This is a genomic window from Thalassotalea montiporae (genome assembly GCF_053485855.1).
On record NZ_JBQRUO010000002.1, the window covers coordinates 57,672 to 115,342 of the forward strand.

53 protein-coding genes and 1 tRNA gene (2 of these 54 cut by a window edge) are annotated in these 57,671 nt (G+C 43.4%); 15 read left to right on the plus strand and 39 right to left on the minus strand.

Annotated features, from left to right (window positions below; translation table 11 throughout):
• The 10 genes from ACSLUR_RS06925 to ACSLUR_RS06970 all read right to left on the minus strand — a co-directional run.
• On the minus strand, positions 1-439 hold the 5' portion of the coding sequence (locus tag ACSLUR_RS06925) for a UDP-N-acetylmuramoyl-L-alanyl-D-glutamate--2,6-diaminopimelate ligase (RefSeq protein WP_448553075.1). The gene continues 1,187 nt to the left of window position 1, outside the view; 439 of the gene's 1,626 nt are visible here — the first part of the coding sequence; it begins with the start codon at positions 437-439; its stop codon lies off the left edge, out of view.
• Positions 432-2,180: a penicillin-binding transpeptidase domain-containing protein gene (locus ACSLUR_RS06930; RefSeq protein ID WP_448553077.1), complete on the minus strand. Its 1,749-nt coding sequence runs from the start codon at positions 2,178-2,180 to the stop codon at positions 432-434. Before ACSLUR_RS06930 ends, ACSLUR_RS06925 begins: the two co-directional genes overlap by 8 nt.
• Positions 2,177-2,491, minus strand: a complete 315-nt coding sequence (gene ftsL / locus ACSLUR_RS06935; protein ID WP_448553079.1) for a cell division protein FtsL — start codon at positions 2,489-2,491, stop codon at positions 2,177-2,179. Before ftsL ends, ACSLUR_RS06930 begins: the two co-directional genes overlap by 4 nt.
• Before the next feature lie 32 nt (positions 2,492-2,523).
• Positions 2,524-3,468: a 16S rRNA (cytosine(1402)-N(4))-methyltransferase RsmH gene (gene rsmH / locus ACSLUR_RS06940; protein WP_448553081.1), complete on the minus strand. Its 945-nt coding sequence runs from the start codon at positions 3,466-3,468 to the stop codon at positions 2,524-2,526.
• 5 nt (positions 3,469-3,473) lie between these two features.
• The gene (gene mraZ / locus ACSLUR_RS06945; RefSeq protein ID WP_116001310.1) at positions 3,474-3,932 is read right to left on the minus strand and encodes a division/cell wall cluster transcriptional repressor MraZ; all 459 of its coding nucleotides are present in this window, start codon (positions 3,930-3,932) and stop codon (positions 3,474-3,476) included.
• A 364-nt stretch (positions 3,933-4,296) separates the two neighbouring features.
• Positions 4,297-5,385 carry an ABC transporter ATP-binding protein gene (locus ACSLUR_RS06950; protein ID WP_448553084.1) on the minus strand — a complete coding sequence of 363 codons (1,089 nt, stop codon included), beginning with the start codon at positions 5,383-5,385 and terminating at the stop codon, positions 4,297-4,299.
• An 87-nt stretch (positions 5,386-5,472) separates the two neighbouring features.
• Entirely contained in the window at positions 5,473-7,095 is a 1,623-nt protein-coding gene (locus tag ACSLUR_RS06955) for an ABC transporter permease (protein ID WP_448553086.1), read from the minus strand.
• Complete coding sequence (locus ACSLUR_RS06960; RefSeq protein WP_448553088.1) at positions 7,092-8,102, minus strand: Fe(3+) ABC transporter substrate-binding protein; 1,011 nt, start codon at positions 8,100-8,102, stop codon at positions 7,092-7,094. Before ACSLUR_RS06960 ends, ACSLUR_RS06955 begins: the two co-directional genes overlap by 4 nt.
• A 105-nt stretch (positions 8,103-8,207) precedes the next feature.
• A complete protein-coding gene (locus ACSLUR_RS06965; RefSeq protein WP_448553090.1) occupies positions 8,208-9,086 on the minus strand; it encodes a sulfite exporter TauE/SafE family protein in 879 nt (292 codons plus the stop codon).
• 75 nt (positions 9,087-9,161) lie between these two features.
• A complete protein-coding gene (locus ACSLUR_RS06970) occupies positions 9,162-9,647 on the minus strand; it encodes a YcxB family protein (RefSeq protein ID WP_448553092.1) in 486 nt (161 codons plus the stop codon).
• 135 nt (positions 9,648-9,782) lie between these two features.
• On the opposite strand from ACSLUR_RS06970, the gene ACSLUR_RS06975 reads away from it, so the two are divergent.
• Positions 9,783-10,619: an HDOD domain-containing protein gene (locus ACSLUR_RS06975; RefSeq protein WP_448553094.1), complete on the plus strand. Its 837-nt coding sequence runs from the start codon at positions 9,783-9,785 to the stop codon at positions 10,617-10,619.
• Here ACSLUR_RS06975 and ACSLUR_RS06980 read toward each other — a convergent pair.
• The 11 genes from ACSLUR_RS06980 to ACSLUR_RS07030 all read right to left on the minus strand — a co-directional run bounded on the left by ACSLUR_RS06980 (position 10,596) and on the right by ACSLUR_RS07030 (position 22,164).
• Entirely contained in the window at positions 10,596-11,783 is a 1,188-nt protein-coding gene (locus ACSLUR_RS06980) for a CaiB/BaiF CoA transferase family protein (protein ID WP_448553096.1), read from the minus strand. The two genes, ACSLUR_RS06975 and ACSLUR_RS06980, sit on opposite strands and share 24 nt — an antisense overlap.
• Positions 11,784-11,914: 131 nt before the next feature.
• The gene (locus ACSLUR_RS06985; RefSeq protein WP_448553098.1) at positions 11,915-12,403 is read right to left on the minus strand and encodes a ClpXP protease specificity-enhancing factor; all 489 of its coding nucleotides are present in this window, start codon (positions 12,401-12,403) and stop codon (positions 11,915-11,917) included.
• An 11-nt stretch (positions 12,404-12,414) separates the two neighbouring features.
• Complete coding sequence (sspA, locus tag ACSLUR_RS06990) at positions 12,415-13,056, minus strand: stringent starvation protein SspA (protein WP_116001321.1); 642 nt, start codon at positions 13,054-13,056, stop codon at positions 12,415-12,417.
• A gap of 206 nt (positions 13,057-13,262) precedes the next feature.
• Positions 13,263-13,964 carry a cytochrome c1 gene (locus tag ACSLUR_RS06995; RefSeq protein WP_448554340.1) on the minus strand — a complete coding sequence of 234 codons (702 nt, stop codon included), beginning with the start codon at positions 13,962-13,964 and terminating at the stop codon, positions 13,263-13,265.
• Positions 13,961-15,223: a cytochrome b gene (locus ACSLUR_RS07000; RefSeq protein ID WP_116001325.1), complete on the minus strand. Its 1,263-nt coding sequence runs from the start codon at positions 15,221-15,223 to the stop codon at positions 13,961-13,963. The genes ACSLUR_RS06995 and ACSLUR_RS07000 overlap by 4 nt, the downstream gene beginning before the upstream one ends.
• Positions 15,223-15,813, minus strand: a complete 591-nt coding sequence (petA, locus tag ACSLUR_RS07005; RefSeq protein WP_448553101.1) for a ubiquinol-cytochrome c reductase iron-sulfur subunit — start codon at positions 15,811-15,813, stop codon at positions 15,223-15,225. Before petA ends, ACSLUR_RS07000 begins: the two co-directional genes overlap by 1 nt.
• Before the next feature lie 635 nt (positions 15,814-16,448).
• On the minus strand, positions 16,449-16,841 hold the full coding sequence (rpsI, locus tag ACSLUR_RS07010) for a 30S ribosomal protein S9 (protein WP_116001329.1): 393 nt from the start codon (positions 16,839-16,841) through the stop codon (positions 16,449-16,451).
• A gap of 3 nt (positions 16,842-16,844) precedes the next feature.
• Positions 16,845-17,273, minus strand: coding sequence for a 50S ribosomal protein L13 (gene rplM, locus ACSLUR_RS07015; RefSeq protein ID WP_116001331.1), 429 nt, complete (start codon positions 17,271-17,273; stop codon positions 16,845-16,847).
• Between the two features lie 200 nt (positions 17,274-17,473).
• A complete protein-coding gene (locus ACSLUR_RS07020) occupies positions 17,474-18,469 on the minus strand; it encodes an aldose epimerase family protein (RefSeq protein WP_448553103.1) in 996 nt (331 codons plus the stop codon).
• 870 nt (positions 18,470-19,339) lie between these two features.
• The gene (locus ACSLUR_RS07025) at positions 19,340-21,088 is read right to left on the minus strand and encodes a hypothetical protein (RefSeq protein ID WP_448553105.1); all 1,749 of its coding nucleotides are present in this window, start codon (positions 21,086-21,088) and stop codon (positions 19,340-19,342) included.
• Between the two features lie 200 nt (positions 21,089-21,288).
• A complete protein-coding gene (locus tag ACSLUR_RS07030) occupies positions 21,289-22,164 on the minus strand; it encodes an ATP-grasp domain-containing protein (RefSeq protein WP_448553107.1) in 876 nt (291 codons plus the stop codon).
• Between the two features lie 138 nt (positions 22,165-22,302).
• On the opposite strand from ACSLUR_RS07030, the gene ACSLUR_RS07035 reads away from it, so the two are divergent.
• On the plus strand, positions 22,303-23,154 hold the full coding sequence (locus ACSLUR_RS07035; protein ID WP_448553109.1) for an HDOD domain-containing protein: 852 nt from the start codon (positions 22,303-22,305) through the stop codon (positions 23,152-23,154).
• Here the strand turns inward: ACSLUR_RS07035 and ACSLUR_RS07040 are convergent.
• The 6 genes from ACSLUR_RS07040 to ACSLUR_RS07065 form a co-directional block, all read right to left on the minus strand.
• Entirely contained in the window at positions 23,138-24,451 is a 1,314-nt protein-coding gene (locus tag ACSLUR_RS07040) for a hypothetical protein (protein WP_448553111.1), read from the minus strand. The two genes, ACSLUR_RS07035 and ACSLUR_RS07040, sit on opposite strands and share 17 nt — an antisense overlap.
• Before the next feature lie 196 nt (positions 24,452-24,647).
• Positions 24,648-25,790 (minus strand): PQQ-dependent sugar dehydrogenase, encoded by a 1,143-nt coding sequence (locus tag ACSLUR_RS07045; protein ID WP_448553113.1) that lies wholly within the window; start codon positions 25,788-25,790, stop codon positions 24,648-24,650.
• 37 nt (positions 25,791-25,827) lie between these two features.
• Positions 25,828-28,974, minus strand: coding sequence for an efflux RND transporter permease subunit (locus ACSLUR_RS07050; protein WP_448553115.1), 3,147 nt, complete (start codon positions 28,972-28,974; stop codon positions 25,828-25,830).
• Positions 28,971-30,287: an efflux RND transporter periplasmic adaptor subunit gene (locus ACSLUR_RS07055; protein ID WP_448553117.1), complete on the minus strand. Its 1,317-nt coding sequence runs from the start codon at positions 30,285-30,287 to the stop codon at positions 28,971-28,973. Before ACSLUR_RS07055 ends, ACSLUR_RS07050 begins: the two co-directional genes overlap by 4 nt.
• Before the next feature lie 72 nt (positions 30,288-30,359).
• A complete protein-coding gene (locus ACSLUR_RS07060; RefSeq protein ID WP_116001347.1) occupies positions 30,360-30,737 on the minus strand; it encodes a YacL family protein in 378 nt (125 codons plus the stop codon).
• A 273-nt stretch (positions 30,738-31,010) separates the two neighbouring features.
• Positions 31,011-31,916, minus strand: a complete 906-nt coding sequence (locus ACSLUR_RS07065) for a LysR family transcriptional regulator (RefSeq protein WP_448553119.1) — start codon at positions 31,914-31,916, stop codon at positions 31,011-31,013.
• 88 nt (positions 31,917-32,004) lie between these two features.
• Between ACSLUR_RS07065 and ACSLUR_RS07070 the strand changes: the two genes are divergently transcribed.
• Complete coding sequence (locus ACSLUR_RS07070) at positions 32,005-33,012, plus strand: aldo/keto reductase (protein WP_448553121.1); 1,008 nt, start codon at positions 32,005-32,007, stop codon at positions 33,010-33,012.
• Positions 33,013-33,181: 169 nt separating this feature from the next.
• Positions 33,182-33,538, plus strand: a complete 357-nt coding sequence (locus ACSLUR_RS07075; RefSeq protein WP_448553123.1) for a hypothetical protein — start codon at positions 33,182-33,184, stop codon at positions 33,536-33,538.
• Here the strand turns inward: ACSLUR_RS07075 and ACSLUR_RS07080 are convergent.
• The 3 genes from ACSLUR_RS07080 to ACSLUR_RS07090 all read right to left on the minus strand — a co-directional run bounded on the left by ACSLUR_RS07080 (position 33,535) and on the right by ACSLUR_RS07090 (position 37,627).
• Entirely contained in the window at positions 33,535-33,966 is a 432-nt protein-coding gene (locus ACSLUR_RS07080; protein WP_448553125.1) for a GFA family protein, read from the minus strand. The two genes, ACSLUR_RS07075 and ACSLUR_RS07080, sit on opposite strands and share 4 nt — an antisense overlap.
• Positions 33,967-34,055: 89 nt before the next feature.
• Positions 34,056-35,240, minus strand: coding sequence for an acyl-CoA dehydrogenase (locus tag ACSLUR_RS07085; RefSeq protein WP_116002468.1), 1,185 nt, complete (start codon positions 35,238-35,240; stop codon positions 34,056-34,058).
• Between the two features lie 182 nt (positions 35,241-35,422).
• Complete coding sequence (locus ACSLUR_RS07090) at positions 35,423-37,627, minus strand: DUF6351 family protein (RefSeq protein ID WP_448553127.1); 2,205 nt, start codon at positions 37,625-37,627, stop codon at positions 35,423-35,425.
• A gap of 127 nt (positions 37,628-37,754) precedes the next feature.
• Between ACSLUR_RS07090 and ACSLUR_RS07095 the strand changes: the two genes are divergently transcribed.
• Complete coding sequence (locus tag ACSLUR_RS07095) at positions 37,755-38,255, plus strand: GyrI-like domain-containing protein (RefSeq protein ID WP_448553129.1); 501 nt, start codon at positions 37,755-37,757, stop codon at positions 38,253-38,255.
• Positions 38,256-38,404: 149 nt separating this feature from the next.
• Here the strand turns inward: ACSLUR_RS07095 and ACSLUR_RS07100 are convergent, their stop codons facing one another.
• Positions 38,405-39,574 carry an iron-containing alcohol dehydrogenase gene (locus ACSLUR_RS07100; protein WP_448553131.1) on the minus strand — a complete coding sequence of 390 codons (1,170 nt, stop codon included), beginning with the start codon at positions 39,572-39,574 and terminating at the stop codon, positions 38,405-38,407.
• 176 nt (positions 39,575-39,750) lie between these two features.
• Here ACSLUR_RS07100 and ACSLUR_RS07105 point away from each other — a divergent pair, with 176 nt between their 5' ends.
• The 3 genes from ACSLUR_RS07105 to ACSLUR_RS07115 all read left to right on the plus strand — a co-directional run bounded on the left by ACSLUR_RS07105 (position 39,751) and on the right by ACSLUR_RS07115 (position 43,421).
• On the plus strand, positions 39,751-40,635 hold the full coding sequence (locus ACSLUR_RS07105; RefSeq protein ID WP_448553133.1) for an AraC family transcriptional regulator: 885 nt from the start codon (positions 39,751-39,753) through the stop codon (positions 40,633-40,635).
• 106 nt (positions 40,636-40,741) lie between these two features.
• Entirely contained in the window at positions 40,742-41,242 is a 501-nt protein-coding gene (locus ACSLUR_RS07110) for a hypothetical protein (RefSeq protein ID WP_448553135.1), read from the plus strand.
• A gap of 394 nt (positions 41,243-41,636) precedes the next feature.
• Positions 41,637-43,421 (plus strand): Na/Pi cotransporter family protein, encoded by a 1,785-nt coding sequence (locus tag ACSLUR_RS07115; RefSeq protein ID WP_448553137.1) that lies wholly within the window; start codon positions 41,637-41,639, stop codon positions 43,419-43,421.
• A 133-nt stretch (positions 43,422-43,554) separates the two neighbouring features.
• Here the strand turns inward: ACSLUR_RS07115 and secF are convergent, their stop codons facing one another.
• From secF to queA, 5 genes are all read right to left on the minus strand, one after another.
• Complete coding sequence (gene secF, locus ACSLUR_RS07120) at positions 43,555-44,502, minus strand: protein translocase subunit SecF (protein WP_448553139.1); 948 nt, start codon at positions 44,500-44,502, stop codon at positions 43,555-43,557.
• A gap of 9 nt (positions 44,503-44,511) precedes the next feature.
• Entirely contained in the window at positions 44,512-46,359 is a 1,848-nt protein-coding gene (gene secD / locus ACSLUR_RS07125) for a protein translocase subunit SecD (RefSeq protein ID WP_116001365.1), read from the minus strand.
• Between the two features lie 141 nt (positions 46,360-46,500).
• The gene (yajC, locus tag ACSLUR_RS07130; RefSeq protein ID WP_116001367.1) at positions 46,501-46,830 is read right to left on the minus strand and encodes a preprotein translocase subunit YajC; all 330 of its coding nucleotides are present in this window, start codon (positions 46,828-46,830) and stop codon (positions 46,501-46,503) included.
• 93 nt (positions 46,831-46,923) lie between these two features.
• Positions 46,924-48,057 carry a tRNA guanosine(34) transglycosylase Tgt gene (gene tgt, locus ACSLUR_RS07135; RefSeq protein ID WP_116001368.1) on the minus strand — a complete coding sequence of 378 codons (1,134 nt, stop codon included), beginning with the start codon at positions 48,055-48,057 and terminating at the stop codon, positions 46,924-46,926.
• A 94-nt stretch (positions 48,058-48,151) separates the two neighbouring features.
• Complete coding sequence (gene queA / locus ACSLUR_RS07140; protein WP_448553142.1) at positions 48,152-49,198, minus strand: tRNA preQ1(34) S-adenosylmethionine ribosyltransferase-isomerase QueA; 1,047 nt, start codon at positions 49,196-49,198, stop codon at positions 48,152-48,154.
• A 186-nt stretch (positions 49,199-49,384) separates the two neighbouring features.
• Here queA and aceK point away from each other — a divergent pair, with 186 nt between their 5' ends.
• From aceK to rimI, 5 genes are all read left to right on the plus strand, one after another.
• Positions 49,385-51,127 (plus strand): bifunctional isocitrate dehydrogenase kinase/phosphatase, encoded by a 1,743-nt coding sequence (gene aceK / locus ACSLUR_RS07145; RefSeq protein ID WP_448553144.1) that lies wholly within the window; start codon positions 49,385-49,387, stop codon positions 51,125-51,127.
• 279 nt (positions 51,128-51,406) lie between these two features.
• Positions 51,407-52,084, plus strand: a complete 678-nt coding sequence (locus tag ACSLUR_RS07150) for a tetratricopeptide repeat protein (protein WP_448553146.1) — start codon at positions 51,407-51,409, stop codon at positions 52,082-52,084.
• A 521-nt stretch (positions 52,085-52,605) separates the two neighbouring features.
• Positions 52,606-52,682 (plus strand) — tRNA-Trp (locus tag ACSLUR_RS07155).
• 101 nt (positions 52,683-52,783) lie between these two features.
• Positions 52,784-53,125, plus strand: a complete 342-nt coding sequence (locus tag ACSLUR_RS07160; RefSeq protein WP_448553148.1) for a hypothetical protein — start codon at positions 52,784-52,786, stop codon at positions 53,123-53,125.
• 1 nt (position 53,126) lies between these two features.
• Entirely contained in the window at positions 53,127-53,609 is a 483-nt protein-coding gene (rimI, locus tag ACSLUR_RS07165) for a ribosomal protein S18-alanine N-acetyltransferase (protein WP_448553150.1), read from the plus strand.
• 36 nt (positions 53,610-53,645) lie between these two features.
• Here the strand turns inward: rimI and ACSLUR_RS07170 are convergent, their stop codons facing one another.
• The 3 genes from ACSLUR_RS07170 to ACSLUR_RS07180 are packed head-to-tail and all read right to left on the minus strand — an operon-like array spanning position 53,646 to position 56,098.
• Positions 53,646-54,914, minus strand: a complete 1,269-nt coding sequence (locus ACSLUR_RS07170) for a M56 family metallopeptidase (protein WP_448553152.1) — start codon at positions 54,912-54,914, stop codon at positions 53,646-53,648.
• Positions 54,907-55,281 (minus strand): BlaI/MecI/CopY family transcriptional regulator, encoded by a 375-nt coding sequence (locus ACSLUR_RS07175; RefSeq protein ID WP_116001379.1) that lies wholly within the window; start codon positions 55,279-55,281, stop codon positions 54,907-54,909. Before ACSLUR_RS07175 ends, ACSLUR_RS07170 begins: the two co-directional genes overlap by 8 nt.
• A gap of 55 nt (positions 55,282-55,336) precedes the next feature.
• Positions 55,337-56,098, minus strand: coding sequence for a hypothetical protein (locus ACSLUR_RS07180; RefSeq protein WP_448553155.1), 762 nt, complete (start codon positions 56,096-56,098; stop codon positions 55,337-55,339).
• Positions 56,099-56,355: 257 nt separating this feature from the next.
• On the opposite strand from ACSLUR_RS07180, the gene ACSLUR_RS07185 reads away from it, so the two are divergent.
• Both ACSLUR_RS07185 and ACSLUR_RS07190 read left to right on the plus strand, forming a co-directional pair.
• The gene (locus ACSLUR_RS07185) at positions 56,356-56,913 is read left to right on the plus strand and encodes a YaeQ family protein (protein WP_448553157.1); all 558 of its coding nucleotides are present in this window, start codon (positions 56,356-56,358) and stop codon (positions 56,911-56,913) included.
• A 6-nt stretch (positions 56,914-56,919) separates the two neighbouring features.
• Positions 56,920-57,671, plus strand: the 5' portion of a protein-coding gene (locus ACSLUR_RS07190) for an acyl-CoA thioesterase (RefSeq protein WP_448553159.1). The gene runs 37 nt beyond the window's last position; 752 of the gene's 789 nt are visible here — the first part of the coding sequence; the start codon lies at positions 56,920-56,922; its stop codon lies off the right edge, out of view.

Sequence of the window (57,671 nt, forward strand, 5' to 3'; positions counted from 1 at the left end):
CGATCATTTGACTGGTACTGGTTTTCCCGTTAGTGCCAGTAATACCAATGAGGCTCAACTTATCTTGTGGGTATTGATAATAGCTCGCCGCCAATTCAAATAAACGTTGATTTAGCTGATAAAACTGTACAATTGTGACGTTTTCACGGTGTAGTTGATTGCCATGTTGCTGTGCCTGTTGGCATTCAGCTATCACTAAACTCGCTCCCGCCGCAATTGCTTGGTCGATATAATTGCGACCATCACTCGCAGTACCTATCACAGCACAGAACACATCACCTTGATTAACTTGACGGCTGTTATTGACAAGCTGAGCCGTCGCTAAAGGTGCAATGCTAATATCAAACTGAGCCAAGGTTTCTGCAATAGAGCATCCAGCAAACCCGGTTGGCATCAGTGGGGTTTGAGTAGCTGGGCTTTGATTTACAAGGTTAGACATTAGTATCTCCCTTGCGCTCAGCGCTTTTCACCACGCGTTGATTTTTCGATGATGAGTCAGGCGCTATATTTAACACCTGCAAGGTGCCTTTCATTACCCGTGAAAACACAGGCGCGGCAACATCACCACCGTGATATAAATCGCCACCTGGCTCATTAATTACAACAACCACTACTACTTCAGGGTTATCAATCGGTGCCATGCCGGCGAACAAGCCAACATAGTCATTACCATAACCGCCCGCAATCGCTTTAATACTGGTACCGGTTTTACCACCAACACGATAACCTTCTACTTTTGCTTTCTTAGCACCATTTTCCACCACGCCTTCAAGCATTGAGCGCAAATCTGCCGTTAATCGATTTGAGAAAATGCGCTCGCCTCTGGCTGGTGTATCTTGCTTTAATATCGTCAGCGGAATTTTAGTGCCGCCATTGGCGATCGTGGCGTATAAGCGCGTTAGTTGCAGTGGGCTAATTGCCAAGGCATAACCAAAAGATAAGGTCGCTAATTCAAACTGAGACCAACGGCTACGATCATGCATCATACCGCTGGTTTCACCGATTAGCCCAGTGCCAGTTTGCTCGCCAAAACCTACTTCAAAAAACTTATCTAGTAGAAATTCTTTCGGCATCGAAAGCACCAATTTAGCCGTGCCCATATTGGATGAGTGGATCAAAATTTCTTCCATGGTGAGATCACCACGATTAATTGGGTCGCTAACACGGCGGCCACCAAGACGCATCCAACCTGGATGAGTATCAACAATCGTACTTGCTTCTGCGACACCAAATTCCATTGCAGTTAGCAAGGACAGTGGCTTCATGGTTGAACCAGGCTCAAACATGTCAGTGATCGCACGATTACGCATTTTGTGCACTGGTGTGTTTGCACGGTTGTTCGGGTTAAACGATGGAGAGTTGACCATGGCGAGAATCTCACCGGTATGTACATCCGCAACAATCACAGAACCCGAGGTCGCCTTAAACGCAGAAACCGCGCCTTTGAGTTCGCGGTATGCCAGGGTTTGAATGCGTTGGTCAATGCTGAGCACCACATCTTTGGGTGGCTGCGCCTCTTCCACCGAGAGAATTTCAATTTTCCGCCCTTTGGCATCTTTGCGGAATTTCTTTTCGCCGCCAACACCGGTTAGCATAGTGTTGTAAACCCGCTCTATACCTTCGATACCTTTGTCATCGACATTGGTAAAGCCGACCACGTGAGCACTAATCTCACCCGATGGGTAAAAGCGTTTGGATTCTTTGCGTAGGTGAATACCGGGGATTTTTAACTCTTTAATATAGTTTGCCATCACTGGCGACACTTGGCGCTCAACATAAACAAAGCGTTTGTTTGGGTTGCGAACGATACGACTGGTGAGTTTGTTAACGTCTTGATCTAACACATCTGCCAATGCTTGCCAGTGTTCACTCATGGCTAACGCATTGTTATCCATCACAACTTTCGGATCTGCCCAAACAGTTTCAACCGGCACACTTACCGCCAGCTCACGGCCATTGCGATCGAGTACAGAGCCACGTTGAACTTCACTGGCCGCGGTTCTTAACGAGCGCATATCCCCTTGCTTTTTCAACATGTCAGGCTCAAACACTTGGATATAAGCCGCGCGAGCCATTAGCGCTAAATAGATAGCTACCACCACCGCCAGCACAACGTAAAAGCGCCAAGCAACTGTGCTCGGTTTTTGATTAGCTTTATTTCGTTTTACCTTAGCTGTCATGGTATGGTTAACACTACTTCCGAATTTGCGTCTGGTCGTTGCATATCCAGCATTTTTGCTGCTTTGCGCTCAATCACGCTATGCTCTGCCAAACTATTCTGTTCTATTAATAAATTGCGCCATTCAATGTCTAATTCATCGCGCTCGGTCAACAACACTTCCAATTCACTGGTGGTTTGTCGATTAACGTGAGTGAAGTAAATCACCGCAAAAGCAGACAAAACTACTGCAACCAGCAATACATAGGTAAACAGGTGTTGTTGAATATCGTGATAAATATCAACAACTAATGCAGATTTCTTAGTCGCCATTAGCTATTTGCTTACCTTAGTTCAATAGCTGCTTAGCTGTCTGCTAGGCGCTCTGCAACTCGCAACACTGAGCTACGAGCTCTAACATTACGTTCAATTTCTGCCTTACTTGGTTTGGTTTTACGACCTACCAAGCTAAGTTTTTTCCCTTTTTGTAATTCTGCCTCACTCACTGGCAATCCTCTTGGCACCTGCTTTCCTTGCGAGTGCTTGCGCATAAACTGTTTTACTAATCTGTCTTCCAATGAATGAAAGCTGATAACAACTAGTCGACCACCGGGCTTTAACACGTTAAGCGATGCTGCAAGTGCTTGTTCTATTTGGTCAAGCTCTGAATTGATGTACATGCGGATCGCTTGAAAACTGCGCGTTGCTGGATGCTTTTTAATTTCGCGCTGTGGTGCTACCGTTTGAATAAGCTTGGCCAACTGACCAGTGCGGGTTAGCGGGTTTTCTTCACGACTGTCGACAATGGCATTGGCAATTCGCCATGCATGCTTTTCTTCGCCAAAGGTTTTTAATACCCAACTTAAGTCTTCAACATCAACACGTGCTAACCACTCGGCTGCTGTTTCGCCACGCGTGGTATCCATACGCATATCAAGCGGGCCGTCATTCATAAAGCTAAAGCCACGCTCAGCTTCGTCTAACTGCGGTGAAGAAACACCTAAATCAAATAAGATGCCATCAACTTGTCCAATCACTTCTCGACGCTCAGCAATACCCTGCAATTCAGCAAAGCCAAAATGTTCTATCGAAAAACGATCGTCGTCGCCGTACTGCTTTGCCGCCTCAATAGCGGTCGGATCGCGATCAATAGCAATAAGCTCACCGTTATCGGCTAATTGGGAAAGAATTTGTCCCGAGTGACCGCCTCGACCAAAAGTACAGTCGATGTATCGGCCATTTGGATCAATGGCGAGGGCTTCGATTGCTTCATCAAGCAATACGGATATGTGTGAACTTTGCTCAGGCATTTTCGTTATAGTGTTAAATCAAGTAATCTTTCAGTTAATTCGATTTCGCCTGCTTGGATCTGGCTAATGCCTTGTTGCATTCGCTGTTGCCAAGCCGATTCACTCCAAATCTCAAATTTCTTTAGCTGGCCGACCAACATCACGTTCTTTTCTAGGGCAGCGTGTTGGCATAACGGGCCATTGATCAAAAGGCGACCACTTTTATCCATTTCACAATCGGCGGCATTGCCAAGTAATACTTGTTGAAATAGTCGCTCGCTTCGATCCATTGAGGACAAAGCGCAGAGTTTTAATTCAATTTCTTCCCATTCAGGAAGCGGGTAAAGTAATAAACAAGCTTGTTGAACATCAACGGTGCACACCATCTTGCCCTGACAGTCAGCAATAAGCTCCTCGCGATACCGAGTTGGTATCGTGATGCGTTTTTTGCTGTCGAGCGTAATTGCGCTGGTGCCTCTAAACACGTTTGCCTCTAACTATGCGTTGTCACATAAGTCTGATTATTTTCAGAGAATCTTATCCTTGAACTGAACCACGTTTTTGCAGCTTAATTCCCTAAGGATCCACGATTCCCCACTTTTTCCCACATTTATACAGTTTAGAGACTTGAGTAAACCTATGTCAAGCAAAGAATAGGTTATTTGATCTTGCTATAAGCCAGAAAAATTAAGCGATAGAGCGAAGTTGATGATTCTGTGGAGTTTTGTGGATCGCTATCCCAAATAATTAGGTGTTTAATGAAAATCTGAGGATAAATTGCACTACTGAGGATATAAACAGGAGATAATAACCTCAGTAGTGGAGCGTATATTGTTAACGTTAAAACTGCTAACAACTAAAAACTAAGTAGGGGTGAGGTTTTATACTCACGTTTAACTTTTCTTGCAGGGCAAACGCCTGCTCTGAATAGATCCCCAACTGGCGAATCGCCAAAGGGGTTGATTGGTCAATGCTTTGTAAGTGATAGTGAAAGCCATGCTCAGCAACGCTAATATGAACTACTTCCATATTCGCTTCTTCAGCACGAGTGAAAGCGATTTGATTCGGTTTAACTAGCAGCTGGTGAATATCGCCGCTTGCAGTACCTTCACTACCCTGTACTTGTGCATGTTCATATTCGTGCTCGCCCAATGCACTCGTCAGGCACTTTCCATTGACTTGACATGGCAACCAGCTACCTAATTGGAGAAAATCGGCAACGTGATAATTTGCAGGCGCTTGGCAGATTTCAGCTGGGCTGCCAAATTGTAATATTCCCCCCTGTGCCATCACCGCCATTTTATCGGCAAAGGTAAACACTTCATCCTTGTTATGGGTGACAAAGATCGCGGTGATCTTTAATTGTTTGAACAATTGGCGTAGCTCTAACATCAATGATTGGCGAAGGCGTGCATCAATATTAGAAAACGGCTCATCTAGCAGCAATAACTTAGGCTGTGGGGCGATCGCTCTGGCAATAGCAACCCGTTGCTGTTGTCCGCCCGATAGTTCGTGTGGGTAACGCTGATTAAAACCGGTTAGTGCTAACAGTTCGAGCATCTGGTTAACGCGCTCATGCTGCTCAGATTTGGGCAGTTTACTTATCCCAAAGGCAATATTTTGTTCGACTGTTAAGTGCGGAAATAAAGCATAGTCTTGAAAAATCATACCGACTTGGCGCTTTTCCGGCGCCAGCATGTTTTTCGGGTTAATAGCGGCTTTACCCGCGATGGTGATGTCGCCACCTTGCTGAGCAATAAAGCCTGCAATCGTATTGAGCAAGGTCGTTTTACCACAACCACTTGGGCCAACTAAACCAAGGATCTCGCCAGCATGCAATTCAAACGCAATATCTTGCAATATGGCTTGTCCAGCAAGGGTTACATCTAGCTGGCTCACAGTTAAAAGTTCAGCGTTTACGTGATTAAGTTGTGACATCAAATTCTAATTTCTTTCTAAAGTAACAATATTAGTCATGCTTTAAAGTAATCGAATGACTAACTAATAGGCTAACTATTAAACTGACTAATGCTTATTTTTGTTAAGCCAAATGATCGGTATCAAACCAAACAATACAATAAAAATTGCACCTATTGCCCCTTGCTCCAAACGTTCATCTGAGATGAGCTGATAAATAAAGGTACTTAAAGTCTCAAAATTAAAAGGTCTGAGCAAAAGCACCGCTGGCAACTCTTTCATCGCCTCAACAAAAACTAATAGCCAGGCGACAAATACTGAACTTTTTAAAATTGGTAGGTGCACTGTTCGGATCGTCGCCAATAAACCTACACCCAAACTTGCCGGTGCCTTATCAATTGAATGTGGAATTTTGCCAATACCCGCGCTTATTGTGCCGTTAGCAATAGCAGCAAAACGGACAACAAAGGCAAAGATAATCGCGAAGGTTGTACCTGATAAAATCAACCCCGGCTTCGACCAATCTAACCATGCGGCCGTATCATTGAGCCAATGGTCTATCGGGCCAAATGTCGCCATTAGCGCCATCGCAAGCACAGTACCTGGCACAGCATAGCCAAATCCCGAAATTTGTAGTGGCAAATGATTTACCGATTTTGGGTAAAAACGATGAAACAGTGCCAAAAGCAAAGACAAAGCAACGGCGGCGGTTGCCGCATAAGCTGAGATTTTCAACGTTTCCCAGCCAATTTCTGCTAGCTGGCCTAATTGATCTAGCTGAGCATAATCAATTGCCATGGCGATCAGCAAACCAAAAGGCAAAGCAAAACCTAATATGACTAACAACCAACAAAAGACAAGCCCCATCACTTGCTGCCCAAACGATAAAGCCAATTTATCGTTAGAAAAATTAGGGCGATTCGATTGATGCCTCTGCCCCGCTCGACTTTTTTGCTCCGCAACGACAGTAAATAGCACAAAGAGCAGCAACACACTCGCCAGTGCATTAGCCGCGGCCATATCACCATAGCCCAACCAAGTATCATAAATAGCGGTGGTTAATGTATTAACCGCAAAATACTGCACCGTGGCAAAATCAGCGATGGTTTCCATCATCACTAAAGTGACAGCGACCATGATTGCAGGCCGAGCCAAAGGTAAGGCTATTTTTAACATTGCCTGACGTGCTGATAACCCTAACGTACGTCCAGCTCTGAGCAAGCTAGTATCTTGCTGCTCAAGCGCAGTACGAGTCAGCATATAAACGTACGGATACAATACCAGCGCTAAGACAAATGCAGCACCTTCAAGCGTGCGTAAATCGAAAAACCAATAATCTGTTGGCGATTGCCAGCCAAAACTTGCTCTTAACAGGCGCTGCACAGGGCCCGCGTAGTCAAATAAGTCAGTATAAAGATAGGCAACCAAATAGGCAGGCATCGCAAGTGGCAATAATAGGGCCCAACGCAGCCATTTGGCGCTTATTAATTGTGTTTGACTAATGAGGAAGGCACTTGGCACGCCAAATAGCAATACCAATAGCGATACGTAAAACGTCAGTAATAAGGTATTGCTGATGTAGGTGGGTAATACGGTTTGCCAAAGATGAGAAAAAAGCTCACCAAAATTCCCTATGCTGGTAAACAGCATAACGAGCACTGGCGCTAATAGCGCCAGTGCAATTAGCCAACTAAGCGTTAGCCAAGAAGTGTTACGTTGACCAAATATCACAAATCAAATTTTGCTTGATCAAGTAATTTTAATGCAGCTTTACGATGGCTGGCGATCGTTTCTAGCGGTAAGTCATCAGCTTTAAAGTCGCCCCATGAAGCAACTAACGCAGATTTTTTCACACCCGCACGTACCGGATACTCCATATTAGTTTCCGCGTACATTTGCTGTGCCTTGTCCGATGCTAAGAATTCAAGTAAGGCTTTTGCAGCTTCTTTGTGCGGTGCGTATTTCGCAACGCCAACGCCTGAAATATTTACATGAGCACCGCGATTTGCCTGGTTAGGGAAGTTAATGTTTACGGCATCTGCCCATACTTTTTGCTTGTCGTCATTTAACATCTTGCCAAAGTAGTAGCTGTTGCCTAGCGATACATCACATAAACCTTGGTGAATGGCTTGCACTTGACCGCGATCATTACCTTGTGGCTTACGCGCTAAGTTTTTCTTTACACCTTCTAGCCATGCTAACGTTTTCGCTTCACCGTGTTCAGCAATCATTGAAGAAACCAGCGCGACATTGTATGGGTGCTTACCGCTGCGCGTACAAATTTTACCGCGGTATTTTTCATCGGCTAGGTCTTCGTAACTAATCGCCATATCACCTAAACGCTTAGCGGTATAAATGTTACGAACGCGAGTGGTTAAACCAAACCAAGAATTGTCTTGTGCTTGATATTGGCTTGGAATTGCCGCTTCTAATACGTCAGAGTTAACAGCTTGCAATAAACCTTTTTCTTGTAACTCAATTAAGCGACTAATATCGGTAGTAAGCAATACGTCTGCAGGGCTGTGCTCGCCTTCACGGGCTAAACGCTCTGCCATACCTTTTTTCGCGAATACGACATTCACTTTAATGCCCGACTGCTTGGTAAACTCATTAAACAAGGGCTCAACTAAGAATGGCTGACGGTATGAATATACGTTAACTTCGTCTGCCGATGCGCTAAATACAGGAGCGACAAGTGTTGCGGCGAACGCCGTTAAACCGATAATTTTTTTGATCATATTAAGCCTATGCAAGGTTATTAGTATGCTTAAGGATGTGATGGTGGCAAGAGTAATTAACTGCTTACTAGCTGTCAAGGGATTTGAGAACTATTCTCATTTATTCTACAAGGTCTCTGTTAGCCCTATCGCAATTAACCAAAATGCGAAAAATAATTTGAGCTTACGCGCCGACAAATAACTCACCAGAGATTTTGCTAAGATACCGCCGATCACAGCGCCGGGTCCAGCGAAAATAACCACTTGCCAATAGACATTGAAGATTATTAAGGTGTGCTGCCAAATTGCAGACCAAACAGTAAACGCTGAAACCACAACAGCGGCGGCAACGGCCATAGTGACATCAAAACGCCTAAGAATCAGATAAATCGCTAACACCTCACCTACCCCAACGGATAGCCAAGCCGTAATTGCGCCACCAAAGTAACCAATAGCGATAATGGCTAGGTAATCAAAATATTGCAGTTTGCTCGATTCGCGCTTTGGCTTGAGCAGATAAACGGTTGTCACAATAAATAAGCCAAGCACTAACGAGAACCAGCCAAAGCTTTGATGTAGGCTTGCTGGAGAGCTGACATTGGTGCCATAAATTGACCAAATACCCGCAATTGCCGCAATACTGGTTACCGCAATAATGCGTTTAAAGCCCTGCCACAACACCAAATCACGCTTTTCTTTATGGTAATGGTGATACCAAGTGAGCGCGCCTGCGGTCATACCAAAACACTGAATCGCAAAACTGGTGGCGATTGATTGAATCTCAGAAAATGACAAGTGGTTAAACATTGGGATAAATATTACCCCGCCACCTGCTCCTGTAGAGCTCGCAAAAATTGCCCCTAACACGCCCAGTAAGCTATAGCTGATGTATTCGCTTAGTTGGCTGACAGGAAATCCAGACAAGCCAACGAGTACCACCCAAAGTAATGTGAAAGGTAGTAAAAATTTCGCAGAGAAAAGTGGTGAACGCGTTTGAGTTGTCATTACTTCGCTACATCAATCAATGGTTATTGTCTGTTGGCTGCTACTCGTTCGTTGTTATTAGCTGGCAGCTTTGCTCTATTCTTCCGTAAATGTTTGCTCGTCTATAAAAGCGATGGCCTCAGCCGACAGCACACTTTTGGACAAGTATTGGCGCTGTTGCTCAAGGTGAATGATAAGGCCATGTTCGGTATGCTCTAACTGTTTAATACTCTGCCAGTGATAAATTTGTTCAATAAACGGCGAAGTTAACGCAATACCTTCGGCATTGACCTCTAGGTTAACCTGATTATTGCCACTTTTGCCTAATAGTTGGCGAGTAACCCACCACGCCCTGCCAAATCGAACACTCAGTGCTTCAATCACCGCTAAGGCAATTAAAAAGCTAGGCCAATAAGCACTGACATCAGGTACTGAAAACAATACCAAACCAATAACACAAAAAGCGATAGCCTTTTGATAAGCCTGCCATAACGACTTTTTAACTAGGGTTTGATCAAAGCACTCAGTGAGGTAAGTTTTATCCAGCGTAAACGTGGTTGTGTAATGAAAAGGTTCAGCCATAACATCTCAGTATTTATAAGGCATGCGAGTTAATATTGAGTGAATATTAACGAATATTCACTACCAAGCCTATTGTCTTGTGACAAAAATGCACTAAGGTGTAAATAACAGACGTCGCTATTAATGGAACTATTTATGTCTAAATCGCCCGCGCAATTTGCTCAAGCAGCACAAGAGCTCTGTGTGTTGCCTGATATTTACCTCAAGCTAACGGAAATGCTGGCTAATGATGAATGTAAACTCGATGATATCGCTAATGTTATTAGCCTTGAGCCAGCAATTGCGGCGAGCTTGCTAAAAATAGCTAACAGTGCGATGTTCAACTTCCCTAAGCAAATTGATTCTATCAACAAGGCGTTGATTTTATTAGGGCTTAGCCAAGTGAAAAAGCTGGTCGATGCTTACGGTGTTACCGCTGCGTTTTCGAGTATTAATCCAGAAATAACCGATATGGAGAGATTTTGGGAAATTAGTGTTGAATGTGCGCTTATTTGCCAATACCTTGCCCAGCGAAAAAAAATTCCCAACGCTGAGAACATATTCTTATCTGGGTTATTTCACAATTTGGGGCTGCTGGCGATTGTGCATAACGCGCCCGATGCAGTGCAGTTCTGTGAACGGTATACCTCAAATGAAACACCCTGGCATCGCCAGCAAGAAACCTTTGGTTTTACCTTTGCTGACTGTAGCGCGGCTTTATTAGAGCAGTGGCAACTGCCGTTAACTATTGTCACACCAATTAAAGAGTTTAACCACGCGTTTCAAGAGGAGCTCGATGCGCCAAGTAATTTACTTTATGTCGCCTCTCGCTTGGCAGTCTATAACTCTCATCCAGGTCTTTACTCAAAAAAAACTATCGTGGGCCAACACATACTCGACAGCCTTGGTTTAACAGAAGAGGACATTGACGCGGCAATCGAGCACTGCAATGAGCAAGCGCTAGAGCTATTAGCGGCATTTCCGATTTATTAAACTTTCAAGCTCATTATTGTGTTCACCTAACAGCGGCGGCGCCTGTTGGTATTCATTTGGTGTTGCCGAAAACTTGACTGGGTTTGCAACCATAGGCACCTTACCTGCACCAGCGTGCGGTAGTTCAAATTGCATCTGACGATGTTGCACTTGGGGGTTAGAAAAAACTCTATCCAGTGTGTTAATTGGGCTACAAGGCACTTGTACCTTATTAAAGTCAGCTAGCCACTCATCTAAACAGCGAGTTTGTAGCTGTTCGCCAATCAAAATAATCAACTCGTTTCTATTGCTCACGCGCTGAGCATTTTCGGCAAATCGCATGTCTGTCGCAAGTTCAGGGCAGCCGAGTACGTCGCAACACTTTTTAAACTGCTGGTCATTACCTACCGCGAGGAAAATATGACCATCTTTCACCGCAAATGCCTGATAAGGGACAATGTTAGGGTGCGCAGTCCCCAACGGTTTAGGCGCTTGCCCAGACACTAAGTAATTACTTCCTTGGTTGGCAAGCATTGCTACCATGGTATCGAGCAAAGCAATATCGAGCTGTTGCCCCTCACCCGTTTGCTCTCGGTGGTACAATGCCGCCAAAATAGCGCTTACGGCATACATCCCCGTCATTAAATCGGCGACCGCTACACCGACTCTTTGTGGGCCTGCACCCGGTAAGCCAGCTTGCTCGCCAGTAATACTCATTAAACCACCCATAGCTTGGATCATGGCATCGTAGCCCGCTTGCTGAGCATATGGGCCATCTTGACCAAAGCCAGTGATCGAGCAATAAATTATCTTAGGGTTAATGCTTTTTAGCGACGCGTAATCCAGTTGGTACTTTGCAAGGCCGCCTACTTTGTAATTTTCGACAATAACATCTGCTTGCGTCGCCAGCTCTTGCACTTGTCGCTGGCCAGTTTCAGTCGTGAAATCAATCGTAAAAGATTTCTTTCCGCGATTGGCAGTAAGGTAATAGGCTGAATCTTCTGGGTTTTGGGTATTTTCGCCTGAAATAAATGGAGGCCCCCAACTTCGTGTATCATCACCCGTGATAGGGCGCTCAATTTTCCAGACCTCGGCACCGTAGTCAGCGAGTACTTGCGTGGACCATGGGCCTGCAAGAATGCGGCTTAAATCTAGTACCTTGATACCCTTTAATGGCCCTGCCATGTTTTACTCCCTGCGTAATTAGATGCTGGCAAGATACAAAGCCTGTGCAAAATATGCAATGTTAATCAACAAGGGGGTTAGTTATAAAAAAAGCCGCAAAGCGGCTTTTCAGAAGTGAGGATGAGTCGACGTTACTTAACTACTTTTAAGCTAGGTCGGCCTTTTGCTGGCTTATCTTCACTTGTTTTGTCTGCAGTAGCTTCCTTGCTTTCACTTGTGCTAGCTATTGGTGTTGATTCAACACCAGCTAAAGCAGGTTTTGCCGGAGCCTCATCTTCTTCAGCAACCTCTGGGTGTTCAATTGGCAATGAGGTACCCGCACCATTTTCTTTGGCGTAAATAGCACCAATGGCGCCGTATGGCACTACCAAGTGTTCTAACTTGCCACCAAAACGAGCTGAAAACTCTATGGCCGCTTCACCCATCACAATGCTACCAACAGCAGAAGAAGAGATATTTAAAACGATTTGACCATCATTAACGAACGACATTGGCACCATAACACCATAAACACTCACATCAACCACAATGTAAGGTGTTAAGTCGTTATCAGATATCCAATCGTAAAAAGCCCCAACGATATAAGGCTTATTCGAGGTCATTTCTATCGGAGTAGACATAAACGTGCGAGTTACGCTGGGTTACCGAAACGCAACTCACGCTCTGCTTCAGTTAACGACGCTTGGAATGATTCACGCTCGAATAACTTCAACATATAGTTTTTCAATTCTTGTGAGCCTTGACCAGCAAGCTCAATGCCTAATACTGGTAAACGCCATAATAGCGGTGCTAAGTAACAATCTACTAAGCTGAACTCTTCGCTCATAAAGTAAGGTGCTTCGTTAAGGATAGGCGCTACGCTTAGTAAGCTCTCCTTAAGTTCTTGACGTGCTTTTTCAGCAGCGGTTGCATCACCTTTCATGATGGTTTCTGCAAGGCTATACCAGTCTTGCTCAATGCGGTGCATCATTAGACGGCTACGGCCACGAGATACTGGGTAAACAGGCATTAGCGGCGGATGCGGGAAACGCTCATCTAAATACTCAATAATGATCTTCGCTTCGTATAACGCTAATTCGCGATCAACTAAAGTTGGTACTGTACCGTAAGGATTCAAATCAATTAGGTCTTCTGGCAAGTTAGCTAGGTCAACTAAGTGAATGTCAACACCGACACCTTTCTCAGCCAATACAATGCGTGTTTGGTGACTATACATGTCATCAGCGTGTGAGTATAAGGTCATAACCGAGCGTTTGTTTGCAGCAACAGCCATAGTATCTCCAAAGATATGCGTGATAAGTGCATGACTTACATACACTAAATAAAATAGACGTTACGGAACTCGTAACAAAGTGTTCTATGATACTAAAATTTGATGAAAAATTAAAACTGGTTAGACCAGATAGAACGTATGCGTTTAGATCAAAAAAGGCAGCTTACGCTGCCTTTTTAAACTTGTGGTGCTAGTTCACTAAGAGATTAGTGAACGTCACGCCAGTATTCTTTCTTCAAGAAGTAAGAAAGCACAAATAAAATGAATAGGAAGCCAATAACCCACTTACCTAATTCTTTACGCTCTAATTTATTCGGCTCACCAACATACTCAAGGAAGTTAGTTAAGTCACGAGCAAACTCGTCGTATTCAGCTTCAGTCATGGTGCCGCCAACTGGTGCAGATAACACACCGTGCTCGTCCATCGTGCGAATACCTTGCAGGTTTTGCAATACGTGTGGCATGCCAACGTCTTTAAATACTTTGTTGTTCACGCCAAATGGACGAGACTCATCAACGTAGAAAGAACGTAAGTAAGTGTAGATCCAGTCTGGGCTACGGAAACGAGCTTCAAGTGTTAAATCTGGTGGCGCAGCACCAAACCATGCAGCAGCTTCTTTCGCTGGCATAGTATTAGTGATGTGATCACCAACTTTCTCACCAGTGAACATCCACTCAGCTTTACCTTCTTCGTCACTAATACCTAAATCAGCAAACGTGCGGTTATAACGTTGGTACTGAAGCTGGTGACAACCAAGACAGTAGTTGATGTATGACTTAAAACCACGCTTTAGCGATTCTTTATCTGATAAGTCGTTATTCGCCGCATCCAATGGAATGCTTGGACCCGCTGCGAATGCGAATACCGGCAATACAGCCAATAAAGTAATAAAAAGCTTTCTCATTATTTGGTCACCCTTTCTGGTACTGGCTTAGTGTTTTCATTCTTCGAGTACAACCAAATGGCTAAGAAGAAACCGAAGTAACCAATAGTTGCAATTGAACCTACTAAGTTAGCAGTGTCTGATGCTGGTAATGTACCTAGAATACCTAGGATAACGAAACAGATAGCAAACTGCGTTAAGTTCAGTAAGTGCCACTTGCTACGGTAACGAATTGACTTCACCGTACCACGGTCACACCAAGGTAACGCAAATAGTACACCGATTGCTGCGAACATTAATAAGGTACCCATTAACTTGTCAGGAACAACACGTAAAATCGTGTAGAACGGACCGAAGTACCATACTGGCGCAATGTGCTCAGGTGTTTTAAGGCCATTTGCAGGCGTGAAGTTAGGCGCTTCTAAGAAGTAACCGCCGCCTTCTGGGAAGAAGAACATTACCCAACAGAAGAAAATAAGGAAACCAGCAACACCCATAATATCTTTTACTGTGTAGTATGGGTGGAATGGAATCGCATCAACAATGTCGTACTTATCAGCGTACTGTTTGTGGAACTTGAACTTAGAAAGCTCTTCAGGCTTCATGCTGCCTTTAGGCTTCTTAATGTTCGTACCGTCAGGGTTGTTAGAACCGACTTCATGTAGTGCTAGAATGTGCAAGAACACAAGTACTACAAGTACTAATGGTAATGCAATTACGTGTAGCGCGAAGAAGCGGTTAAGCGTTGCACCAGAGATAACGTAGTCACCTTTGATCCACGTTGCTAAGTCTTCACCAACAACAGGTATTGCACCGAATAAGGAGATAATTACCTGTGCCCCCCAGTAACTCATGTTACCCCAAGGCAGTAAGTAACCCATGAATGCTTCAGCCATTAATACTAAGAAGATTAGCATACCGAAGATCCACAGTAGCTCGCGCGGTTTTTGGTATGAACCGTACATTAGGCCACGGAACATATGTAAGTAAACCACAACGAAGAATGCCGACGCACCGGTTGAGTGCATGTAGCGAAGCAACCAACCGTAATCAACATCACGCATGATGTATTCAATAGAAGCAAACGCACCGTCACCTGATGGCTCGTAGTTCATAGTTAACCAAATACCCGTCAGGATTTGGTTAACCAGTACTAACATGGCTAGTGAGCCAAAGAAGTACCAAAAGTTAAAGTTTTTCGGTGCAGGGTACTGCACAACGTGTTTGTTCATCGCTTCCATTACTGGAAGACGCTGTTCTATCCAAGCCAGAAAATTATTCATTATGCATCTCCTGGGGCAACACCAATGAGTAAGGTGTCTTCGTTAGGGAAAGAATGGTCTGGAACTGATAAATTAAGTGGTGCAGGAACACCTTGGAAAACTCGACCGGCCATATCGAACTTAGAACCGTGACATGGACAGAAGAAACCGTCTTTAACACCAGCTACGTGTTGTTCGAAATCACCTTTGTGATGAGTAGGTGCACAACCTAAGTGAGTACAAACACCTAATGCAACCATAATCTCAGGCTTAATTGAGCGATGTGCATTTTTCACATACTCTGGCTGTTGTGGTTCTTCCGAGTTCGGATCTCGAAGTTGACCATCATGCTTTGGTAATGCCGAAATAATATCGTCAGTACGACGAATTACATATACAGGTTTACCACGCCATTCAGCACGAACTAGTTGACCAGGCTCGATTTTACTCACATTGACTTCAACCGGAGCACCAGCAGCTTTCGCTCTGGCACTAGGGTTCCAAGAACCAATGAAAGGCACAGCCACACCAACAACACCTACACCACCAACAACCGAAGTTGCAGCAGTTAAAAAGCGTCGTCGGCCGTTATTCACGGGCGCATTGCTCATTCAAATTCTCCAATTAATTTACAAACTCAACCACATAGATGATAATGGTTCTTATTCAAGCATTATCAGCCAGTTACTTGAGCTAACTAGCGACAAAAAAATTTTTTCGATCATAAAGAAAACCCCCTATTTTTACAAGGTAATTAACCCTTGTTTACGTGAGTTTATTTAAAATAGTGACAAAATATTTCAAGGCGAAAAACAGATTGGCGAAAGCTTAAACAATTTAAATTTTGGACATAAAAAATCGTTATATAGCCGCTGTTGATATCGAGAACTTGAATGATTATGTTGCGAGAATTGAAGTCTTTGATTTAGGTTAGCTGCTTGGTGCAAACCAACCTTCTTAAGCTCGACTTTGCGCTACTGCTAGAGTGTACCGAACAGCACCTTATCGTAGGAACGACAGGCATAAAAAAACCTGCATATAGCCGGTTTTTGACATCGAAAACGTAAATATTAACGTTTTGAGCATTTAGGACGTTAACTTGAATTAGCTGCTTTGAGTAAACCAGCTTTCTTACGGTCTGCTTTAGGCCATTGCTAAAGTGTAAACGCACAGCCCCTATATTCAGGGAACAACAGATATAAAAAAACCGGCATATAGCCGGTTTTTTGATTTTGAAAACGTAATATTAACGTTTTGAGAATTGAGGACGTTTACGTGCTTTGTGTAAACCAACCTTCTTACGCTCAACTTTACGCGCGTCACGAGTAACGAAACCAGCTTTACGTAGGTCACCACGTAATGCTTCGTCGTACTGCATAAGTGCACGAGTGATACCGTGACGGATAGCACCAGCTTGGCCTGTGCTACCACCACCAGTAACAGTGATGTTTAAGTCGAACTTCTCTAATAACTCAACTAACTCAAGCGGTTGACGAACAACCATACGAGCAGTTTCACGAGCGAAGTATTCAGAAATATCGCGTTTGTTAATGGTAATGGTACCGTTACCTGCTTTCATGAACACACGAGCAGTAGAGCTCTTGCGACGACCAGTACCGTAATATTGATTATCAGCCATGGGTTACAGCTCCAAAACTTGTGGTTGTTGTGCAGCATGCTTGTGCTCAGGACCAGCATACACTTTTAACTTACGGTACATTTGACGACCTAAAGGACCTTTAGGAAGCATACCTTTAACTGCGAATTCGATAGCACGCTCAGGCGCTTTGTCGATAAGCTTTTCGAAGCTAATTTGCTTCAAACCACCAGGGAACTCAGTGTGCGAGTAGTAGATTTTACCTTTCGCTTTGTTACCTGTTACACGTACCTTCTCAGCGTTAACAACAACGATGTAATCGCCTGTGTCTGCGTGAGGAGTGTACTCTGGCTTATGCTTACCGCGTAAACGACGCGCAATTTCAGTAGCGATACGACCAAGAGTTTTGTTCTCAGCGTCCACTACAAACCAGTCGCGCTCAATGCTTTCTGGTTTTGCTACAAAAGTTTTCATTTATAAAAACCCAAATAAAAATGTTACTAAACTTGATAACGCCCTAGCGTTATCGGTTCAAAAGGCTACGCGTTTACCCCTTCGAGTATCGAGCCCGTTGCTTACTCTCGGGAAAGAATAAGCTTTGTAACGTAGGGAGCGCAGGATTATACAGAACTCTTTTTAAAAGATCACGTACAATTTTTAATCTTTTGATAGTGTTAGTCGGCTTTTTCACTTTCCAGCGAGGCTGGATTGTCACCCTCTGTCTGGTTTTTCACTAACTTGTAGCTAATACGCATTCTAAAGGGCTCTTCTGGCGTGGTGAGATAAAAAGGGAAATTGTCGATATTCGGGCTGTTTGGGAAGAATTGTGGCTCTAAGCAAATACCGCCAAAGCTTTCAAACTTACCGCCTAAATATTTGCCTGTATACACTTGTAAACCAGGATAACCACTCGATACATGAAGCTGTAGTTGCTTATCAGGGCTGATCAACACGCCGTGAGATTCATCAGCGGGTCTGCTGACGACAAAATTATGATCCAGATTATCTTTAGGCTGTTGAGGATCAAGCACGCGTGGCTGTCGAAAATCCATATTCGTACCATCAACTGGACATATTTCACCAGTTGGTACATTGGCGTCATCGACTTCGGTAAAATTATCGGCAAATATTTGCAAAATATGCCCTGACGCATTTTCACCAACACCGGCCAAATTAAAGTAAGGATGTGTTGTTGGACCGACCACGGTTGCTTGCTCAGTTATTACTTTCATATCAATATCTAGCGAGCTGTCGTTGTTCAAGTGATAGGTTACCCAAAATACCATTGCGCCAGGATAACCATTATGACCATTTGCCAATTCACATTTTAGTGTCAGCACCTGCGTTTCTTGCGCCACTAACTCCCAACACATGTGACTGATACTCTTGTCACCGCCGTGCAAATGGTTCGAGCCTTCATTGGCTTGTAAAGCAAACTCCTGATCATCAATAGAAAACGCTGCGCCACCAATGCGATTAGCATAAGGACCGACTATCGCACCATGATAAAACGGGTCATCTAAATAATCACTAAGCGTTGAATAACCAAGAATAATATTGCGGTCTTGACCGAATACGTCGGTATGCCATTGCAATAAACGAGCGCCGTAATTAGAAATACAAACTTCATCACCTGCGTCGTTACAAAGTACGAAGGAACGTAACTCCATACATCTACCCTTTCATTTTCGGTGACTATTGCCACACTTTGTTTTCTTCTATATTAGCTGGCTTTTGAAATTAGGTTCAACGAATTAATAAAGATCACGAAGGCAGAATATTTTGAAGGTTATGACAGCAAGTTATGTCATTTGCTTATGACGTAATGTTTAGTCAAAACAACATAAAACAACTCTAGCAAAGAATTTAGTGCAGACAGTAAGCAAGAGTATAAGGAAATAGGCGAGTAGAATTGCCACGCTCACCTTTTAACGAGTTCTTAAATTCAGCTGTAAAGCACACTGTCAAAAGAAATGACACAAATTAAATAAAAATAATTCTCATTTGGGTTTACTTTTGTTTTTTAGCTGTTATGATAGACCACGATTAGAAAATACCAAGAGCAATCTTGGAGCTGAAGCCCAACTGATACCGACAGGCAGTTGTATGATTTGTGAAGCATTAGCCCAGCTTCAATGGCTATCCCCCTAGCCAATACAAATTAATTGCCTTTAGGTATCTTTTTCAGCACGTTTAGCTTATCGGAATATACAGATAAGCAACAGTTTCTATGATGGTAAATATGGATTAACGAATATGAATTGGCGAATACAGGTCGATTCGAGCGTTATACGTTAAGTCATATTTACAAAGAAAAGTTTCCAAGCAAGCTCAGCAGCCGACAGTGTCATGTGTGCCCTCAGATAGCACTGTTGGTTGGCTGAGCACCCTAACTTGATACGTTAGGAATGAAACCAGTTCACTCCCAGTGAAATGTGTAAGTGATACATTTATCACATGTTACTTTGACAGCTTCCTTGACGGGAAAGCCCACTACCTTAAGCCCGCATTATGTGGGCTTCTTTTTATCTATTTTTTCTCTACTGCTTGATAAAAACCTGTACTTCATCAACTTTTGGCGTGCTGTCTTCAGAAAGGTTCACTAAGTAAGAAAAGCCATTATTCTCAAGCGTTAACTGACTTGACGTACGCTGAGTGACAAATCGGTTAGGGATTTCGGTGCGCGGTTGACCTACATACAAACATTGCACACATGGTCTGCGCTGCGACTGATATTTATTACTTTCGAGTGTGTACTTGATCATATTGCCACGGACAAAGTCGACAATCAGCGAGTTGCCATATACCCATACGTCTTTGTTTCTCGCTTTAGGAATAGTAATGGTCGGCAGTCCTAGGGTATCGACAACATCATCTTTAGAAATCTTCCGTTTGCTCTCCAATAAGCCTTCGGTTAAATCAATAAAGGTTGTACTGCTTGCCAAAGCAACAACACCTTGCCAATCAAATTCCTGATACCCTCTAAAGTATATTGAGATACCGCTCAGCTGTTTATCATTTGCTTTTTCCGCCGAGGTGTTACCGTTGAAATATAATCTCGTTAATGTTTTGCGTCCCTGAACACGCAGGGTATTAAAGCGCAATATTGGGGCTTTTAGATACAGCGCCTTACTCACCTGCGATAATGTACTGCCTATTTCCAATTCTTTATCAATGGTAATATCAGCACCGTACAATGCATCGTGCAAAGGAATTCGATTGCTTAAATGGAGCGGTAATAGCCAGTCCGAATGCTCGTAACCAACAAAGGTGTCGCGATCAAATAGGAATAAATGTTTGCGCCCGTAAAGGAATGCGCTTTGCTTGCCAGACACCTTAATAATGGCTGAAGGCTCTCCTAAAAGTGCTGTAACTTGTCGTTTATTCCAGCCCAGCTGAGCACCTAAAATGTCACCATTAACATCTATATTCTCATTTAATTGCGATGCACTTGTAACCACGTTAAAGCTGGCTGTTTGTGCGTTACCCTGCGATTTTGTGTTGGCAGTATTTGCGACTCGCTCAACGTTAGCGCGGTCAGCTATGCTTTGTTCAGTAGTGGGGCTTCTGCGCGGAATTGCGCGTCGCGGCGTTAATCTTTGAGATGTCAGTTGTTTGGGCGTTTTTTGTCGCTTTGTCTGAGTCGCTAAAACAGTATCTGCCGCTTGTTCTGCCACTACTTTTGTTGCCGAATTGAATGTTGGCGCAATTGCTGATTTGGAATCGGTAAATGTAGAATTGTTTAGTGTCGAATCAGTTAGCGCTAATGCAGCTGTAGTGATAGCACCAGACTTAAGCAAAGCAATGTTTGACTCACCTTTGGCATTAAAATTAGTAATCTTTCCACCAGTTGCCTTGGCTAGGGTCTCTTTGTCCTGACACAATACGATAGCTTCTGCCGTCATTCTGTGACGCTTTGCTTTAATTGTTCGATTTTCTTGGGTTCGGATTCTAATTTGCGTTGTTTGATAATCCGTAATTGCGATGGCATCAGCACCTAGTTTTTCAGCGCGCTGTTTCAGCTGTAAAATAGCTTCATCTACCGAATTCTTTGCCAACTTAGATGAAATTTTGGCATTGCGTGGTTTACTTTTTAACTGCTGGTGCTCAGAAGCTGAAATCCCGCTAAAGCCAGAAACCTCACCAAGCACATGATAAGGGCAATTAGGATAATAGTTTAAAACAACAACATTGGCTGGCGCAGAGTAAGTACTTGATTGATTGGTATCAGAAGTGCTACCACAGCCCAATAAGGCCAAAGGGAGTAAGAATACTAAAGCTCGTAACATCACAATAATCCGTTATTTTTGTTATTTTAGTGATTAGCATGCATGTAAGAGTGAGATGATTAACCTCGAGTTAACCCAGCGTAAGTAGGTAACAAGCACGATTTAGTCTAAAAAAGTGCTTAACATGCAACCTACTACGCTAGCGAATTTAACAAATTATTTCAATAGCATTAGCTCGTAATAAGGGTTATTGATTGGAGTTATATTGACAACTTTTGCATCTTTGCGGCAAAAGCTTGGGCAAATCGCGCTGCTGAGTCTTTATCCATATTAAAATACAATGAAGGTTCGATTAACTCAGCTTCCATGAGCGCAAATGAATCACCGCTGCGCACAAAGTCGACGCGCGCGTATAATGGCATATCACTAATTGCAGCAAGTGAGAGGTTTGCTTGACGCACTAATTCTGGCTCAGGTTCAATTGTTGCCAAACGGCCACCGTGCTCTTCTTGGACGCGAAAATCATCCTTTTTAGGTGTTTTTAAAATCGCGTGACTATAGTTGCCATCAAAATAAAACAGTGAAAACTCACCTTCCTCAATAACGCTTGCCATAAACGGCTGAATCATAAAATTACGACTAGCAAAGGCTTCTGTTAATGCCGCTAAGCTGTCTTGATAACTAGCTTTTTTTAGCCAAAAAGTATTATCAGCGTTAGCTGAGATTCGCGGCTTTATGACAATTTGTTCGACACCAAAATGTTCAAAAAATGCCGGAATCTCACTACCATCAAAGTGCTCTCGCCATAACGTTGGCACGATATTGACGTGTTTTGCTTCAAGCTCTTTTAGATAGCGTTTGTCGATATTCCACTTCATCACCGCTAGGCTGTTTTCGAGGTGAGCGGTGGATTGCTCTATCTTCTCAAGTACGGCGATGAATTTGTCAGCATCGTCTTGATAATCCCAAGGGGAACGCACAATCACTGCATGAAAATCATCCCAATCAACTTGTTCATCGCGCCAAGAAACCATTTGCACTTGCCAGCCAAGTTCGGCCAATGGCTCTTCAAGCAGGTGATCATAAGCTTCAAAATCGGCCAAACTGTCCATCGATAAAATTGCACAACGTTTCATTCTTGCTCTCGTTCTTTTTGCTTTTCGGGCTTTATATTGCATTAAAAACTATTGAATACAAACATTGGGCATGATTTTTTTTATCGGTCGTTTTACTATAGGCGGATATCTGTATTTTCAAATGATTTTCAACCTAAGATGCTACAAGTTGACGAGTCGGTTTTAAAAGACATTGGCCGTGGTTTTTCTGTTCCAGCTCAGCCGAGCTTATTGCTCGAGCTGCAAGAAAAAGTCAAACAAGGTGAACCGAACTTAGACGAAATTGCCGAGCTTATTGCTCAAGACATTTCTGTAAGTGCAAAAGTGCTTAAAACCATTAATAGCCCGCTGTACGGTCTATCCCGGAAAATAGCTGACATTCCAAAGTCTGTAAAATATATCGGCCTTAACGGTATTGTTTCGTTAGTCACCAGTGACTTAATTCGAAAAAGTTTTAACCAGCAGGGCTGTAGCATATCGCTTGAAAGCTTTTGGGATAACGCCAGCAATATCGCTAACACTGCGGTATTTATTGGGCAAAAGCTCCGCCGACGAATAGCCAAAGAAAAACTATTCACACTTGGATTGTTTCACGACTGCGGTATTCCAGTGATGGCAATCAAGTATAACAATTATCAGCAGGTGCTCGATTTCGCAGAAAAGAACCCTAGTGAAGTGATCACTAAAATTGAAGAAAAGGCATATCAAGTGAGTCATGCAACGATAGGTTACTACGTCGCAACGTCATGGCGCCTACCACCAGATATTTGTCAGTTAATATTGCGTCACCACGAGAGAGACTTTCTTGCGAAACTCGACGGTAGCGAGACGCAACTTGCGTTTGCGATTTTAAAAATGGCGGAAAATATTGTTCACCAGCACAAATATTTCAGGCCGTCATCAGACTGGCAATACCTGCAAGACAGCATATTCACCGTACTAGACTGCGATGAATATGACTATCAAGATTTATTAGAAGACCTCGACGAAGTACTCACTTCAACTCGTTAATTCTTAACACTTGTTGGCTTACTCTGCGACGTAAATGTAAGTAAGCCAGCGTAACTATCATCAATAAAGCGCCAATAACACCGATAAGTACTCGGTAGTTTTGCAATGTCTGGTTTTGCGCCACTAATTGCTTATGAACACCTTCCGAATTTAACCGGATCACTTCATTATTGAGCTTAGCAACCCCTAACACTTTGGCCGCTTGCTGCTGCCGAATAAGTTTATCGTTAGCTAAATTAAAATAACCTTGCTGTGCCTTATTTAAGGAGCGGTGATCTTGCTGGTATGTGTGCCAATGAATAAGCAACTCATAAAGCCCTAAACGGCTAATTGCTTGTTCACCATCATTAGCAATATATTGCGAAAAGTGTTGTTTTATTGTCTGCTCCATGCATTCGTACTGGGCTAATTGCCAGCACGACAAGCCCTTAAGAATTGCTAATTTCTCATCAAACGAGGGAGAGCGGAAATCAGTTTTCTCAAAGTACTGGCTCTGCACTGTTAATACTTTGCGGTAATCAGCTTGCAGGTAAGCTAAATAGCTTTTTGCATAATGAAACAAGTAGTGTTCGAATTCACTTTGTGAACTCGTTAAGCGCTCTTCATACAATGCCAAACGTTGCTCTGCCAAACTAAGTTCTTTTGCATCCAAGTATGCATCGATGAGATTAAACAGAGTGAGCAAGTAGTCATCCGCAGCCAATTGTTCACTTAATGCCAGTGCCTTTTCTGCTTCTTCAGCAGAAAGCTGGTTTTGCTCTAACATGTAATACACAAATGATAACTGGTTGTGAATCACCAATTGTAAGCTCAAACTATCCATATCAGCAGCGATTTGATTAAGCTCATATAAGCGCTTCAATGCATGTTGAGTATTGTCGTCATAAACATTGCAGAACGAGAAGTAATTCAACTCAGCACGAATAGAAAGCAGCTCGCTATTGCTGTTCATGCCATGCGCCATCGAAAGCTTTGCAGCCGCACAGCTATTGTCATCGGCAATATTATTTAGATTAACACTTTGCAATATATAGGCGTAAGTCAGTTGTTTGCTAGACAAGTCTGCGGGCTTTGATAGCACTGGGCTCAATGCCTCAATGGAGGCTTGATGCTGATCTTGGCAATGTAACAACACCGCATTGATTAAGCCATCAAGCGCTGAATTTTGTTGCGCTATCGGCTGTTTGTATTTAGCCAAGGTATGCTTACAAATGTGGGGGTCTTCTACGTCAAACGAAGCACCAATAGCAGTATTGCACAGCAAGAAAAACGCGGTAAGAACGCGAGAAATATTCATTTAATTAATAACTTAAAATTATTATTGTATGGAAACAGTTAATTCTAGTTCCCAAGCTTCTGAAAATAAGGAACTTTTTTGTTAAAAATATGCAAAGTGCTTTAACAACATAAAGCAAGTGCTAGCTCGCATGTTGGTAGCGAGCTAGCATTCTAAAACGCAATCATTAAGTATATTCAGCTAGGTTAAATGCCCATTAATTTTTAGGCTCAATACGCTTTATACCGCCGCCATCTGTACCCACGTACAAATAGCCATCGTTACCTTGCATAAGGCTGCGCACTCGGCCGATACCTTCAAATACTTTTGATTGACCTTTAACGCTATTTTCCGTCACATCTACCAGCACTAGGTAATGAAATTTCAGCGAGCCCACTAATATTTTACCTTGCCAATGCGGATATTTATCACTGGTAACAAACACCATACCTGACGGTGCAATGGAAGGTGTCCAATGGTGCAAAGGCTGCTCCATGCCACGCTTTTCAGTGAGTTCGGTAAACTTACTGCCACTGTAATTAACCCCATAGCTGATCACTGGCCAGCCATAGTTCTTACCTGCCGCCACTAAGTTAATTTCATCACCACCTTTAGGTCCGTGTTCGTGTAACCAAATTTCACCTGTTTTCGGGTGCTTTGCCATGCCCTGCGGGTTGCGATGACCATATGAATAAGTCGCAGTTTTTGCATTTGCTTGCCCGACAAATGGGTTATCTGTTGGAATGCGGCCATCATCGTGAAGACGATACACTTTACCGCCATCAAGTGATAAATCTTGCGGCTTGCGATCGCGTTCACCACGATCACCTATAGAGAAGTAAACATAGCCTTTATCATCAAAGGCAATTCGACTACCAAAGTGGTGGCGTTTAGTCGTATTATCACTGCCTTTGTAAAGCATATTTTGATGCGTAATAGTAATGTTTTTGGCGTCATATTTAGCGCGCATTAAGGCTGTGTTTGTACCTTCACCTTCCCCTTGAGGGCTCGCAAACGTGATGTAGAGCCAGCCATTCTTTTCGTAATCAGGGTGCAAAGCAATATCCAGCAAGCCACCCTGTCCTTGGGCGACAATCTCAGGTAGCCCGCCCACTTTGTCGGCGAGTAATTTACCATCGCGTATAACTCGTAATTCGCCTTTGCGGTCAGTCACTAGTAAGTCGCCACTTGGCAATTGTGCCATTCCCCAAGGAATCTCAACGCCTTTAGCGTACATCTTGGCTTGGTAATGCTTTTGATCACTATTGTCAGCAATTTGTGGGGTTTCAAAGGCACCACAAACTGCTGATATCGTTATCGCACCAAGGAACAGCGATTGTTTTAAAAGCTTATTCATCATAACTATCTCTTTTTTATTTTATGGGTGCCTCCAAGCCTTACGACAATGGGGCTTGGTTAGCATCACCCAAGTTGGTATTCTTTTTTGTAAATAGTCCTTGAATATCTTCCTTAATTAAATACAAGGCGGGAATTAGGAACAAGGTGATAACTGTCGCGAACATAATGCCAAAACCTAGTGAAATCGCCATTGGGATAATAAACTGCGCCTGCAAGCTACCTTCAAAGTAAAGCGGGAATATACCAAAGAAGGTTGTTAGCGAGGTCAACAGTATTGCCCTAAAGCGCTCCGTACCGGCGTTAATAACAACGTCGATCATGCGTTGGCCAGAGCCTTTAGCACGATTAATAAAGTCGACTAATATCAAGCTGTCGTTAACCACAACCCCTGTCAATGCAATAAACCCGTAAATCGACATCATATTAATGGTTTTACCCAATAAAAAGTGCCCAACAATAGCACCGATAATACCAAACGGGATCACCGACATAATCACCAAGGGTTGCACATAAGACTTAGTTGGAATGGCTATTAAACCATAAATTAAGAACAGCGCGCCTAAGCCGGCAATGCCAAGTTGGCGCAAGAAGTCAGCCTGCTCTTTACTTGCTCCTTCAACACCGTAGCTAACCGATGGGTAATCCGCCAAAATATCTGGAATGATTTCTTCATTCATTTCAGAAAGCACTTTGCGCGATTCAATTTTCTCACTATCGATATCCGCAGACACCGTAATTGAGCGCTTTTGATTCACCCTAGTAATGGTTGAAAACCCTTGCCCTAAGCTAATATCAGCCACTTGATAAAAGGGCACTTGCTCGCCACTGCTGGTACGAATCCACATATCTTCTAGATCCGTTACCGATAATCGATCTTCTTTTGGATAGCGCACCATCACTTTAAGTTCGTCGCGCCCACGTTGAATACGCTGCGCTTCTTCACCATAGAATGCCTGACGCACTTGTTTCGCTAAGTCTGAAAGCGTTAAACCCAGCACTTCCGCTTCCGGCTTAATGCTCAGTTTAATTTCTTGCGAGCCACGACTAAACGAGTTGCGAATATCATAAACGCCATCATAAGCGCCTAGTTTATCCATAATTCGCTCTGCCGCCGCCTCTAGTTCAACATCATTGCGACCCGTTAACTGAAACTCCAACGCGGCACCACCGCCAACGTTAGTACCGGCAAAAAAGCGAATTTCTTTTGCACCAGGGATTTCGCCAATTCTTTCACGCCACAGTTTTTCAATATCATAAGCGTTTAACTCACGTTGTTCAGGCTTGACTAGCTCCAATAAAAAGCTCGCACTGGTATTGCCGTTAGTAAAAACCATGGAATGCTTGATAAACGAAACGCCGTCAATTTTATTCTCTTCGGCAACATCAAACGCCGCTTGCTTGATACGCTCTATCGCTTTGTTGCGCTCACTCACTGCGCTGCCATCGACCAAGGTTAGATTACCTTGAATAAAATCACTCGGTACATTCGGGAAGACTTCAACTTTGACAAAAGCGCCAATAATTAACCCAAGCGCTAACAGTAGCGCTGCAATAAAGGTTGCTATTGTGTTGTAGCGAGCCACTAAAGCTTTTTCTAGTAGAGGTTTGTAGGTGTTATGAATAAAATTGTCTAGGCCTGCTTTGAAGCGCATTTGAAAGCGCTCAAAGGCATTGGGGTTATCTTTTAGCGGCACGTATTTCATGTGCGCTAAATGCGCTGGCAATATCCATTTTGATTCAATTAGCGAGAATATCAGACAAAAAGTGACGACGAGCGCGATAGCACGGAAAAACGCAGCAAATGTCGCATCAATAAATAACAGTGGCGCAAACGCAGCAATTGTTGTTAACACACCAAAGGTGGCAGGCATGGCAACGCGAAGCGTGCCTTTAATCACGTTGTCAGTGGAATGGCCCGAACGCTGAATTTCTGTGTAGGCACTTTCGCCAATCACTATCGCGTCATCAACCACAATCCCGAGCACCATAATAAAGGCGAATAAACTAAGCAGGTTAATTGAGACCGACCACTCGCCCATAATTGGCATTAAAATAAAGGCACCAAAAAAGCTGATGGGAATACCCAGCATTACCCAGAAAGCAACGCGCAGTCTTAAAAATAGTGTTAACACCAAGAACACTAATAACGCCCCCAACATCATATTGGAGATCATCATGTCTAGGCGATCTTTCAGATAAAAAGAGGAATCTCCCCACGCGGTGAGTTTAGCCCCTTGCGGCAGTTGCTCGTTCTTCTTAGCAACATAGGCATGTACTTGTTCGGCGATTTCTAAATCGTTCTGATCACCGGTTGACTGCACCATAATGCTCGACGTGTTCTCGCCGTTAAATCGTGCGAAGTCTTCTCTCTCGACAAAGCCATCAACAATATTAGCAACGTCTGCAAGTACTAAACGGGTGCCATCTGCAGCGGTGCGCAGTACCAAGTCACCGTATTCTTGACCAGTATAGGCTTGTCCTTCAACACGCAAAGAAATATCACCACCAACCGTTTTAATGGTACCGCCCGGTAAATCAATTGATGAGCGTCTAACCGCAGCGCTTACTTCGTCAAAAGTCAGGTCATATTGCTGAAGCTTTTCTTCAGACACTTCAATACTGATTTCATAATCACGACTGCCGACCACTTCTGCACTATTGATACTGGGCAATGCCATTAGTTCATCACGAACATCTTGCGCCATGTTTTGGCGGGCACGCCTGTCCATATTGCCGCTTACCGATAGCCAAATAACTTGGCCTTTAAACTCTTGTCGCGTCACTATCGGCTTTTCTGCTTGTTCAGGGAAAGTGGTAATGGCATCAACTTGCTGTTGTACTTCGTCTAACTTTTCAGCCATTGAGTAACCAGACTGCAACTCAATAACAACGCGGCCAACCCCTTCGCTAGCAGTCGAAACCATGCGTTTGATGCCTTCAATATTCTCAACTGCTTCTTCGACTTTGAGAATAACTGACTGTTCGACCTCTTCCGGCGCTGCTCCTAAGTGCGGCACTACAATTTGAATACTATTGGGGTTAAATTCAGGAAACATTTTTTTGTTTAAGCCCTGAAACGAGATAAACCCAGCAATTAGAATGAACACCATCAACAAGTTGGCAGCGACACTGTTACGGGTAAACCAAGCAATGATCCCTGTAAATTCTTCTTTTACTTGTGTCATACGCCTGTTCCCTCAGCACTTACTTCCGCATTTTCTTGATCACTTTCTTCAGCATTGTTATCGCTAGCAACTTGTTCTTCAGTTTCACTATTTTGCTCAGGCTGCCACTCGCCATTAACGCGCAATGTCATTCCTTCAACAGGGGTTTCTAAGTTGGTCAGCACTAGGCGATTACCTGCTGCTAGCGCTTGCTGAGAATAGACATAATCAAAGTCAGAGCGCAGCACTGGTACTTGTTTGATATGTAGCTTGTTGGCTTCGTCAATCAGGTAAATAGTATTCGCGCCATGCACGGCGGCTCGTGGAATTGCGATGACACCATCAACAGACTTACCAGTGATTTTGGCATTAACGAAGGTGCCGATGCGAATTTCGTTTGTTGAATTAAGGTCAAGCACACCATAAGGATCAACCACTTGGGCAACCACGTAATGAACACGAGATGACGTGTCGACAACCCCTTCATAGCGGGTTAAAAATGACTCCCACGTTTGGCGAGAGTTATCAACCTCTGAGAAAAGTTCCACGGCAGAGCCTTCACTACGCACTTGATTAATTTTCGGTAAATCAAGAAACGGCACATCGCGCAGTTTTACTGGCAAACGCACTTCGGCATAATCAATGGCAAATGTATCGGCTAGTGCAGCACCAATGGTAATGTACTGGCCAACGTCAACACGTTTAGCTTTTAACATCGCGTCGTATGGGGCAACAATGCTAGTACGCGCCAGTTTTCGCTGCGCTTCTCGTAAATCGGCTTGGGCGGCAATTAGATCGGCTTTAGCTTTTTGTAGCTGGGGAATACGCAACGCAAGGATTGGCGCTTGTTCAAGTGTTTTACCGGTTAGTAGCCATTCGTCTTTTGCTTGATCAGAGCGTGCTTGTTCTGAAACCAGCTCAGCTTCTGCCGATTCTAAGCGCGATTGCGCTTGCAGTACTTCCACTTGGTAGGTGTCGTCATCTATTTTAAGCAGCTGTTCACCTTTTCTAAAAAAGCCACCAACGACAAACTTATCAGATACTTGGCTAACCATACCTGACACTTCTGAAATCAATACGGTTTCAGTGCGTGGCATCACAGAGCCGTGACTCGCAATGGTAAATTGAACATCGGTAGGGCTAAGCGCTAGTACATCAACGAGTGGCGCACGAGTTTCAACCGGCTTTTTCGGCGGCTTTGGCGCCATCATACCCACAAGAATCAAGACGATGATGGCAGCAAATATTATCGCAATTGGCGTTAACACATAGCGTAAGGGCACCATACGCTTTTGGCGTTTAGGCGTAGATTGATTAACAGCAGAGTTAGACATTGAGCGACACCATAATTTATTAAAATATTAACTTTCAGTATGTTACAAGCTAGCCAAAGCCCTTACAACAAGTTAATTTTTTGTAAATTTTGCCCATGACAACAAAATTTGACGAAAATCGTCCAAGCCACAGGCACTAACGGTTTCGCTGTCGATATGAAGCTCTTGCACCGCTAACTCTTCGGGTAAATCTTCGGTGCCATTTAAATTAGTGTTGGGCTGAATAAAGGCATCTTGATCAGTTAATGTAACTGAGTACTCGCTGCCCGTTACGGTAATTTCATGCTGGTGTTTACGTTCAATTTTCTCAATGGCAATTAACAACGCCGACAACATTTCGGCATTACCACCGACTTCAGTTTCCAGCCAAGGGCCAATCATTTGTTGTTCAAGTGAAAATAATGCTTTCGCTTGCCCTGAAATAGGGTCATGTCTGAATTCGTATTCCATAAGTAACCTAACACGTTTAAAAACTGGGTAGCTGATACTGCTGTGTCACTGGATATGGCACTACCCGTAATGATGATTAACGCAAGCGCCTAGAGCGCTTGCAAACAATGTGAAAGCGTATGCTTTGAGTGTAGCAAACCCTGACTCAATAACTAACGCCGAACGCTAAAACTACAACTTGTCGCTTCGCTGATTACCTGAAGCTTATTTAACTTCTTGAAATAAAATGATTAAGTAATTTACTGATTGCTCATTGCTTTACTCAGTACTGTATTAAGCAGATTCTGTGCTGCATTTACCGACTAAAAATTCACTAAAGGCGAGTACTTTTTTCGGCGGACGAATAAGCTGTGGTCGCAGTAAGTAAATATCTAAACCAGGACTTGTCGATACTTGTTCGCCCTCGTTATCGTTATCGCTAAATAGGGTCATTAACTGCCCTTGGGCAAGTGCGTGCGCAACTATATAGCTTGGCAGATAAGCTATGCCCAGCCCGCTGATGACTTGCTCACGTATGATTGCTTTGTCGTTGATAACAAAAGTTTTACTCGGCTTTATCTTGTCTTGACCAAATTGCCAGTTTTCATCTTTAGCGCCGAGCAAGCATAAATGCTGTGCTAAATCTGCTGGCGTTAACGGCTTGCCGTGTTTGGAAACATAACTTGGCGAGACACAGCATATATATGAATAACTTAATAATTTTTTAGCGACTAAGTTCTCGGGGGGCATTTTAGTGGCCCTTAGCGCAATGTCAAAGTCATTCGCCATTAAATCGAACTTGGTGTAACTGCAATCCACAGAAAAGGTTATCTTGGGATAGCACTGTTGAAACTCAGCACACCAAGTCGCCAACTTTCCCATCGTAAATTGCTGAGGTGCGGTGATTCTAAGTAAGCCAGTGACCTCATCTTGTTCTGCACGGGTGAACCGATCGATCGCCAACATGCTTTGCCGCATCTCAGTCACCTGTTTGGCAACAGCGATGCCCGCCTCAGTCAAGCGCACGTTTCTTGTCGTCCTCACCAATAATGGTGTTGCTAGCTCGCGCTCAAGTTGCTTAACTTGCGCCGATAAATAACCTTTAGATATCGCCAATTGCTGCGCAGCCTTGGTAAAACTCAACTGGCTAGCGACTTCACCAAATAATAGTAATCGCTCAATTTTTTTATGCTCTTTCATGTTAGTTTGTCAGCACACTCATTGTTTTATATATCATACAGTGAGTTTTTATTGTTTTCCTAACTTGATAAATCACTGAACGTCTACAATGACTAAAGTTAAGATTGATAAAGAGAATAAAGACATGAACGCACTGGCTATTCATCAACACTTGCCAACCGCGAGTCAAATTATTTGTGGCTGTATGGGACTGGGCGGAGGCTGGGATCAGCAGCCTATTAACAAAACCCATTATCACCAAGCCCAACAGTTCATCGAAACCGCACTGGCAACTGGCATTAACTATTTTGACCACGCAGATATCTACACCTTTGGCAAAGCAGAGCAAGTGTTTGGGCAAGTATTAGCTGAACAACCAAGTTTGCGCGATCAAATGATCGTTCAATCTAAATGTGCAATTCGCTTTGATGATGATAGCGGCCCTAAGCGCTACGATTTTTCTAAAAAGTGGATAACGCAGTCTGTTGATGGCATTTTGTCACGCTTAGGCATTGAATACCTTGATGTTTTACAATTACACCGACCAGATCCACTAATGGAGTTGGCAGAGCTAGCTCAATGTTTAACATCACTTCAAACAAGCGGCAAAGTGAAGCATTTTGGTGTTTCTAATATGAATCATCACCAAATTGCCTACCTACAATCGGCGCTCAACATGCCCATAATTGCTAACCAAATTGAAATCAGCCTTCAGCAACTAGGATGGTTAGATCATGGCGTATTGGCTGGTAACCCAGCGGGTGAACACGGTAACTTTTGTGCAGGTACAATGGAGTACAGTCAGCTTAATGGTGTGCAAATTCAATCATGGGGAAGCCTAGCACAAGGTCTTTTCTCTGGCCGTGATGTTAGCAACCAAGCTGAGCATATAAAGCAGACAGCTATGCGGGTTACTAGCCTAGCAGAGCAATACAACACAAATGCCGACGCCATTGCTCTGGCTTGGATAATGCGTCATCCGGCGAATATCCAACCAATAATTGGCACGACCAACCCAGAGCGTATTAAGCGCTGCGCAGAGGCGAGCACAGCCAACTTATCACGGGAAGATTGGTACCAACTATACGTTAGCGCACGTGGTGAAGAGTTACCCTAAACAGTTAGTTTTTGTGTTGGTGGCCTAAGCTGCTGACAAAAGCTATTCATAAAGGCAGCCAACAAAAATTGTAGGCTAATAGGGGTATTAATATTCTGTCCGTGACTTTAAGCGCAATTAAGCGTTAGTATCAATAAAGTTATTTTTCACGGACAAGAATTGACTATAGATGGAACGCTTACATGGTATTGCCAAGCGCTTATATCCCTTTCGTACATCTGCGATTATCCTCGCGTTTATCGCTATCGCGCTATTTGCCGCAGTTACTTTATCTGGTGCTCGCAATCAGTCTCAGGTTTGGTTATTTGTCAGTGCACTGCTGTTGATGTGGAGCCTATTGCTCACTTTGTTTATTTATAGTTTTAGCAGTGTGATTGGCAAAGCACCGAAAGGTGCCAATATATTTACCAAAATTAGACTGTGGTTACTCTCTGGCGTTCAAAAAGCAATTATGTGGTTATTCTTATTGGTTTTTTTCGCCAGCGTGCTAATGACCTTCCGGTTAATTAACTTTGGATTCTTTTAGCACTTACCGTCACGATAGCCGAGGTATTTAGGCAAACCGTCTTCAAGCGTTAGCCAATCGGCTTTACTCTCGCAGTAGATATGTGCGTCAGGATTTACGCCAAACAAGTTATCAAAGGCTGCCAAGGCAATTTCTACGGTGCCTTGCTCGCGGTTAAATCGTGATTCAAACAGCAAACTCGCACCACAACGCTGGCAGAAGCTACGCACGCTATCATTCGAGGCTCGATAATGGCTCAGTAACTCAACACCAGAGTGCCAGTGCAAATACTCTCGCTTAACCTCACCAAATGTAGAAAATGCCGCACCGTGAAATTTTTGGCACATTTTGCAATGACAATGGCCCACTAAGGGCTCGAAGCGCTCTACTTCAAACTGAATAGCGCCGCACAAACAACTACCTTTATTGATTTTCGACGCTTCAACCATTGCTATTCCTACCGCCTTTTAAATTTTTTCTAGTCTCTGCTACCTTATACCACTGATTTACCGACCAGTTTTCACCACGTTAATACCGCTTAGAAAAATGCCTGCAAACCAGTTTGCGCACGACCTAAAATCAAACCGTGAACATCGAAGGTACCTTCGTAGGTATTCACTGTTTCAAGGTTGATCATATGGCGAATCACATGGAATTCATCGGCAATACCATTACCGCCGTGCATATCACGCGCCATACGGGCAATATCAAGAGACTTGCCGCAGTTGTTGCGCTTAACCAGTGAAATCATGGTTGGGTCCCAATCACCACCATCAATAATTTGGCCTACTCGCAGGGAGCCTTGCAAGCCTAACGAAATCTCGGTTTGCATGTTCGCCAGCTTAGTTTGAAATAGCTGAGTCTGCGCCAGCGGTTTACCAAACTGCTGACGATCTAAACCGTACTGACGCGCAGCATGCCAACAGAACTCCGCAGCACCTAACGCGCCCCAAGAAATACCGTAACGCGCCATATTTAAGCAGCTAAACGGTCCTTTCAAACCGCGAACTTCTGGGAACATGTTTTCCTCTGGCACGAACACCTTATCCATGACAATTTCGCCAGTAATTGATGCCCGTAGTGAAAGCTTGCCTTCGATTTTTGGCGCCGATAGGCCTGCCATGCCTTTTTCTAGGATAAAGCCACAAATGGCATCACCCTCTGCCTCATTTTTTGCCCAAACCACAAATACATCAGCAATTGGCGAGTTGGTGATCCACATTTTTGAGCCGGTCAGCTCATAGCCGCCCGCAACCTTTTTCGCACGGGTGATCATGCTCGCCGGATCAGAGCCCGAGCCAGGCTCAGTTAAGCCAAAGCAGCCGATGTATTCACCGCTTGCCAGCTTAGGCAAATATTTCTCTTTTTGTGTTTCACTGCCAAAGGTATAAATGGGGTGCATAACCAATGACGACTGAACGCTCATAGCACTGCGATAACCAGAATCAACTCGCTCAACTTCACGCGCGACTAGGCCATAGCTAACATAATTCACACCAGAGCAGCCATAGCCTTTAATGGTTGCCCCCAACAAGCCAACTTCACCAAACTGCCGCATAATATTGGCATCAAATGTTTCATTGCGATTTGCCATCAAAACGCCAGGCATTAATTGCTCTTGGCAAAAATTATGCGCCATATCCCGAATCATGCGCTCGTCTTCACTGAGCTGGTCATTGAGCAACAAAATGTCATCCCAATTGCTTAACACTGCATTTGCCACGTTGGTTTCCTTATTAGTCACAGTTGAACTCACCATAGTTTGACGCAACTGTCTGCATTTACAAAACAAAGCTATGGTTTTACGTATGGTTTTGTTATCAATAAATTACGCTAGTCGTTACAAAAAGTTGCCACCGAAAAGTTGGCACCGAATGGATTTGCCATTAACAAGCATTAGCATAGCTACAAATCAATTGGTCTTGCTTGATCTGGATAGCGATAATCGCATACACCGTCTGGAAAAATCGCCTGTAATTTTGACAAGTAAGACTGCATATTAATATCACCATACATTCCATCTGCAATGGCTTCTGAAACAGGTATTAGCTTGCAGCTGAAAACACTGCCAGCCCAAGGGCCACCGGCTGCTATTCGGCTGTTACTAAAGCTTTTAAAATGTTTTGCGCAAGCACCTAACGCTTGATTATTCCACTGGCCATCCCAAACTCGATTACCACTAGCAATTGCCTCCCCATGCTTATCAAAGCAAATGTCGGTAATATCGGCAGGTTTATTTTGCCAAGCAGATAACGCCGGATTAGCCCGCATTTCCCGAAGCCAACGATCTATGGCAGCAAAGGCACGAGTAACCGGTTGATGGTTTTTATCTGCCACCCAAATAACCTGATTCTTAGCATGACCTTGTCCCGCTAGCATACGTTGACGCGCGGCAAAACTGGCTGACATATGATGCATATCTAACTCATCTTCCAAGTAGTGGCGAACATCAATAATGGGTAGGTTAATTTTGCCAATAAATACTTGCCCGCTGCGATAAGCGGATTGTGCTGCTTGCCTGCTACCGTCGGCACGTTTAGCAGGCGTTTTATCGGTTGCTTCAGTGATGTTGTTACGACTCCATAGGCTTAACCAGAGAATCCCTTTTTTGCCTCGCCAGCCGCCTAGTATTCGCTCTGGTGACATATCTGCTAGCGGCTTCCAACTACCGACATGCCAATTAAGATCAATAAAACGCTGCGCCGATATTTGCCCTTTAACCAATGCAGCCAATCCGTATTGCACCCCCTGATTACTCCAAGTTTGATTGGCAAACCCAAGTTCATCACGGCCAAAAAGCTCAACCATATCTTGCCAATAACTCCACTGTACTTGCTTAACCACAGCTTCTGAAAAGTATTCATTCAGAAACCCTTGCGCTGGATTATGAATAAAAGTGGAAAGACCAAACCAGCCATTAATACATTCACTGTTGCCTTGGGGCATGCGTGGCCAGCGGCCAACCAATATTTGATTAATTGGCTCTAATACCGCACTTACATGGGTTTCACCATTTTTCGCATTCATACCTTCCACCAAAATGCGATTTGGCCAGTTTTGCCAAAACTCTGGTTCAGGTGACCTAAACGCATAATAGTTATGCAGTAAGTCACAATCGAGTGCGTACAAGGTTTGGCTAATCATGTCTGGATAGGAATAAAGCGGAATTGCAGCATCTAAAATACCAGTGCTATTTTGTCCGATCAGGTACTGTGCTAAACCGCCTCCTGAGCCACCAATGCCAACCGTATATTCAGGCTCACCATAAAGGCTAACAAACTGCTGTTTTACTCGCCGCGCGGTATCTTCCGCCAGCAACATGTTATAGGTATGGCTAGTTTTATTCGCGGTTGACGTGATAACGGCATAACCTAAGCGCAGCTGCTCAATTCGCCGTTCAATCGTGCGCTTGATACGCAGCTTACCTTGGCGAAAACCAATACCCGAGCCCCCTTCAAACTGATAAACAAGTTTTTTGTTCCAGCTATGTTGCAGGTTAACTTGACTACTCGAATAGTGATTAACCGGCATAATCAACAAATACAGAAAACGGTTAATTGTGCCGATTTCTATGTGGAAAAGTTGCAAAGCTGATCGCACAAGGGTTTCAGGTGGTCTACTGTCAAAAACCTTAATTTCGCCACTTGCAAGCTCTACCGCAAAGCGTAATTGAGTTTTAATTGCACAGTCTTTGCTGTAACCAACAAGGTGTGAAAGCTTCCCTAAATTTGCCTGCTGATCATAAACCGGTACCCCCCACCCCATTTGATTATCAACTTGTGGCTGACCTAAGCCACTATCGAGGGTCATGCAATAGAATGGGTATTGTGAAGGACCTGCGTATAAGGTTTTTAGCGGCCCAACTTGGCCCAGCCGAATGGGGAAATCAAAGCTTTCTGCTGGTCGAGGGGTATGGCGAATATGCCTACTGAAATCCAGCAGTGAATCGACTTGCGCTTCTTCTTGCTCACTGGTCGAGTGAATTGGCACAGCTTTGACTTGCCGCGCAAAGTATTTTGATGGCGGTGTGAACAGCCAATAAACTAAAGCTGTTGCTGCAACAATCAGCAGTATCAGTAAAACCAATTTACGCTGTATCGATCTTAACATCACACAACCTCTCAGCCACTTCACAATCAGTCCTATTTAAAGTTTAGGAATCACTTGGTGATCTTGCCTGACAATTTGTTAACCTTATGCCCATACTCACTCGATACATCGATCACAAGGGCATTTCATGGAAGCAAGAATCATTGAGGGTAAAACTATTTATGGCATTAGCGCGCGTACCAACAACGCCTCAGAAATGAGTCCTAGCGGCAAAATTCCCGCACTTTGGCAAAGATTTGATGCGCAAGTTGCGGTTGATTACCAAGGTGGCGAAAGGGTCTATGGCGTCTATACCGATTATGCCTCTGACCAAGATGGTGACTTTACTGTAACCGCTGGCTACGACGCGAAAAATTCGCAGGACAAAGCAGAGCTAGACACTGCACTGCATGCTATTACGATACCAACGGGGCGCTATTTAGTATTTTCTAAGCAAGGTGAAATGCCGCAAATTGCCATTGATGCATGGACTGAAGTTTGGCACTTTTTTAAGGATGAAGCGTTTCAAGATGACAAGAGTGGAGAAAATAACACCAACCAATATCAGCGTCTATTTAGCACTGATTTTGAATATTACCCTAACGCTAATGAAATTCAGGTCTGTATCGCAATTGCAGATGATGATTAGACTAAATTGACGAATACTCTTAGCTATTCTTTCTAGACTAAAAATCTTCTTAATCTAAAGAACTTTAAAGACTAAAAAAGGGAGCCTTAGCTCCCTTTGGGTTTACTCATATCAATTATCGTCAAATGAGTTTAATGAGCTTAATGAGCTTAAAGTGCAGCCATTAAAATCTTACGCACGATATCCAATGTTAAATCGCCCGTTTCAGAAAGGTGAGTTAAGCCCATCTTTTCCATATTTGCTACTAAGGTGTCGATACCCGCTTCATCAATATCGTAGTGAGAAAGGTTAGTAACAATATCTAGTGAATTGAAGAAAGCTTCTGTTTTATCAATTGCTTGACTAATTTTCTCTTCGTCACTGCCATCGGTAATATGCCAAACGCGCTCAGCAAATTGCACAAGTTTGTCGTGTTTTTGGGCCTTACGCTCACGCAGTAGACTTGGCAAGATGATCGCTAAGGTGCGACCATGCGCAATACCAAACATAGCAGTCATTTCGTGACCAATCATGTGTGTTGCCCAGTCTTGCGGTACACCAACACCAATTAATCCGTTAAGCGCCGAAGTTGCAGACCACATAAAGTTTTTACGGGCTTCAACATCTTGCTCGCCTTTTACTTGGCTTTGGTATGTTACTGGGCCATCTTCAATTAAGGTTTGTAATACACCTTCAGAGAAGCGGTCTTGAATTTTCGCATTTACTGGTTGCGTTAAATACTGCTCAATGACGTGCACAAAGGCATCAGCAACACCGTTAGCAATTTGCTCTGTTGGTAGCGTGAAAGTGAAATCTGGGTCTAAGAATGAGAACTTAGGAAATACTAACGGTGACGTTAACGGGAATTTCTGATCATTGTAAGTAACAACAGAAAAGCTATTCATCTCAGAGCCAGTTGCAGGCAAGGTAGCAATACAGCCTAATGGCAATGCTTCGGTTGCTGGTACTGGGTTAAAACCGTGGAACAAAATGTTAGCGTGATCCGCCTCTTGTTTTGATGCTAATGCAACAAACTTAGTGCCGTCCATTACTGAACCGCCACCAACAGCTAGCAAGAAATCAATACCTTGTGTTTTTACGACATCAACTGCTTTCATTAGCGTTTCAAATTGTGGGTTTGGCTCAATACCACCAAATTCAACAACTTCGCGGTTGCCCAAAGCTGCAGTTACTTTCTCTAATGTACCGAAGCGCTTAACGCTACCGCCACCAAATAGCACTAGTACTTTCGCCTGTGCAGGAATAAGTTGGTCTAGTTCGGCTAAACGGTCTTGACCAAATACGATGTGAGTTGGGTTGTAGTAATCAAAATTTTGCATTATCTATCCTAATGTGTGCCCTCAATTTCATTACGCACATTTTATTGGCACAAAAAAGATTTAAAACAGCATTTCCAACCATAATCATGCCTAAAACTATCATCGCCAGTATTTTTAGCAGATTTAGGTTGTACTATTGGATATACTGCGAGCAGGCATAATTTTAGGGTTTGATCATGCAAGATTTAATTGAAAGTTTAACCGCGCTTGCGCCGAATGAAGGTGTCAACAAAACACCGTTGCCTGGTGTGTATGTATTTAAAGCCAGCCAATCGTCTGGCAAGATACCGTTATGCTACAGCCAAGGAGTTATCTGGGTAGCACAGGGGCAAAAGCGCGTTTATTTCAATGAGAGCGTCTATGAATACAATCCCGATAATTACCTTGCGCTCGCGGTCCCTGTACCTGCTAAATGCGACACCATAGTCGAGCCCGGTAAGCCACTACTATCATTGATGATTGATTTTGATATGAACCTTCTGAATGAATTAGTGCGCATTTTTACCGATCATGGTTGCTCACAAGCAACAGGAGTAGACAATACTAGCGAAAAAAATAAAGGACTGTTTGTTAGCCAATGCACTGACAACCTGCGCTGCACCATTGTAAGACTTGCCAAATGCTTGCAAGACGACATGCAGTCCTCGGTACTGGGCAAAAGCCTAATCCGTGAAGTTTTTTACCACATATTGAAAGGCCCGAATGCTGCGCCACTATTTTCTTTGGTGAGCCATAACACGCATTTATCTAAAATGGAAAAAGTGCTTAAGCACTTGCACACCCATTACAGTGGTCGCTTAGATGTAGAGCAACTCGCCACTATGGCAAATATGAGCGCGTCAACTTTCCACCGTAACTTTAAACAAATAACAGCTTCATCCCCCATTCAATATATTAAAAAACTGCGCCTAAGCCGTGCTCGTGAACTGTTAGTTGACCAAGGACTAAAAGTAAAACAAGCGGCGGCACAAGTGGGCTACGATAGCCCAACGCAGTTTAGTCGAGAGTTTACTCGTTATTTCGGTCAAAGTCCTAGCGAGTGCAATCGCCAGCTAGCGTAATGGCTGGAATTGTTAGCACTAGTGTTTCGACAAAAACACAAAGCCCTTGAATTATGAATATTTATTGACCAGTATTAAGTTAGGTTTATTAAAAAGGAAGTGTGTAATGAACATGGAAATACTGAAGAAAAACATCAAATTACTCGCCATGCCGCTTGCGAGTTTCGCTTTGCTTGGTTGTAGCTCGCTGCCAATAGAAACAGCGCTGGAAGATAATCACTTTCGCTTAGAAAACTTTAAGCGCGACAATACAGACAACTTTGAACACGTTTATTTAATGTGTGCCAACCAAAAGCCAGCTTCATTTATTCACCCGAAGCAGCACCTAAGCGGCCAGCATAGCTTATGGGTAAAAGCTGAGCTAAAACGCCGTAATATCGACTTTAGCGAGCGCGTTGCGGTAGTAAATTTTAATGTTAACCTTGAAGCAGATAAAAGTTATATGCTGAATCGAGAAGTGATGAAAGACAGTGAGAAAATAGCACTTTGGATCCAAGAAACTGACACTGGCGTTGGTGTTTCTGAAGTCATCATTGCCGATTTAGCACACCCTAAAGCAAATGAGTATTTTCATGAACTGAAACAATGCCGCACTGGCAGCGTATAAACGCAGTATCTGCTACTAAACGGCATTTGTCTTAACTAAATATTTTACTAGACATATTAGTGGTTATAGTCTGCATAGATAAAAAACGAGCTTATTGCTCGTTTTTTTGATCTTAGCTGCCCTTATCAATCAGCTGCAACCGATATGATTGACTATGCTTAACTCAACAACTCAAACAAGAAGCTCAACCAAGCAACTCAAGTAAGCGATTTAGCCAAGCTGTGTAATTAACAAAATGCCGGAACCGTTAGACCCTCCTCACAACAATATAAAGATGGAAGCTAACTTTGGGCTTGATTTCAAATTATTAATTTCTAACAGGCTTTGTGCTGCTGACTTCTCAATGATATTCAACGTTGATGCTCACTGAAAAAGCACCTGAAAGGGAGATTTTATGTACATAAGTTCAAGCAACACAAAGGGTCGCTGTATGATCGGCACTGGGGCGTTATTTATGGCATTCACACCACTAGTCGCTTGGGCAGCCAGTAGCACACCTGACTCGCTAGATTGGTTTAAAATGACCATGGAACTGTTTGGTGGTTTAGCCTTGTTTTTGTTTGGCATGGAGCAAATGTCTGCTGCGCTTAAAGCCGCTGCCGGCGATCAAATGAAGAATCTGCTATCAAAACTAACCACTAATCGATTCTCAGCCGCCATTAGCGGCGCCGCAGTGACTTCTATAATACAGAGCTCATCGGTCACAACGGTGCTCGTCGTTGGCTTTGTCTCGGCAGGGTTAATGACCTTATCACAATCAATTGGCGTCATTATGGGGTCTAATATTGGCACCACCATTACCGCGCAAATTGTCGCTTTTAAAGTAGAAAAAGCAGCGCTTTTAATGATTGCCTTGGGCTTTGCCATGCTATTTCTTTCAAAGAAAGAAAAGGTGCAACATTACGGTAACGTGCTGATGGGGCTTGGCCTTATCTTCTTTGGCATGGGTATTATGAGCGAAGGAATGTCGCCACTGCGCAGCTATGAGCCTTTTATTAACCTAATGACCAGCATGGAAAGACCGCTGTACGGTATCTTGGTGGCGGCCTTGTTTACTGCTCTGGTGCAGTCTTCATCGGCAACAACAGGCATTGTAATTGTCATGGCTAGCCAAGGCTTTATTAGCTTACCCGCCGGTATTGCACTTGCCTTTGGCGCTAATATTGGTACGTGTGTAACTGCCCTACTCGCCTCTATTGGTAAACCAACTGAAGCCAAACGAGCGGCAGCGATTCATATTATTTTCAATATTGTTGGTGTCCTGCTGTGGCTCTTGTTTATTCCGCAGCTTGCGGTCTTAGTAACGTATGTATCACCCGTTGCGGCAAACCTTTCTGGTACAGAAAAGCTCGCCGCTGAGGTGCCAAGGCAAATAGCCAATGCTCATACCATTTTTAATGTTGCCAATACACTGATATTTATTGGTTTTACAACGCAGTTTGGCCGCTTGGTTGAGCGCCTTATTCCCGACAAAGCTACACCTAAGAAAGCGATAATCAAACCGCTATATCTCGATAATGATTTATTGGAAACACCTGCACTAGCGCTTGATATGGTGCGCCGCGAACTTGCTCACTTAGCGTCAATTGTTGATGCAATGCTAGCAAAAACAGGTGATGCGTTTCGTGAGCGTGATGCGAAAAAATTTGATGAAATTGCCAAAATGGACGATCAAGCCGATATTTTACACGCCGAAATCACTGACTATATCCGCAAACTAACCCTACAGAATCTGACCGAGCAAGAGAATGAAAACATGATGCGCTACCTTAGCATTAATGAAGATTTGGAGCGCATTGGTGATGTTATTGAAACCAACTTGGTCGAAGTAGGTAAAGAAGCGGTTCGTCTTAAGTTAAAAGCAACAGAAACCGAACGAACGATTTTAAGCCAACTTTACTATCAGCTAAGAGAAGTTCTTAGTGCAACACAAACCATTACGCAAAATGACGATGAATTAGCGGCGCAAAACATTCTGCACATGAAAGACAATATTAACCAACTGGTTCGTGAAGCCATTCAAATGCAGGCCAAGCGTCTTAAGCAGGAAGGGTCAGAAAATATTGACGTAACGCATATGGAAAATGAGTTAATGGACAGCATGAAAAGAATTTACTCACTTAGCAAACGCATCGCGAAACTTTCTTTGCCGAAAAAACTATTTCAAGAGCCGGACTAGCGCTGCTATGTAAGCGACTGCCACTTAAACAGGCACTGACTAGTCATTGCTAACGAAAACGAAAACAAAAACGCGCTTGAGTAATTAACTCAAGCGCGTTTTTCTATCGTTACTAACCTTAAAGAATCTGTGCCTATGGCATCATTTCTTCGTGGTCTGCACCTTCTTTTTCTACCACTTCTGGAATTAGGTCTTCTTTTGAAATACCTAACGCCAAGGCAATTGAACTTGCTACGTAAATAGATGAGTAAGTACCGACAAACACACCAAATAACAATGCTGTCGCAAAACCGTGAATTAGCGCGCCACCTTTGAAGAATAGTGCGGCCAATACCAATAACGTGGTGATTGACGTAATAAAGGTACGGCTTAACGTTTGTGTTAATGAGATATTGATGATCTCTTCTGGGCCACCTTCGCGAATTTTACGGAAGTTCTCACGAATACGGTCAGAAACAACAATGGTATCGTTAAGCGAGTAACCAATTACCGCCAAAATCGCCGCTAATACCGTTAAGTCGAACTCAATGCCTAATATTGAGAACAAACCTAAGGTTAGTAATACATCGTGGAATAACGCGAACACCGAACCTAGTGCAAAGCGCCATTCGAAACGAAACGCAACGTAGACCAAGATACAAATCAAGGCGGTTAACATCGCCAAGCCACCTTGCTCGGTAAGCTCGTCACCAACACTGGCACCAACAAACTCAATACGGCGCATTTCAACGTTCACGCCCATACCGTTTTTTAGTACCGAAAGTATTTGATCGCCTAAGGTTTCTGCTTTCACGCCCGGGCGTTCACCCATACGAATAACCACATCGCGACTAGTACCAAAAAGCTGAACCACAGCATCATCGAAGCCGTTAGCATCAAGCACCTGACGCATTTTGGTTAAATCAGCGGCTTGTTCAAAACCCACTTCAACTTTAACACCGCCAGTAAAATCAAGACCAAAGTTCAATTTGTTAATCGCTAGCGAAGCAATCGACGCTACCATCATCAGGATACTGAACACCATGGCTACCTTGCGGTAGCGCATAAAGGCAACAGTTTCTTTTAACTTTAAAATTTGCATCACTATCACCTAAATACTGATTTTATCAAGGCGTTTACCGCCCCAAACTGCATTAACTACCGTACGAGTACCAACAATTGCGGTAAACATCGAGGTGATAATACCGATTGATAAGGTCACCGCGAAGCCTTTGATTGGGCCTGTACCGACAGCAAATAGAATGAAGGCGGCAATTAAGGTGGTGATGTTAGCATCTAAAATAGTTGAGAATGCTGCGTCATAACCTTGGTGGATAGATTGCTGTACTGATTTACCGCTGCGTAACTCTTCACGAATACGTTCGAAAATAAGTACGTTGGCATCAACCGCCATACCTACGGTTAATACGATACCGGCCATACCCGGTAGTGTTAACGTCGCCCCTGGGATCATCGACATTACACCAACAATCATGATCAAGTTGGCACCTAGCGCAAGGTTTGCAACTACACCAAAAGCTCGGTAGTAAATCATCATAAAGATAAACACTAACGCGAAGCCGCCAATAATCGCTTGGAAGCCTAGTTTGATGTTTTCAGCACCCAGTGATGGACCAACGGTGCGCTCTTCAACAATTTGAATTGGCGCAATCAAAGCACCTGCACGTAACAATAACGCTAAGTTATGCGCTTCTTGCTGGCTACCAGCACCAGTAATACGGAAGTTTTTACCAAGGCGCGCTTGAATAGTTGCGACTGAGATCACTTCTTCCACTTTCTCGAAGATGGTATTGCCGTCGGCATCTTTGCGATCGGTACCTTTGTACTCAATAAACACTGTTGCCATTGGCTTGCCGATATTATCTTTGGTCGCGTTCGAGAACTTGCTACCACCTGGTGAATCAAGGGTAATATTTACTTGCGGACGGCTGTATTCATCAAAGCCAGAGCCTGCGTCAACAATATGGTCACCTGTTAGCATGATACGCTTTTTCAGTAGTACTGGCGTACCGTTGCGCTCATATAGCAATTGCGAGCTCGCTGGCACTCGGCCATCTAAGGCATTACCAATATCGTTATCGGTATCCACCATTCTGAATTCAATGGTTGCCGTCGCATTTAAGATTTCTTTTGCTTTTGCCGTATCTTGAACACCCGGCAATTCAATCACGATATGCTTTTGGCCTTGACGCTGTACTAGCGGCTCAGCAACACCTAATTCGTTAACACGGTTACGAATAATGGTAATGTTTTGCTGCAAGGCATATTCGCGAATTTCTTTTTGCTTTTGCTCTGTCATCACTGCTTTTAAAGTCAGTGAGTCTTCGTCCATCGTAAATAGCAAATCGCGATTCTGCTTGCTTAGGTAGTCTTCCGCTTTTTCCAAATCTTCAGGGTTGCGAAAAACAACTTTAATCGCATCGCCGTCAAGCTTGACACTGCGGTAACGAATTTTTTCGCCGCGTAGCTCAGAGCGGAAATCACCCACTAAGCCCGTTTGTGCTTTATTAACGGCTTCTTTCATGTTCACTTCCATTAGGAAGCTAACACCACCACTTAAGTCCAAACCTAACTTCATTGGTGAACCACCAATCGCCGCTAGCCAATCAGGTGTTGCTGGTGTTAGGTTTAACGCCACTGAGTAGTCACGGCCATAAGTGTCGTGTAACAAATCACGCGCTTTAATTTGGTTTTCAGTATCGCGAAAACGCGCTAGCACTTGGCCTTTTTCAAGGGCGATGCTCATCGCTTCAATATTGTTTTCGCTTAATTGAGATTTAATTTGGTCTAACGTTGAAGCATCCACTTCAACACCGCGTAGGCCTGAAACCTGAACCGCGGGATCTTCACCGTAGAGGTTAGGTGAAGCGTATAACATACCAATGGCGATAACGAACATCACCATCAGCGTTTTCCATAGAGGGGTTTTATTTAACACAATAATTCCACTAGTTTATTGTTTCGCTATTGTTAGCGTTACGCTTTTGCTTAGCTGAGCGCTCTTGCTAGGTTTACCTGACATAGCTGCTCAGCTACTTGGGTTAAAAAACGTTGGGCTAAAGAACGCAAAAAGCCTCGATTAGAGGCTTTTCATTGTTCCTTTTGGCAGTACCGCACTAATTGATGCTTTTTGTACTGTCACATCAGTACCTTCAGCAATAGCGATTACCACAAAGTCTTTCTCGTCAGACACTTTAGTGATTTTGCCCACTAAACCGCCTTGGGTCAGTACTTCGTCACCTTTAGATAGTGCCGACATTAAGGTTTTGTGCTCTTTTACGCGCTTTGCTTGTGGGCGATAAATCATAAAATAAAACACTAAACCAAACACGGCCAGCATGATTAACATTTCCATACCACCACCTTGCGGTTGTGCTTGGGCGAAAATAGTACCTAAAGATAGACTCATAATTTCCTCTACTTCTTTTAATATTTATAAATTGAATTCTTAGCGCTTTATTAACGCTAATAAAGCGCTAGATTTTGCTGCTGTGCAAAATAATTAAACTTGCTCACTACCTTCCGCTAATGGCGGTACAGGTAAGCCTCGGCGGGCATAGAAATCGGCAACAAAGTCATCCAATGTACCTGCCTCAATCGCATCACGCAAACCTTTCATTACACGCTGGTAAAAACGCAGGTTGTGAATGGTATTTAACTGCGAACCCAAAATTTCATTACACTTGTCTAAATGATGCAAATAAGCTTTTGAGTAATTTTTACAGGTGTAGCAATCACACTCTGGATCTAGTGGGCCAGTATCGGTTTTGTTTTTCGCGTTGCGAATTTTCACGACACCATCACTCACAAATAAGTGGCCGTTACGGGCATTACGGGTTGGCATTACACAGTCAAACATATCAATGCCGCGGCGCACACCTTCCACTAAATCTTCTGGCTTGCCTACTCCCATCAGATATCGGGGTTTATTTTCCGGGATCAAGGGGGTGGTGTGATCTAAAATGCGGATCATATCTTCTTTCGGCTCACCAACTGATAAACCGCCGATCGCATAGCCGTCGAAGTCAATCGCCTTTAGGCCGTCAACAGAAACTTCACGTAAATCTTCATACATGCCACCTTGAACAATGCCGAATAACGCATTTGGGTTACCTTGGTGTGCATCTTTACTGCGCTGTGCCCAACGAAGTGAAAGCTCCATTGAGTCTTTCGCTTCTTGGTGCGTGGCAGGGTATGGCGTACATTCATCGAAAATCATCACGATGTCTGAGCCTAGCGCACGTTGAACTTCCATTGAACGCTCTGGCGTTAGCATAATTTTCTCACCGTTTACTGGTGAAGAGAATTTTACCCCTTCTTCAGTGATCTTACGCATCTTGCCTAGGCTGAATACTTGGAAGCCGCCTGAATCGGTTAAAATCGGCTTGTCCCAGTTAATAAAATCGTGTAAGTCACCGTGCTGTTCGATGATGTCTGTGCCTGGACGTAGCATTAAGTGAAAGGTATTGCCGAGAATGATTTCTGCGCCAATCTCTTTGATTTCTTCGGTTTTCATCCCTTTAACCGTACCGTAGGTGCCCACAGGCATAAACGCTGGCGTTTCCACCGTACCACGTTCAAAGGTCAAACGGCCACGGCGTGCTTTACCGTCTTTATTAATTAATTCGTATTTCATTGTATTCTCCGCCCACTAGTAAAACAGACCAGCGGCTTCAGTTTAGGGGTTAAGTTAAACGTGTTTAACTAGTAAATCTTTTCTAAAAAAAGAGTTAACGGCTTTGGCGCGTTAAAAACATCGCATCGCCGTATGAGAAAAAGCGGTACTTTTCCTCTACTGCGTGTTGATAAGCACGCATCATATTGTCGTAACCCGCAAAGGCGCTGACTAGCATTAACAAGGTTGATTCCGACAAGTGGAAGTTAGTAATTAGCGCATCAACCACTTTGAAGTTAAAACCTGGGGTAATAAAAATATCTGTGTCTTGATAAAACGGAGCAATTAATTTGCCTTGCTCATCTGCCGCTTTCGCAGCACTTTCGAGTGAGCGCATCGAGGTGGTACCAACGGCAACAACACGGCCACCATTGGCTTTCGTTTGTTCGATTTTCGCCACGACGTCTTCCGAGACTTCGACGTATTCAGCGTGCATGACATGATCAGCAATTTCTTCAACTTTTACCGGTTGGAAAGTCCCCGCGCCAACGTGCAAGGTAACAAAAGCGAGCTCTACACCTTTGGCTTGAATTTTTGCCAGTAAGCCATCGTCAAAATGCAACCCTGCGGTTGGCGCAGCAACAGCGCCAGGTTTTTCATTATAAACGGTTTGATAACGTTCGCGATCTGAGTCTTCGTCTGGGCGATCGATATAAGGTGGCAATGGCATATGACCAATGCGTTCGAGAATATCTAAGACCTTTTCTTCGCCTTCAAATGCCAATTCAAACAGTGCGTCATGGCGAGCAACCATAGTTGCCGACACAGACTCTTCCAAAATAATTTCGGTGCCAGGTTTTGGCGATTTGCTACAGCGGATATGAGCTAACACTCGGTGTTCATCTAAAACCCGTTCAACCAACACTTCGAGCTTGCCGCCAGAGGCTTTCTTACCAAACATGCGGGCAGGTATTACGCGGGTGTTGTTGAAAATGAGTAAGTCACCGTCGTTCAGCTGATCTAAGACATCAACAAAGGTGCCATCGGTGATGTCGCCACTATTGCCTTCAACCGTCATTAAACGACTGGCAGTACGATCTTGTTTTGGGTAACGAGCAATTAACTCTTCAGGTAAATCAAAAGCAAAATCAGAAACACGCATATACACCGCCAGCCAGCAACAAAAAAACCGCGTAAGTCTAGTGCCGAGGCGGCGTAAATTCAAGCAATATTGATAGATTCAATAGCGACTATTGGCAAAAAAAACGCAAGCACTAAATAGATTCATCGGTTATGCTCAACTGAGCAGTTTTTTCGGCTAAGCCGTTAAGTAAATCAGGATGTTTATATGAATAACTTAGCTATCGCCGTGGCCAAAACCATTATTAACGGTTTTGAGCGCCATATGTACCTATTTGGTGAAATCACTCGTTCAGCGAAAGAGCGTTTTGAGCAAGCACAGTGGCATGAAGTGCAAGAAGCTTCGCGTCAACGAACCGATTTTTATGATCTACGTATCAAAGAAACCTTAGCCACCATACGTCAAGACTTTGCCATTTCAGAATTAGACGAAGAGCTATGGCAAGCAATTAAGCAAGAATACGTCGAACAGCTGCTCTATCATGACAAGTCCGATTTAGCAGAAAGCTTTTACAATTCCATTTTTTGTCATCTGTTTGAGCGCAAGTACTACCACAACGGTTTTATTTTTGTTGAATCTTCTCAAGAATGTTTAGACAACCTGCGTCAAAAGCAAATCTACACACGCTATGAACCCAATGAGCAAGGCTTAGAAAAAACCATTGAGACAATCATGGAAAAAGCGGGCTTTACCCTGCCGTTTCGTGATTTAGCTGGTGATATTGATATCGTAATTAGTCGCTTTTCACGCGAAGCAGACAAAACTCGTTACCCAATCGATCAGATGAAGTTTGATATTCTTGATCAAGTTTTTTATCGCAATAAAGGCGCTTACATTATTGGTCGCGTGGTTTCACCGGGCGGTGAAACGCCTTTTATTGTGGCGCTGCTTAACGACGAACAAGGCCATATTTACGTTGATACTCTGCTAACTAATAAAGAAGACATGGCGGTCGTATTCGGTTTCGCTCGTGCCTACTTCTTTGTTGATTGTCCTTATTTGCTGCCGATGATTAACTTTTTAAAAGAGTTGATGCCAAGTAAAACCAAGGCTGAACTTTATTCTGCGGTTGGCTACCACAAACAGGGTAAAACGCAATTTTATCGCGACTTCCTGCACCACTTAGCGCAAAGCGACGATAAGCTTGAACTTGCGCCAGGGATCAAAGGTATGGTGATGTCAGTATTCACCCTCCCGTCATACCCTTATGTGTTTAAGATCATTAAAGACAAGTTTGCGCCAAGCAAACAAATGACGAAAAAAGATGTGAAGTCTAAATATCGTCTGGTGAAACTGCACGACAGAGTTGGTCGAATGGCCGATACCATGGAGTATTCCGAAGTTGCCTTTCCCAAAGACAGGTTCTCTGATGAGTTATTAGCAGAGCTAGAACAAGTTGCGCCATCGATTATTCGCTACGAAGACGATCTGGTGGTTATCGAGCACATGTATATTGAACGCAGAATGACGCCGCTTAATCTCTACCTTGCTAAAGCAAGTGACGAGGAAATTAGTGATGCTATGTTGGGTTATGGTACAGCCATCAAGCAACTGATTGCTGCCGATATTTTCCCTGGCGACATGCTCTTGAAAAACTTTGGCGTAACTCGCCATGGCCGCGTTATTTTCTATGACTACGATGAAATCACTTACATGGACGAAGTGAATTTTAGAGTGAAGCCTGAACCTAAAACCGAAGAGCAAATTTATGCTTCAGAGCCTTGGTATACAGTAGACCCTGGCGATATGTTCCCAGAAGAGTTAGCGACGTTTGCACTAGCTAACCCGAAGTATCGCAAAGCGTTTTTACAACATCACCCAGAGCTATTAGACGCCAGTTATTGGCAGCAAGCACAACAAAATGTTGCTGCGGGTATTGTCGAAGATGTATTTCCATACCCAGATGAAGTCAGGTTTTATCACTCAAAACCGACCTCCCATCACAATTAGCTTTTAGCTTTTTATGTGAATTAATAGGCTTTGAATATGAGCAAAGATTTCAAAGCCTATTCACTTTTGAATATAGGGTTTAAAACCAGAGCTTAAAAGACCGAAAAATGTAATACACAGCGGTGAAGGATAGCCGTTGAAGGGCGAGTTGATGGGTGAGTTGATCGGCGAATAGAAAGGTTAATTTATACATCAATCCAAACGCTAACAGCCAAATTAGCAATTGCTACTTTAGGTAACATAGTCGGATAACATACTTGGAATAAGAAGGAATTTAGCATGAGAAAATCACTATTAGTTATTGCGCTGTTGTCTTTCTACTCAGCGTCTAGTTACGCTTCAAATGAAATAACATCTTGCTTGAGTACCAAGTGTCGCAGTTACTTTAATGACTTCGATGTATATGCTAGTAGTGGCCACAAAGAAGCTATCGCCACCTTAGCTGACATGTATTACAACGGTTATGGTACGAAAAAGAATTTGCGCCGCGCAGTTAAATACTACAAAAAAGCTGCATTTAAAGGTGTACCAAGTGCTCAATACAAAATGGGGCTCATCTATTTATCCAACGACCACTACCAAAACCCTGAAAAAGCGCTTACCTACATAGAGCAAGCCGCACAAAGCAAGCACCCAGGCGCAATGCATACCCTAGGGCTGATTTATTTACACAATCAAAACTTACCGCAAGCAGATTACTGGTTGGCACAAGCCTACCGACACGGTGATAGCAGTATGCAAAGCCTAGTTGAACAACTAAAAAGTGCTCAACCAGCAATACTGGCGCAACTACCTCAACTAAATGAAGAAGCAGCTGAAAATTGGCTTGTGTGGCAACAAACTGACAAAAACAAGCAAGCATCTGTACAAGAGTATTTAGACACACAGCTAAACATCTTCAAAGAGCGCAGCCGAAGAACGGTTGATTGGCCGAGTAATTGGGCTTCAACGCCCTAAGAAACTAACCGGCAAAGATAACTTGTTGAATGACCTAGATTCTACTCATCTAGCTCAAAATACTTATAACCTGTATCTCGAATATTTATACCAATTTGATTAATTATTTAGTCTCTCAGAATGACATAAGCAGTATTAGAACAAACGAAATTTATGACGATATAGTTGTTCTACATCAAGTGAATTGTGTGCAGTTATCATGCTGCTTATGCATTCCTAAAGGCGAGTTTTAAAGGCTCATATACTGCGTTATGCCGTTTGCTTTTCGTTCAATAGAAGAGAGAATAACCATTCTCTGCACGCCAAGCCTTGTCTATGAGCCTTTAAATTCTCGCTGAGTGATCAAATAATTATTCAAGTTGGTATTAGTTGCCCCCTGTCAGCAGAAAGGGTTTGTTTACTTATCAAGCCCTTTCTGCTGAAAATACCAGCAAACAATTAAAAACCGCTATTTTTTTACAATTTTCGCTTTTTAAGGGGTTTACCTTTAACTTTGGTTGGGTATAATGCAACGCCTCTGCAGGGGTATAGTTCCAATTGGTAGAACAGCGGTCTCCAAAACCGACGGTTGGGAGTTCGAATCTCTCTACCCCTGCCACTTTTTCTCTCTCTTTACTTTCAGTTAGTTCCTAACATATAGTCTGCTCAACAAACTCGTTAATCATTCTTTATCACAAGTGATAATTGTATTTGCCTATTATGATCCAGCAAGCAGCATTCGATAAATTGACCGCCATGGGCATTGACTTGTATCAACTACGAGATCAACAAAACTCTGCTCCTTCGGCAGACTATTTAGCCATTGATGTCAAAGCAACGGCAAACCATCGCTTTTATTTAGATATTTTGACTGCGCTGTCACTGAATCAAACTGAAGTCAGTATTAAAGAAGACAAAATAGATTTGGGCTTGCTTCAGTGGCAATTCCATCAAGCGGAAACAATTGAACTGACCAAGCAGCATTTAGTGACACCAAGTTTAGAAGTGCTTGCTCAGCAACCTCAACTGAAACAGCAACTTTGGCTGCTACTTGCCAATTAAAATGACAAATTCAAGTACTAACAACCTTACCTACACCACAATTACATTAGCTGATGTAACTGCCCTAATGCCTATTGAAAATGCTTGCCACACTCACCCGTGGACAGAAAAACTATTTCAGTCTTGTGTAGGTGGCCGCTATTTTGGTGAATATGCGCAAACTATTGACGCAAGTGGCAACAGCAAAATTATCGGCTTTTATATTGGTGAATACATTTTAGGTGAAGCCACGTTAATGAATATTTGCGTAAACCCCATTGAGCAAGGTCAGGGCTTCGGTAATGCGCTACTAACACAGTTTATTGCGCAAGCGAAAAGCCTTGGTGGCGAGCAACTTTGGCTAGATGTTAGAACCAGCAATACGCCAGCAATCATGCTTTACATCAATCATGGCTTTACCGAAATTAGCCGCCGCACTGGTTACTACCCAACGGCAACAGGCTATGAAGACTCTATTGTGATGGGGAAAAAGCTGGCAAGCTAACTTACACGGTTTACGAACCAGCTTTTCAATTCTTCGCTAATTACTCACCGTTATTTGCTCGGTCAAATTCGCGAAATTAAAAGTAGAATTATCATCAATCATAAAATCCAACTGTACTAAATTATTATTTGAACCACTAGTCGATGTTTCATATTGCCATTGTGCTAACGCTGTTTTTGCCACTTTATTAAATACATTTTCAGGGATAGCTTTAACAACACTGATATTGCTGACACTGCCGCTTGGCGTAATATCAAACTTAAGTACCACCGAACCTTCAACGCTATCGCGTGCCGCTTGAATCGGATATTTGGGCTCAATGCGCACTGTCGGCTTGATGTGATCAGCCAAGTTACTCATTTTCTTGCTCGACTTATGCGTATCACTTGTTGAGTAGCCATCACCAGCATAGCTAATTGCCGACATTACACTTAATGCCCCCACCAACACCGCAGTACTTACTAGCTTGGATTGTTGATAACCTTGTTTAATCATATTAATGCGTTCAAACATCACGTTTTTATCTCCATATTCTTTAAAGGATAATTGAGCAAAGCCAAGTGGTGGAGATGCTTGTGCCGCCACCAGCAAGGCTTTGCTGTAGTTAATCCTGCAAGTCGTGTGTTTGCGCGCCAACACGGTTTGATCACAGGAAATTTCCTGATCACGGCGAAAGCGCGAATACGCTAGCCATGCCAGAGGGTGAAACCACATTAAAGCCACTACCAGCAGCCCAATGGTGTTCCATACCATGTCATTTCGATCGAAATGGCAAAGTTCATGCTCAAGAATCAGCTGTTGCTGCTCTTTCGAATACAACTGCTCAAAATGCTTGGGAATCAAAAGTTTCGGTTTAACTATCCCGACTAGCGCGGGGCTATAGTTCTGCTGTGTTCGGTAAACTTTTAATGCGCTGTTTGCTAGCACTTCGTACTGCAATAGTTCATTGGTAACAGGCTGCCAGTTAGCGTACGCTTTGATCAGTTTTAGGTGCTGAAAACTCCAAAAGCCCAGCAAGCTGAGTACACCAGCAAGCCAAATAGTAAGCAAAGGCAGCTCAACACCGGCACTTGAAGGCTGAGCGTTGTATACCGCCAAGTAACGCTGAACACTTTGCCCTTCGTTAACGACAGCAAACCAGTTTGGTAATTCAACAAAAGGGACAATCAAACTTGCGGGTAACAGCAGCCAAGTAGCGTACCCCATTTGAGGGCTGTAAAAGCTGGATAAATAACGCCTTGTCAGCAGTAGCACTGCAGCAACTAAGGTAAATGGGATGATTACCTCGCCAAGCCAGCTAATCATTTTCTTGCTCCCAATCACTGATCAACTGCTTCAACGACTCGATGTCTTCTTTTTCCAAATTGTTGTGCTTGGCAAAACCAGCAACCAAAGGTGAAACTCGGCCACTAAACAAACGCTTTATTAACGACTGACTAGCGTGTTGTTGATAACTGGCTTGCTCTAAAATCGGATAGTACAAGTAGCGGCGTTTATCTTTCTCGAAACCAACGGCACCTTTTTTTACCAGCCGATTAAGCAAGGTTTTCACGGTTTTTTCATGCCAAGGGCGCTCTTGGTTAAGCTGCTCGATTATATCGCCAGCAGACAGTGGGTGTTGCCCCCAAAGTACCGTTAATACTTCGGCTTCAGCATTGCTAATATCAATCATAATAATTTCCTAACTTGCGGCCTCGCCTGCCCAATCTGATTGGCACTCAACCTGCCTAACTGCGCTGACCATAAACAAACTGACAGCCCGCTAAATTTGCGTAATCTTCTACTGGTGTTAATGTCGTCACGTTCAATTCGCTTATCTGATCATTTCGTGATTCTTGCTGTGCTTCAAAATACAGCCAACGACCACCCGCGTCGGGGCGCATCTCAATAAATGGGTATGCTCGCATTCGCCATTGACCGCTGGTGCCATAGCTATAATTTTCATTTTTAACTTCTTCGCTAAAAGTATACCGACCATTTATATTTAAATTGAGCGTAAGAGAAGAGTGGCATTGATCGCTTTCACCATGTTGTAAATCTTGGCTCTTGTCGAATTCAATACGGTACAGATTCGCCATATCTCTCATTGAAGTTCCAGCATGCGGGTTAACCCCATTCGGCACCAGAAATACGCCAATGGAATTCTTTTGAAACCAGTGATTACCTTCTTTTAAAGCTGAAGTCCGAGTTACTTGCCAATCAAGGTTGGATAACTCGCTTGCTAACAAATGAACAATCGCTGGGTCTGAGATAAAAGGAGAGTAAATAATGGTGGTATCGTTAATCGACTCAGGAAACCGATGTTGGTTAACAGAAATGTTAAACGCTTTGCCTTCTAGACTACTTTGCAACTGCTCAATAACATTGGTTTGTTGCTCCTCGGTTAAGTAGCGACCGTACAAATGCACGGTAGGTGTGCTACAACCGGCTGTCACCATAGCAAGTACACCCAGTACCATCTGTTTTGCACTTGTTTTTCGTGTTTTCATGCAACTTCCCATTTGGAATCAAAATTGAGCTTGCTCGTTTAACCTGCAGAACAAAATTGATTAATTTTATTAAGCTTTAACCTCATTGATTACACATGTAATCTAAAATAACAATTACACATGTAATCTTAATGTGCAAGTTTATTTATTAGCCATCACGCATAAAAACCAAGACAACCAATTTGCTAATTAGCAGGTGACAATATCTGCCATTGTGTGAATATAATTAGAGCAACTACTCATATTCATCATTTCTTATGGCGCTTAAAGCAACAATATTTAAAGTTCAGTTATCCATCTCTGATATGGATAGAAACTACTACGGTGAGCACGACCTCACCATTGCTCGTCACCCTTCTGAAAATAACGAAAGAATGATGCTGCGCATCTTGGCGTTTATTTTTAATGCCAACGAGTCATTGGCATTTACCAAAGGGTTAAGCGATGTTGATGTGCCTGATTTATGGCAAAAAAACTTACACGATGAAATTGAGCATTGGATAGAGCTTGGCCAGCCATCAGCAACACGTATCAAAAAAGGCTGTAATCAAGCCAAGCAAATGATCATTTACAGTTATGCCGATGGCCCGTTTAACCAGTGGTGGCAAAAAGAAGAGAACCAACTTCGCTTAAAAAGCAATTTAACCGTAACCACCATAGCGCCTGAGTTAGCCGAACAATTAGCTAATGTAGTTGATCGCCAAATGCATCTGCAATGTACTCTTTCTGAAGGCCAACTTTGGTTGACCATTACTAGTCAAAAAGATGGTGAGGAAACTATTGAAGTGACACCGCAAACCCTATCAAGGAATTAGCATTTTATGCATATAGATACCCTACTCGCGCAAGCAACAAACTCATCGACACTCACCATTCCCGCTAGCTGGGGGCAAGGGCGTACCGTATTTGGTGGTATTTCAGCGGCAGTGCTTTATCAGGCAATCAAATCGAAAGTCGCTAACAACCGGCCAATGCGCTCGTTTAACTGCAACTTTGTCGGGCCTTTGGCGGTAGATGAGCCGTTTGAGCTACAAGTTGAGATCCTGCGCGAAGGTAAAAATGCCACACAAGCTTTCGGTAAAGTCATTCAGCAAGATAAAGTCGCGGTGATTTGCCAAGTGTGTTTTGCGGTTGATCGCCAATCAAAAATCGCGGTTGAAAATACCGAGCGACACGAATTACCGCCAGCGAAAAAAGCACAGTTTATTCCACCGATCCCGAAAGTTGTGCCTAAGTTTTTAAAACACCTAGACCTCAACCTAGTGGAAGGTAAGTTCCCATTTATGGGCAGTAAAAAGAACCATATCAAAGGCTGGATTCGCTTTAGCAAAGCGCCAGATGCGATTACTGATGCTCACTTGATCGCGTTGATCGATGGCTACCCTTGCCCAGTGTTGCAAACCTTAAAATGGCCAGCACCAGCGAGCAGCATGAACTGGAATATTGAGTTTTTGCACCCGCATGATGAAATTAAGCCAACTGACTGGCTCGCCTATTCATCCTTCCCACGCCAAGCTGCCGATGGCTATTGTCATATGGAATCTGATATTTGGGACGCCAATGGCAAGCTGAT

Bases quoted from the DNA above. Each gene is read 5' to 3' on its own strand.
- ACSLUR_RS06930 (WP_448553077.1), bottom strand. From the start codon at position 2,180: ATGACAGCTAAGGTAAAACGAAATAAAGCTAATCAAAAACCGAGCACA.
- ftsL (WP_448553079.1), bottom strand. From the start codon at position 2,491: ATGGCGACTAAGAAATCTGCATTAGTTGTTGATATTTATCACGATATT.
- rsmH (WP_448553081.1), bottom strand. From the start codon at position 3,468: ATGCCTGAGCAAAGTTCACACATATCCGTATTGCTTGATGAAGCAATC.
- ACSLUR_RS06950 (WP_448553084.1), bottom strand. From the start codon at position 5,385: ATGTCACAACTTAATCACGTAAACGCTGAACTTTTAACTGTGAGCCAG.
- ACSLUR_RS06960 (WP_448553088.1), bottom strand. From the start codon at position 8,102: ATGATCAAAAAAATTATCGGTTTAACGGCGTTCGCCGCAACACTTGTC.
- ACSLUR_RS06965 (WP_448553090.1), bottom strand. From the start codon at position 9,086: ATGACAACTCAAACGCGTTCACCACTTTTCTCTGCGAAATTTTTACTA.
- ACSLUR_RS06970 (WP_448553092.1), bottom strand. From the start codon at position 9,647: ATGGCTGAACCTTTTCATTACACAACCACGTTTACGCTGGATAAAACT.
- ACSLUR_RS06975 (WP_448553094.1), top strand. From the start codon at position 9,783: ATGTCTAAATCGCCCGCGCAATTTGCTCAAGCAGCACAAGAGCTCTGT.
- ACSLUR_RS06980 (WP_448553096.1), bottom strand. From the start codon at position 11,783: ATGGCAGGGCCATTAAAGGGTATCAAGGTACTAGATTTAAGCCGCATT.
- ACSLUR_RS06985 (WP_448553098.1), bottom strand. From the start codon at position 12,403: ATGTCTACTCCGATAGAAATGACCTCGAATAAGCCTTATATCGTTGGG.
- sspA (WP_116001321.1), bottom strand. From the start codon at position 13,056: ATGGCTGTTGCTGCAAACAAACGCTCGGTTATGACCTTATACTCACAC.
- ACSLUR_RS07000 (WP_116001325.1), bottom strand. From the start codon at position 15,223: ATGAATAATTTTCTGGCTTGGATAGAACAGCGTCTTCCAGTAATGGAA.
- petA (WP_448553101.1), bottom strand. From the start codon at position 15,813: ATGAGCAATGCGCCCGTGAATAACGGCCGACGACGCTTTTTAACTGCT.
- rpsI (WP_116001329.1), bottom strand. From the start codon at position 16,841: ATGGCTGATAATCAATATTACGGTACTGGTCGTCGCAAGAGCTCTACT.
- rplM (WP_116001331.1), bottom strand. From the start codon at position 17,273: ATGAAAACTTTTGTAGCAAAACCAGAAAGCATTGAGCGCGACTGGTTT.
- ACSLUR_RS07020 (WP_448553103.1), bottom strand. From the start codon at position 18,469: ATGGAGTTACGTTCCTTCGTACTTTGTAACGACGCAGGTGATGAAGTT.
- ACSLUR_RS07025 (WP_448553105.1), bottom strand. From the start codon at position 21,088: ATGTTACGAGCTTTAGTATTCTTACTCCCTTTGGCCTTATTGGGCTGT.
- ACSLUR_RS07030 (WP_448553107.1), bottom strand. From the start codon at position 22,164: ATGAAACGTTGTGCAATTTTATCGATGGACAGTTTGGCCGATTTTGAA.
- ACSLUR_RS07035 (WP_448553109.1), top strand. From the start codon at position 22,303: ATGCTACAAGTTGACGAGTCGGTTTTAAAAGACATTGGCCGTGGTTTT.
- ACSLUR_RS07040 (WP_448553111.1), bottom strand. From the start codon at position 24,451: ATGAATATTTCTCGCGTTCTTACCGCGTTTTTCTTGCTGTGCAATACT.
- ACSLUR_RS07045 (WP_448553113.1), bottom strand. From the start codon at position 25,790: ATGATGAATAAGCTTTTAAAACAATCGCTGTTCCTTGGTGCGATAACG.
- ACSLUR_RS07050 (WP_448553115.1), bottom strand. From the start codon at position 28,974: ATGACACAAGTAAAAGAAGAATTTACAGGGATCATTGCTTGGTTTACC.
- ACSLUR_RS07055 (WP_448553117.1), bottom strand. From the start codon at position 30,287: ATGTCTAACTCTGCTGTTAATCAATCTACGCCTAAACGCCAAAAGCGT.
- ACSLUR_RS07060 (WP_116001347.1), bottom strand. From the start codon at position 30,737: ATGGAATACGAATTCAGACATGACCCTATTTCAGGGCAAGCGAAAGCA.
- ACSLUR_RS07065 (WP_448553119.1), bottom strand. From the start codon at position 31,916: ATGAAAGAGCATAAAAAAATTGAGCGATTACTATTATTTGGTGAAGTC.
- ACSLUR_RS07070 (WP_448553121.1), top strand. From the start codon at position 32,005: ATGACTAAAGTTAAGATTGATAAAGAGAATAAAGACATGAACGCACTG.
- ACSLUR_RS07075 (WP_448553123.1), top strand. From the start codon at position 33,182: ATGGAACGCTTACATGGTATTGCCAAGCGCTTATATCCCTTTCGTACA.
- ACSLUR_RS07080 (WP_448553125.1), bottom strand. From the start codon at position 33,966: ATGGTTGAAGCGTCGAAAATCAATAAAGGTAGTTGTTTGTGCGGCGCT.
- ACSLUR_RS07090 (WP_448553127.1), bottom strand. From the start codon at position 37,627: ATGTTAAGATCGATACAGCGTAAATTGGTTTTACTGATACTGCTGATT.
- ACSLUR_RS07095 (WP_448553129.1), top strand. From the start codon at position 37,755: ATGGAAGCAAGAATCATTGAGGGTAAAACTATTTATGGCATTAGCGCG.
- ACSLUR_RS07100 (WP_448553131.1), bottom strand. From the start codon at position 39,574: ATGCAAAATTTTGATTACTACAACCCAACTCACATCGTATTTGGTCAA.
- ACSLUR_RS07105 (WP_448553133.1), top strand. From the start codon at position 39,751: ATGCAAGATTTAATTGAAAGTTTAACCGCGCTTGCGCCGAATGAAGGT.
- ACSLUR_RS07110 (WP_448553135.1), top strand. From the start codon at position 40,742: ATGAACATGGAAATACTGAAGAAAAACATCAAATTACTCGCCATGCCG.
- ACSLUR_RS07115 (WP_448553137.1), top strand. From the start codon at position 41,637: ATGTACATAAGTTCAAGCAACACAAAGGGTCGCTGTATGATCGGCACT.
- secF (WP_448553139.1), bottom strand. From the start codon at position 44,502: ATGCAAATTTTAAAGTTAAAAGAAACTGTTGCCTTTATGCGCTACCGC.
- yajC (WP_116001367.1), bottom strand. From the start codon at position 46,830: ATGAGTCTATCTTTAGGTACTATTTTCGCCCAAGCACAACCGCAAGGT.
- tgt (WP_116001368.1), bottom strand. From the start codon at position 48,057: ATGAAATACGAATTAATTAATAAAGACGGTAAAGCACGCCGTGGCCGT.
- queA (WP_448553142.1), bottom strand. From the start codon at position 49,198: ATGCGTGTTTCTGATTTTGCTTTTGATTTACCTGAAGAGTTAATTGCT.
- aceK (WP_448553144.1), top strand. From the start codon at position 49,385: ATGAATAACTTAGCTATCGCCGTGGCCAAAACCATTATTAACGGTTTT.
- ACSLUR_RS07150 (WP_448553146.1), top strand. From the start codon at position 51,407: ATGAGAAAATCACTATTAGTTATTGCGCTGTTGTCTTTCTACTCAGCG.
- ACSLUR_RS07160 (WP_448553148.1), top strand. From the start codon at position 52,784: ATGATCCAGCAAGCAGCATTCGATAAATTGACCGCCATGGGCATTGAC.
- rimI (WP_448553150.1), top strand. From the start codon at position 53,127: ATGACAAATTCAAGTACTAACAACCTTACCTACACCACAATTACATTA.
- ACSLUR_RS07170 (WP_448553152.1), bottom strand. From the start codon at position 54,914: ATGATTAGCTGGCTTGGCGAGGTAATCATCCCATTTACCTTAGTTGCT.
- ACSLUR_RS07175 (WP_116001379.1), bottom strand. From the start codon at position 55,281: ATGATTGATATTAGCAATGCTGAAGCCGAAGTATTAACGGTACTTTGG.
- ACSLUR_RS07180 (WP_448553155.1), bottom strand. From the start codon at position 56,098: ATGAAAACACGAAAAACAAGTGCAAAACAGATGGTACTGGGTGTACTT.
- ACSLUR_RS07185 (WP_448553157.1), top strand. From the start codon at position 56,356: ATGGCGCTTAAAGCAACAATATTTAAAGTTCAGTTATCCATCTCTGAT.